This is a genomic window from Streptococcus parauberis NCFD 2020 (genome assembly GCF_000187935.1).
Taxonomy (GTDB): domain Bacteria; phylum Bacillota; class Bacilli; order Lactobacillales; family Streptococcaceae; genus Streptococcus; species Streptococcus parauberis.
In genome coordinates this window covers 1,892,501-1,950,171 of sequence record NZ_AEUT02000001.1, presented here as the reverse complement: position 1 = coordinate 1,950,171, position 57,671 = coordinate 1,892,501, and the positions used below count along the sequence as shown (strand labels likewise).

The following is a 57,671-nucleotide window of genomic DNA, read 5'->3' as shown; positions in this document are numbered from 1 at the left end:
CTCACTAGTCGAGTGACCCTGCGCCGAAAATGTACCGGGGCTAAAACAATTTACCGAAGCTGTGGATTACCTTTAGAGGTAATGGTAGGAGAGCGTTCTATGTGTGAAGAAGGTATACCGTGAGGAGTGCTGGAACGCATAGAAGTGAGAATGCCGGTATGAGTAGCGAAAGACAGGTGAGAATCCTGTCCACCGTAAGACTAAGGTTTCCAGGGGAAGGCTCGTCCGCCCTGGGTTAGTCGGGACCTAAGGAGAGACCGAAAGGTGTATTCGATGGCCAACAGGTTGATATTCCTGTACTAGTATGTAAAGTGATGGAGGGACGCAGTAGGCTAACTAAAGCGTGCGAATGGAAGAGCACGTTCAAGCAGTGAGGTGTGGTATGAGTCAAATGCTTATACCTAATACATTGAGCTGTGATGAGGAGCGAAATTAAGTAGCGAAGTTAGTGATGTCACACTGCCAAGAAAAGCTTCTAGCGTTTAATTACATACTACCCGTACCGCAAACCGACACAGGTAGTCGAGGCGAGTAGCCTCAGGTGATCGAGAGAACTCTCGTTAAGGAACTCGGCAAAATGACCCCGTAACTTCGGGAGAAGGGGTGCTGGCGTTAGCGTCAGCCGCAGTGAATAGGCCCAAGCAACTGTTTATCAAAAACACAGCTCTCTGCTAAATCGTAAGATGATGTATAGGGGGTGACGCCTGCCCGGTGCTGGAAGGTTAAGAGGAGTGCTTAGCGTAAGCGAAGGTATGAATTGAAGCCCCAGTAAACGGCGGCCGTAACTATAACGGTCCTAAGGTAGCGAAATTCCTTGTCGGGTAAGTTCCGACCCGCACGAAAGGCGTAATGATTTGGGCACTGTCTCAACGAGAGACTCGGTGAAATTTTAGTACCTGTGAAGATGCAGGTTACCCGCGACAGGACGGAAAGACCCCATGGAGCTTTACTGCAGTTTGATATTGAGTATCTGTACCACATGTACAGGATAGGTAGGAGCCATTGAAGACGGGACGCCAGTTTCGTCTGAGGCAATGTTGGGATACTACCCTTGTGTTATGGCTACTCTAACCCAGATAGGTTAACCCTATCGGAGACAGTGTCTGACGGGCAGTTTGACTGGGGCGGTCGCCTCCTAAAAGGTAACGGAGGCGCCCAAAGGTTCCCTCAGATTGGTTGGAAATCAATCGTAGAGTGTAAAGGTATAAGGGAGCTTGACTGCGAGAGTTACAACTCGAGCAGGGACGAAAGTCGGGCTTAGTGATCCGGTGGTTCCGCATGGAAGGGCCATCGCTCAACGGATAAAAGCTACCCTGGGGATAACAGGCTTATCTCCCCCAAGAGTTCACATCGACGGGGAGGTTTGGCACCTCGATGTCGGCTCGTCGCATCCTGGGGCTGTAGTCGGTCCCAAGGGTTGGGCTGTTCGCCCATTAAAGCGGCACGCGAGCTGGGTTCAGAACGTCGTGAGACAGTTCGGTCCCTATCCGTCGCGGGCGTAGGAAATTTGAGAGGATCTGCTCCTAGTACGAGAGGACCAGAGTGGACTTACCGCTGGTGTACCAGTTGTCTTGCCAAAGGCATCGCTGGGTAGCTATGTAGGGAAGGGATAAGCGCTGAAAGCATCTAAGTGCGAAGCCCCCCTCAAGATGAGATTTCCCATGATTTTATATCAGTAAGAGCCCTGAGAGATGATCAGGTAGATAGGGTTAGAAGTGGAAGTATAGCGATATATGAAGCGGACTAATACTAATAGCTCGAGGACTTATCCTAAGATAAGTATGAACAAATAGTTTATTGACAGTTTTGGTCAAACTTGTTAGAATATAGATATTCAATTTTGAGTGGACTCAAAGTTAAGTGACGATAGCCTAGGAGATACACCTGTACCCATGCCGAACACAGTAGTTAAGCCCTAGAACGCCTGAAGTAGTTGGGGGTTGCCCCCTGTTAGATACGGAAGTCGCTTAGCTTAAAGAATACTCATTGGGAGTTTAGCTCAGCTGGGAGAGCATCTGCCTTACAAGCAGAGGGTCAGCGGTTCGAACCCGTTAACTCCCATAAAGGTCCCGTAGTGTAGCGGTTATCACGTCGCCCTGTCACGGCGAAGATCGCGGGTTCGATTCCCGTCGGGACCGTTGAAATCGATATTAATCTGGTTTCATTTTTAATTGGATTTAGATTCAATTAAGACTCGTTAGCTCAGTTGGTAGAGCAATTGACTTTTAATCAATGGGTCACTGGTTCGAGCCCAGTACGGGTCATCTTAAGCGGGTTTGGCGGAATTGGCAGACGCACCAGATTTAGGATCTGGCGCTTAACGGCGTGGGGGTCCAAGTCCCTTAACCCGCATAAAGATAATAAGCCGGCTTAGCTCAGTTGGTAGAGCATCTGATTTGTAATCAGAGGGTCGCGTGTTCAAATCATGTAGCCGGCATTTTTTTAAATAGTTGCGAACGTAGTTCAGTGGTAGAACATCACCTTGCCAAGGTGGGGGTCGCGGGTTCGAATCCCGTCGTTCGCTTTAGAGGTATAGCCGGGGTGGCGGAACTGGCAGACGCACAGGACTTAAAATCCTGCGATGGTTATCATCGTACCGGTTCGATTCCGGTCCTCGGCATTAATTTAATAAGTAGCACCCTTAGCTCAACTGGATAGAGTACCTGACTACGAATCAGGCGGTTAGAGGTTCGACTCCTCTAGGGTGCATCAATTCGGGAAGTAGCTCAGCTTGGTAGAGTACTTGGTTTGGGACCAAGGTGTCGCAGGTTCGAATCCTGTCTTCCCGATTGATGGCGGTGTAGCTCAGATGGCTAGAGCGTCCGGTTCATACCCGGAAGGTCGGGGGTTCGATCCCCTTCGCCGCTATTATTTTTATGGATTACTTGGACCTTTAGCTCAACTGGTTAGAGCACTCGGCTCATAACCGAGCGGTCGTAGGTTCGAGTCCTACAAGGTCCATAAACATGGAGGATTACCCAAGTCCGGCTGAAGGGAACGGTCTTGAAAACCGTCAGGCGTGTAAAAGCGTGCGTGGGTTCGAATCCCACATCCTCCTTTTTAATATCGCGGGATGGAGCAGTTAGGTAGCTCGTCGGGCTCATAACCCCGAAGGTCGTAGGTTCAAATCCTGCTCCCGCAATAAACATAGATTTGTTGATGGCTCGGTAGCTCAGTTGGTAGAGCAATGGATTGAAGCTCCATGTGTCGGCGGTTCGATTCCGTCTCGCGCCATTATTAGCGGGTGTAGTTTAGTGGTAAAACTACAGCCTTCCAAGCTGTTGTCGCGAGTTCGATTCTCGTCACCCGCTTTATAGTTTTACCCAAGCTATAGGCTTGGGCGCGTAGCTCAGGTGGTTAGAGCGCACGCCTGATAAGCGTGAGGTCGGTGGTTCGAGTCCACTCGTGCCCATTATTATTTTGGAGAATTACTCAAGAGGCTGAAGAGGACGGTTTGCTAAATCGTTAGGTCGGGTAACTGGCGCAAGGGTTCGAATCCCTTATTCTCCGTATTAATAAACGAGAATATCTTATAGATATATCGTTTTTTTTTTATCATTTTTAGGAGGCATCAGTGAATAAGCATAAACTATCAAAATTTTCTTTTGGATGACAACAGTTAGTATATTATTAGCTATTCTGTTTCTTGTATTTTCATCTAAAGTCTCGCCTTATGTCTCATCATATACTAGTAGTGGGTTATCAAAAGTAGATAACATTATTTCAATTCCATTTAACAAAACAAAATCATCTATAGGAAAAGTTCAACATTTATTTAGTACCTATAAGGACAATAGAAGTTTAAAGTTGAAATTAGAAAATGAGTCAACAAATGTAGAACAACTAAAAAGCTTGAAAAGAAAAAATGCTTCTTTGAGGGCACTATTAAATCTAGAAACGAATGCATCTTTTAAAAAAGTAAGTGAAATATTAGTCAGAAATCCGTATAGTTGGTCTGACTCTCTTATTATTAAGGGTGGCAAACAAGATGGAATAAATAATTCCATGACTGTGGTTAATGGTAAGTATTTAATAGGTAGTATTAGTAATATTTCGGACGATAGCTCACATGTTAACTTATTAACAAGTGGAAAAAATTTCAACTTACCAATAAAAATTGTTGGAAAAAAAGAAACTATTTTCGGCAATTTAAAAACTTATAATAAAGAGACAAAGCTAATGGTTGCAAGTGAATTCAATTCTAATGTAACTATATCAACAGGTGATAAAGTTTATACAAGCGGTTTAGATGGAGTTACAGTTCCCGATATTTCAATCGGGAAAGTGAAAAATGAGATTAAAGCCAATGATAAATTGGATCGAAGAATTTATATATCTTTAGGTGCTAATTTTAAACAAATTGATTATTTATATGTATTAGGAAGAGATAACTAAACATGAATAAGTTAAAACTAACTATATATTTTTTATTACTGATTCCAATAATGCTTATTGATCCACATATTTCGGAATTAATTAATACATTTTTTACGAGTGAGACTCACATATCTATCTTCCTATTTTTTATTTTTATCTTTTATTTGTCTCAACAAATTGGATATTTTATAGCATTTCCTTTATCTCTAATATTGGGTATGATTTATGATTATTATTATTTTGATTATTTAGGAATCATGGTTATTGCCTTTCCAGTTTCAATATCATTTTTGTATATTTTTACAAAATATTTGGAAAAAAATTCAAAAATTCAATCCACATTATTGTTTTCGATTTACTTATTTTTAGTTAATTTTATTTGTTTTTTAATAGTTCGATCTCTAGATTTTACAAGCCTTTCATGGACATTTTTTATCACTTACGAATTACTTCCAAGTTTAATTGTGAATATTTTCCTTTTTGTAACAATTAATACATATTTGAACCGATTTATTTATTAATTATTACACAGAACTGTAACACATGCGTAATATTATTTCATGTATTTTCTGATACAATATAATATGTCTTATCGAAAAAGGAGTAGTTTTTTTAAATGAAAAAGAGAATTTTATCAGCCGTTCTTGTAAGTGGTGTTACCCTTGGAGCAGCAACAACTGTCGGAGCAGATGATTTTGATTCAAAAATTGCTGCGCAAGATACGATTATCACAAACTTAAATGCAGAACAAACAGCTGCACAAGAACAAGTAACTGCAATTCAAGGTCAAATTGGTACTTTGCAAACTCAACAAGATAGTTTGGCACTTGAAAATGAAGCACTTCAAGCTAAATCAGCTAAATTAGCAGAAGAAATTCAAGCACTATCTAGTAAAATTGTTGCACGTAACGAAGCCTTGAAAAAACAAGCACGTAGTGCACAAAAAGGAAATACTACAACTAGCTATTTAAATACACTTTTAAACTCTAAAACTGTATCTGATGCTATTAATCGTGTTGTAGCTATTCGCGAAGTTGTTTCTGCGAATGCCAAAATGTTAAATCAACAAAAAGCAGATAAAGTTGCTCTTAATAAAAAGCAAACTGAAAATCAAAATGCAATTAATACTGTAGCTGCTAATATGGAAACTATTTCTGCTAATAAAGTTTCATTAGAAACTCAACAAGCAGATTTAGAAGTCGCTAAATTAGATTTATCAGCTAAAATGGCAACAGCTCAAAATGATAAAGCAACATTGGTTTCTCAAAAACATGAAGCTGAAGTTAAAGCTGCAGAAGCTGCTAAAGCACAAGCTGAAGCACAAGCACAAGCTGAAGCACAAGCTAAAGCACAAGCAGAATCTGTTGCTAAAGCACAAGCTGCTGTAGAAGCACAACAAGCTGCTGAATCTGTTGCACCTGCTCAATCACAAGCACCAGCTGCACAATCAGTTGCACCAGCACAAGCACCAGCTGCACAATCAGCTGCGCCTGCTCAATCACAAGCACCAGCTGCACAATCAGCTGCGCCTGCTCAATCAACAGCACCAGCTGCACAATCAGCTGCACCTGTGCAATCAACAACTGTGTCAACACCAAAAGTATCATATGGAACAGCAAATACATATCCAGTTGGACAATGTACTTGGGGCGTTAAATCAATGGCACCTTGGGTTGGCGACTATTGGGGTAATGGTGGACAATGGGCATCCTCTGCAGCAGCAGCTGGATACAGAATTAGTTCAACACCAGTAGCTGGCGCAGTAGCAGTTTGGGGTGGTGGATATGGACACGTAGCTTTAGTTACATCTGTTCAAAGTTCTTCAAACATCCAAGTTATGGAATCAAATTATAATGGAAATATGTCAATCGGCAACTATCGTGGATGGTTTAATCCAAGTGGTGCTGTATACATCTTACCAAACTAAAAATAATGACCAGCTTCAGCTGGTCTTTTTTTATGAAATCCTAAAATCATTTGAAATATTAAAGCAAAAGGGTTAAAATGGTATAGGATTAAAACTTTGGAGGAAATAATGTCTTATTCGGATTTAAAATTGTTTGCGCTGTCTTCTAACAAAGAACTAGCTGAACGTGTAGCATCATCAATGGGTATTCAAATGGGAAAATCTACAGTTCGTCAGTTTTCTGATGGGGAAATTCAAGTAAACATTGAAGAGTCAATTCGTGGTCATCATGTTTTTATTTTACAATCAACAAGTTCACCAGTAAATGATAACTTGATGGAAATATTAATTATGGTTGATGCACTTAAACGGGCAAGTGCTGAAAAAGTAAGTGTAGTTATGCCTTACTATGGTTATGCACGTCAAGATAGAAAAGCTCGCTCTCGTGAACCGATTACTTCTAAATTAGTCGCTAATATGTTAGAAGTTGCTGGTGTGGATCGTCTTTTAACAGTAGATTTGCATGCTGCTCAAATTCAAGGTTTCTTTGATATCCCAGTAGATCATTTAATGGGTGCACCTCTAATTGCCGAGTACTTTGATCGTCATGACTTAGTTGGAGATGATGTAGTAGTTGTCAGTCCGGACCATGGTGGTGTTACAAGAGCACGTAAATTGGCACAATTCCTTCAAACACCGATTGCAATTATTGATAAACGTCGTAGTGTTGATAAAATGAATACATCTGAAGTTATGAACATTATTGGGAATGTTGCAGGTAAAAAATGTATTCTGATAGATGATATGATTGATACGGCTGGTACGATTTGTCATGCAGCTGACGCACTTGCTGAGGCTGGTGCAACTGAAGTATATGCTTCTTGTACTCACCCTGTTTTATCAGGCCCTGCGATGGATAATATTGAAAAATCAGCGATTAAGAAATTAATTGTTCTTGATACGATTGCAATATCTGAAGAACGTTTAATTGATAAGATTGAAATGATTTCAATCGCTGATTTGATTGCCGATGCAATTATTAGAATTCATGAAAAACGTCCTTTATCACCTCTTTTTGAAATTGAAAAATAAGCAAGGGGTAGTCAATATGACTACTCTTTTTTGAATTCTTTTCAGAAGTGCTATAAAAGTATCAGAATTTTGTGTATAATGGTAGTATTATTTTTTGGGGGAGGTCCCATATGGATTTAAGTGATCGTTTTAATAAGAATTTAGGTAAGATAGAAATTTCTTTGATTCGTCAATTTGATCAATCGATTTCTGATGTACCAGGTATTTTAAAATTAACTTTAGGTGAACCAGATTTTGCAACTCCTGACCATGTCAAAGAAGCAGCCAAAAAAGCTATAGATGACAATCAATCTCATTATACAGGTATGAGTGGTCTTCTTGCATTAAGACAAGCAGCCGCTGATTTCGTTAAAGTGAAATACAATTTGAATTATAAACCTGAAACAGAGGTTATGGTAACTATTGGTGCAACAGAGGCTTTGTCAGCTTCTCTGATGACTATCTTGGAAGAGGAGGATGTTGTTTTACTTCCCGCGCCAGCCTACCCTGGCTATGAACCAATTGTGACACTTGCGGGAGCTAGGATTGTCGAAATAGATACCACTCCAAACAACTTCGTATTAACTCCTGAGGTTTTAGAGGAGGCCCTTATTGCCCAAGGAGATAAAGTAAAAGCTGTATTACTCAACTATCCAACAAATCCCACTGGGATGACCTATTCTAGAGAGCAGATCAAGTCTTTTGCTGAAGTCTTGGCAAAATATAATGTTTTTGTGGTTAGTGATGAAGTTTATTCTGAATTAAATTATACTGATCAAAATCATGTTTCCATTGCAGAGTACCTTCCTGAACAAACTATTTTAGTTAATGGCTTATCTAAATCGCATGCTATGACTGGGTGGCGTATTGGGTTTATCTTTACGCATGAGACGATTGCAGCACAGGTTATCAAGAGTCACCAGTATCTGGTAACTGCTGCCACAACTATGGCTCAATATGCGGGCATTGAAGCATTAACCGTTGGTAAAAATGATACTCAACCAATGAAGGAACAGTATATCAGACGTCGTGATTATATCATTGAAAAGATGACTGAGATGGGCTTTTCGATGATTAAGCCAGATGGTGCTTTTTATATATTTGCTAAAATTCCACAAGGATTTGGTGAAAATGGCTCCTTCAAATTCTGTCAGGAATTAGCGAGACAGCAAGCTCTTGCTTTTATTCCAGGGATTGCTTTTGGTCCATTTGGTGAGGGCTATGTACGTCTGAGCTATGCAGCTAGTATGGAAACAATTGAAACTGCTATGGAACGTTTGAAAGACTATATGACACATTATGGAAACTAGTCAGTCACATGGTATTGTTCTATATAATAAGAACTTTCGAGAAGATGATAAGTTAGTTAAAATCTTCACTGAGCAAGCTGGCAAACGGATGTTTTTTGTTAAGCATGCAGGGAAATCCAAGTTAAGTTCAGTGATTCAGCCCCTAACAGCCGCTGATTTTATCTTAAAATTAAACGACATTGGCTTATCTTATATAGAAGATTATAATCAAGTGGAAACTTATAAAAAAATTAATCAAGATATTTTTACCTTGTCTTATGCCACTTATATTACGGCTTTAACCGATGCAGCTTTAAAAGATAATGAGATTGATGCACAACTCTTTGCCTTTCTTAAAAAGACTTTAGATTTAATGGAAGAGGGTTTAGATTATGAAGTAATGGCTAACATCTTTGAGGTTCAAATATTGGATCGCTTTGGGGTCAGATTAAATTTTCATGATTGTGTCTTTTGTCACCGGACAGGACTGCCTTTTGATTTTTCGCATAAATATTCAGGTGTACTTTGTCCACAGCACTATCATGAAGATATTCACAGAAATCACTTAGATCCAAATGTAGTTTACTTATTAGATCAGTTTCAAGCCATTCACTTTGATGAGTTGAAAGTTATTTCTTTAAAACCGGAAATGAAGGAAAAACTCCGTTTGTTTATTGATGAATTGTATGACGATTATGTCGGAATTCATCTAAAGAGTAAAAAATTTATTGACGACTTGTCCACATGGGGACAAATTATGAAGCCCAGCTCAGAGGATAATTAATTTTGGGAGTTTAGCATATGCTAGGCTCTCTTTTGGTGGGGCTGCGCAGCAATTCCCCATTAGTCTAGATGGTGTCAAACTCCTACAGATTGTGCTATAATAATTACATTGTTTTATCTTAATATGATACGGTAAAAAGGAGCAAGGATGAAAAGAATTGCAGTTGATGCTATGGGTGGCGACAATGCCCCGAAAGCAATTATAGAAGGTGTCAATCAAGCTATTGAAGTTTTTTCAGATATTGAAGTTCAACTTTATGGTGACCAAACTAAGATTAAAGAGTATTTAAAAGAGTCTGATCGAGTGACAATTTTCCATACTGATGAAAAAATCAATTCTGATGATGAGCCCGCTAAGGCAATTAGACGTAAGAAAAATGCCTCAATGGTGTTAGCAGCGCGAGCAGTCAAAGATGGAGAGGCTGATGCAGTTCTCTCAGCCGGTAATACAGGTGCTTTATTAGCCGCAGGTTTATTTGTTGTTGGTAGAATTAAAGGTGTTGATCGTCCAGGCTTATTGTCTACTTTGCCAACCACAAACCAAGCAGGCTTTGATATGTTAGATTTAGGTGCTAATGCTGAAAATACAGCTTCACACCTGCACCAATTTGCTATCTTGGGTTCTTTCTATGCTAAAAATGTCCGTGGACTTGCCAATCCTCGTGTTGGTTTATTAAATAATGGAACTGAAGAAATGAAAGGTGATCCCTTACGTAAGGAAACCTTTGCACTTCTATCAGAAGAAAAAGAAATCAATTTTGTTGGAAACGTTGAAGCACGTGACTTGATGTCAGGTGTTTGTGATGTTGTGGTTGCTGATGGTTTCACGGGAAACGCTGTTTTGAAATCAATTGAAGGAACGGCTAGTGGTATTATGTCACAACTAAAAACATCAATTAAATCAGGTGGTTTTAAGGCTAAACTAGGTGCATTACTGTTAAAAGACAGTTTAAAAGATATGAAAAATTCCTTAGATTACTCTGGCGCCGGTGGTGCCGTACTTTTTGGTTTAAAAGCACCAGTTGTAAAATCACATGGTTCTAGTGACGCGAAATCAATTTTTTATACTATTAAACAAATCCGTACTATGTTGGAAACAGATGTTGTTGGACAATTAGTTGAGGAATTTGCTAAGGAGACACAAACTGATGACGAGAAATGATATTTTAGAAAGACTAACAAGAATCATTCAAGAAATTGAAGCGAATGAATTACCTGAAATTAATGAGTCAACTAATTTTGAAAAAGATTTAGATGCTGATTCAATCAAATTAACAGAATTTATTATTAATGTTGAAGATGATTTCAACATTAGTATCCCAGATGAAGATGCGGAAGATATGAAAACTGTTGGTGATATGATTACATATATTTCTAATCGTTTGAACTAAATTACCAAAGAGGAGCTTATGCTCCTCTTTTTTTATCTAAAAACGAACGTTATATTTATTCTTTTATAATTCATTAATAAAATGTTGAATATGTTGCTGATATATGTTATTCTTTATAAAAAAGCATATGAAAGGCGAACAATTAATGCCAGAAGAACTAATTTATACAGGCAAAGCAAAAGATATCTACTCTACAGAGGATGATAATGTCATAAAGTCTGTGTATAAGGATCAAGCAACAATGTTGAATGGAGCACGGAAAGAAACCATCGAAGGAAAAGGTGTTTTAAATAATAAAATATCATCCCTTATTTTTTCTCGTCTGAATGAGGCTGGAATTGCAACGCATTTTATTAAGCAGGTTTCAGATACGGAACAATTAAACAAGAAGGTAACCATTATTCCTTTAGAAGTGGTTTTACGTAATATAGCTGCGGGTTCTTTTTCAAAACGTTTCAGCATTGAAGAAGGTAGTTCGCTGGCAAATCCTATTATTGAGTTCTACTATAAAAATGATGAACTTGATGATCCTTTTATGAATGATGACCACGTGAAGCTATTAGGCATTGCGACTGCTGAGCAAGTTGACTATATTAAAGAAGAAACTCGTCGTATTAATGAGCTCTTAACGAAATGGTTTAATGCCATTGAGTTACATCTGATTGATTTTAAACTTGAGTTTGGTTTTGACAAGGATGGCAAAATTATTTTGGCTGATGAGTTTTCACCAGATAATTGTCGCTTATGGGATGCCCAAGGAAATCATATGGATAAAGATGTTTTCAGAAGAAATCTTGGTAGTCTAACAGATGTTTATCAAGTTGTTTACGAAAAATTAAAAGCATTAAAATAAGAAGAAATCAGTGATGGATTAGGCTAACTAGTTGCTACGGTCTGTAGGACTATTTGGATTGGAGATAAAATGGATAAACGTATTTTTGTAGAGAAAAAAGAAGATTTTCAGGTAAAGGCAGAGTCACTTGTAAAAGAATTAAATCATAATCTGCAATTAGAAACTTTAAAAGATCTTAGAATCATTCAAGTTTATGATGTTTTCTCAATAGACGAGGGTTTAATTGAAAAAGCTGAAAAACACATTTTTTCAGAACAAGTAACAGATAATCTTTTAGATGGAGCATTTCTCTTAAATGATTTAGACAGTTATTCTTATTTTGCTATCGAATCTCTGCCTGGTCAATTTGATCAACGTGCAGCTAGTTCTCAAGAAGCAATATTATTATTAGGTAGTTCAAGTAAAGTAACAGTTAATACAGCTCAACTTTATCTTGTAAATAAAGATATCGATGAGACAGAATTAACAGCTCTTAAACACTACTTGCTTAACCCAGTTGATTCAAGATTTAAAGATATCACACATGCAATTGCGAAACATAATTTTTCAGAATCTGATAAAACTATTCCAAATCTCGATTTCTTTACTTCATATACTGCTGAGGATTTTAAAGCTTATAAATCAGAGTCTGGTCTTGCCATGGAAGTTGATGATTTACTTTTCATCCAAGATTACTATAAAACAATTGGGCGCGTGCCTACTGAGACAGAACTTAAAGTATTAGATACTTACTGGTCTGACCATTGTCGTCACACGACTTTTGAAACTGAATTAAAGGCTATTGATTTTTCAGAATCTAAATTTCAAAAACAATTACAAGCAACTTATGATAAGTATATCCAAATGCGTAATGAATTGGGTCGTTCAGAAAAACCTGAAACTCTAATGGATATGGCAACTGTCTTTGGACGTTATGAACGTGCTAATGGTCGCCTTGATGATATGGAAGTATCAGATGAGATCAATGCTTGTTCTGTTGAAATCGAAGTCGATGTCAATGGTGTGAAAGAACCCTGGCTTTTGATGTTCAAAAATGAAACACATAATCACCCAACAGAAATTGAACCTTTCGGTGGAGCGGCAACTTGTATCGGAGGGGCTATTCGTGACCCATTATCTGGTCGCTCTTATGTTTATCAAGCTATGCGTATTTCAGGCGCAGGCGACATCACTATGCCAATTGCGGCAACTCGTAAAGGTAAATTACCGCAACAAGTTATTTCAAAAACAGCGGCGCACGGCTATTCTTCATATGGAAACCAAATTGGTTTAGCAACAACTTATGTTAAAGAATACTTCCATCCAGGTTTTGTAGCTAAACGGATGGAACTTGGGGCTGTCGTCGGGGCTGCTCCAAAGGAAAATGTTATTCGTGAAAAACCTGAAGCTGGCGATGTGGTAATCCTCTTAGGTGGAAAAACCGGTCGTGATGGTGTTGGTGGAGCAACTGGCTCTTCAAAAGTGCAAACTGTTGAATCAGTTGAGACAGCTGGTGCAGAAGTTCAAAAAGGTAATGCTATTGAAGAACGAAAGATTCAACGACTCTTCCGCAATAGTCAAGTTACTCGTTTAATTAAAAAATCAAATGACTTTGGAGCTGGTGGTGTTTGTGTTGCCATCGGTGAATTAGCAGATGGTCTGGAAATTGATTTAGATAAAGTTCCATTAAAATATCAAGGATTAAATGGAACAGAGATTGCTATTTCAGAATCTCAAGAACGGATGTCAGTTGTTGTTCGTCCAGAAGATGCTGATCAGTTTATCGAGGAATGTCGTAAAGAAAACATTGATGCTTTGATTGTAGCTGTTGTCACTGAAAAACCAAACTTGGTAATGACTTGGAATGGCCAAACAATTGTTGATATTGAACGCTCTTTCTTAGATACAAATGGAGTACGCGTGGTTGTTGATGCCAAGGTTGTTGATAAAGAAACTACTATTCCTGAGCAACGTCAAACTTCAGAAGCTAACTTAAAAGCAGATACATTAGCTTTACTTGCTGAACTTAATCATAGTTCACAAAAAGGACTTCAAACTATTTTTGACAGTTCGGTTGGTCGTTCAACAGTTAACCATCCTCTAGGCGGTCGCTACCAAATGACACCGACTGAAAGTTCAGTTCAAAAACTACCTGTTCAAAATGGAGTGACGCAAACAGCGTCAGCCATTGCCCAAGGCTATAATCCAGCTATTGCCGAATGGTCTCCTTATCATGGTGCAGCTTATGCTGTGATTGAAGCAACTGCCCGTTTAGTAGCTTCAGGTGCAGAATGGGATAAGGCTCGCTTCTCATATCAAGAGTATTTCCAAAGAATGGATAAGATTGCTGAGAACTTCGGTCAACCTGTTGCAGCACTACTTGGTTCTATTGAAGCCCAAATTCAACTTGGTTTGCCATCAATTGGTGGTAAAGACTCCATGTCAGGTACTTTTGAAGAGCTGACTGTTCCACCAACCCTTGTAGCCTTTGGAGTTACCACAGCTACTGTTGGGAAGGTTCTTTCACCAGAGTTTAAAGCTGTTGGTCAAAACATTTACTACATGCCAGGTCAAGCCATCTCACAAGAAATTGACTTTGAGCTCATCAAAGCCAACTTCACTAAATTTAAAGCAATCCAAGAGCAACATACAATTACTGCAGCCTCAGCTGTTAAGTACGGTGGTCCAATTGAAAGCCTCGCATTGATGAGTTTTGGAAACCAAATTGGTGCAGAAGTGACCTTGTCAGACCTCTCCTTAGGGCTTAATGCGCAGCTTGGAGGTTTTATCTTCACGTCTGCCGACGACATTGCTGGCGCAGAAAAAATTGGTCAAACCACTGCTAACTTTAGCTTAGTGATTAACGGCCAAGAACTAACAGGTGCTAAGCTTCAAAGTGCATTTGAAGGCACACTTGCAAGCATCTATCCGACAGAATTTGAACAAACTTCAAGCCTTGCGGAAGTACCAGCTGTTAACAGCTCTGCAATTATCACAAGAATAGAAAGAATTGACCAACCATTAGTTTACATTCCAGTATTCCCAGGTACCAACTCAGAATATGATTCAGCTAAAGCCTTTGAAAAAGAAGGTGCTAGAGTTAATTTAGTCCCATTTGTAACCTTAAATGAAGAAGCAATTGTAGAGTCAGTTGAAACAATGGTCGCAAATATTGAAGAAGCTAATATCATCTTCTTTGCTGGGGGATTCTCAGCTGCTGATGAACCAGATGGATCTGCTAAATTTATTGTTAACATTCTTTTGAATGCAAAAGTTCGCCAAGCTATTAATGCCTTTATTGCTAATGGTGGTTTGATAATTGGTATCTGTAATGGCTTCCAAGCATTAGTTAAATCAGGTTTACTACCATATGGTAATTTTGATAGTGCAACTGAAACAAGCCCAACACTTTTCTACAACGATGCTAATCAACACGTGGCTAAAATGGTTGAAACACGCATTACCAATACTAACTCACCTTGGTTAAGTGGAGTTAAAGTTGGTGATATCCATGCTATCCCAGTCTCACATGGTGAAGGTAAATTTGTTGTCACCGAAGAAGAATTTAAGGAACTCCGTGATAATGGACAAATCTTCAGTCAATATGTTGACTTCCAAGGAAAACCAAGCATGGATTCTAATTATAATCCAAATGGCTCAGTAAATGCCATCGAAGGGATTACAAGTAAGAACGGACAAATTATTGGGAAAATGGGACATTCAGAACGTTATGAAGATGGTCTCTTCCAAAATATTCCTGGTCAGAAAGATCAATTCTTATTTGCATCAGCCGTTCACTATTTCACAGGTAAATAATAAAATGGGCTTTCGGCCCACGACAAGCTGACCAGAGTGCTGTCCCAAAGAATCATTCTTTTGAGACAGGCACTCTTTAGGTCTTATAACGAGGTAATCATGACATACGAAGAAAAATCTCTTAATGAAGAGTGTGGTGTATTTGGGATTTGGGGCCATCCTCATGCGGCTCAAGTAACCTATTTTGGTCTTCATAGCTTACAACACCGCGGGCAAGAAGGAGCTGGTATTGTTTCCAATGACAATGGTCGCTTACTTCAACACCGTGACACTGGACTTTTATCAGAAGTATTTAGCAACCAAGCCGACCTAGCGAAATTAACAGGTCATGCGGCTATTGGCCATGTCCGTTATGCTACTGCTGGGACAGCTTCTATCAATAATATTCAGCCTTTCCTTTACAATTTCACAGATGAACAATTTGGACTCTGCCATAATGGTAATCTGACCAATGCTTTATCTCTCAAGAAAGAGTTGGAACGAGAAGGAGCTATTTTTAATGCTTCGTCTGATACAGAAATACTAATGCATTTAATCAGACGCAGTCATCACCCAGACTTTATGGGCAAGGTCAAAGAGGCTCTCAATACTGTTAAGGGTGGCTTCGCCTATCTTTTAATGACTGACGACAAGTTAATTGCAGCTTTAGATCCTAATGGCTTCCGCCCACTGTCGATTGGGCAATTACCAAATGGCGCCTGGGTGGTATCAAGCGAGACCTGCGCCTTTGAGGTGATCGGGGCCAAGTGGATTCGTGATGTCATGCCTGGTGAATTAATTATCATTGATGACTCTGGAATCACAGTTGGTAGTTATACCAAAGATACACAACTGGCCATTTGTTCCATGGAATATGTTTATTTTGCAAGACCTGACTCAACAATCTACGGTGTTAATGTCCATACAGCTCGTAAAAATATGGGGCGTCGCTTAGCCCAAGAGTTCAAACATGAGGCAGATATTGTCGTTGGTGTACCTAATTCATCACTTTCAGCAGCCATGGGTTTCGCTGAAGAATCTGGTCTACCAAATGAAATGGGCTTGGTTAAAAATCAATATACTCAGAGAACTTTCATCCAACCAACACAAGAATTGCGTGAACAGGGTGTCCGCATGAAATTATCAGCTGTCTCTGGTGTTGTTAAAGGTAAGCGCGTGGTGATGATTGATGATTCGATTGTTCGTGGAACAACATCACGTAGAATTGTTAATCTGCTTCGTGAAGCTGGAGCGACTGAAGTTCACGTGGCTATTGGTAGCCCAGAACTGAAATATCCATGTTTCTATGGGATTGATATTCAAACCCGTCGTGAGCTGATCTCTGCAAACCATGATGTAGATGAGGTTTGTCAAATCATTGGGGCAGACTCATTGACTTATCTTTCTCTTGATGGGATGATTGATGCCATTGGCTTGGAAACAGATGCACCAAATGGTGGTCTCTGTGTTGCTTACTTTGATGGTAATTACCCAACACCACTTTATGACTATGAAGAAGCTTATCTCAAGAGTCTAGAAGAAAAAGTTAGTTTCCATATTGATAACGTTGCTAAATAGCACAGCTATTTTAAAGAAATGAAAGGAAAAGAAGGTCAAAAATTGGGGCATTAAATCCACTATTTGGCTTTCTAAAATCAATTATTATGACTAAAAATGCTTATGCAAAATCAGGTGTAGACGTTGAAGCAGGCTATGAAGTTGTTGAAAGAATTAAAAAACATGTCGCTCGCACAGAACGTGCAGGTGTGATGGGTGCTCTTGGTGGCTTTGGTGGTATGTTTGATCTTAGCCAGACTGGAGTTAAAGAGCCAGTGCTTATCTCCGGAACTGACGGGGTCGGAACAAAATTAATGCTTGCTATCAAATATAATAAGCATGACACAATTGGTCAAGACTGTGTGGCCATGTGTGTTAATGATATCATTGCTGCAGGGGCAGAACCACTTTATTTCCTTGACTATATCGCAACAGGTAAAAATGAACCAGCTAAATTAGAACAAGTTGTAGCTGGAGTTGCTGAAGGCTGTGTCCAAGCAGGAGCTGGACTAGTTGGTGGTGAAACTGCTGAAATGCCAGGTATGTATGATGAAGATGATTACGATCTTGCGGGCTTTGCCGTTGGTGTTGCTGAAAAATCACAAATTATTGATGGATCAAAAGTAGCCGAAGGTGATGTTCTCTTAGGCTTAGCCTCAAGTGGGATTCATTCTAATGGGTACTCACTCGTGCGTTCTGTCTTCCAAGATTACACTGGTGAAGAAGTCTTACCAGAACTCGAAGGCAAAGTCTTAAAAGATGTTCTCTTAGAACCAACTCGTATCTACGTTAAAGCAGTTTTACCATTAGTTAAGGAGAACTTGGTTAATGGTATTGCTCACATCACGGGTGGTGGTTTTGTAGAAAATGTTCCGCGCATGTTTGCAGATAACTTAGCTGCTGAAATTGAAGAAGACAAGGTGCCAGTTCTACCTATTTTCAAAGCCCTTGAAAAATATGGGGAGATCAAGCATGAAGAAATGTTTGAAATCTTTAATATGGGGATTGGTCTTATGATGGCTGTTAAACCTGAAAATGTTGACCGCATTAAAGAACTTTTGGATGAACCAGTTTATGAAATTGGGCGTATCGTTGCCAAAGAAGATAAGGGTGTTATTATCAAATGACAAAACGTTTAGCAGTTTTTGCCTCTGGGAATGGGTCAAATTTTCAGGTCATTGCAGAGCAGTTTCCCGTAGCCTTTCTGTTTACGGATAAGAGACAGGCTTATGCTGTCGAGCGAGCTAACAACTTAGGCGTGGCGCATTATAGCTTTGAATTGAAAGAATTTGCAAGTAAAGAAGCCTATGAAGAAGCCATCGTGGCTCTGCTTGATGAGCATGAGATTGACTTAATTTGTTTGGCTGGTTACATGAAAATTGTTGGTCCAACCTTGTTAGATGCTTATGAAGGTCGGATTATCAATATTCACCCAGCCTATTTACCTGAATTTCCTGGTGCCCATGGCATTGATGATGCTTGGGATGCTGATGTTGACCAATCAGGTGTAACTATTCATTGGGTCGATAGTGGCGTGGATAGTGGACAAGTGATTAAACAAGTTCGCGTCCCACGTTTACCAGAAGACACTATTGAGACTTTTGAAGCCAGAATCCATGAAATGGAATACCAGCTTTATCCTCAAGTATTGGATAGTTTAGGCGTTGAACGAAAATAGATAGACAAGAGTTAGAGGAGAATAGAATGAAACGTGCACTAATTAGTGTTTCAGATAAAGCGGGCATTGTCGAATTTGCTCAAGCATTAAAAGACTTAGGTTGGGATATTATCTCAACAGGTGGAACAAAAGCTGCTCTTGATGAAGCGGGTCTCGAAACCATTGCCATTGATGATGTGACAGGTTTTCCTGAAATGATGGATGGCCGTGTTAAAACCCTTCATCCTAACATCCACGGTGGTCTTCTAGCTCGCCGTGACTTGGATACTCACCTGACAGCTGCCAAAGAAAATAATATTGAACTGATTGACTTAGTCGTTGTTAACCTTTATCCATTCAAAGAGACAATTATCCGTCCGGATGTGACTTATAGCAAAGCTGTCGAAAACATTGACATCGGTGGTCCATCAATGCTCCGTTCAGCAGCCAAAAACCATGCTAGTGTAACAGTTATTGTCGATCCAGCTGACTACGAGGTAGTACTGAAAGAATTAACTGAGGTTGGTGAAACCAACTACGCAACTCGTCAGCGTTTAGCAGCTAAAGTTTTCCGCCACACGGCAGCATATGATGCCTTGATTGCTGAGTATTTTACAGCTCAAGTTGGAGAAGACAAACCAGAAAAACTGACCTTGACGTATGATTTAAATCAGTCAATGCGTTACGGGGAAAACCCTCAACAAGATGCTGACTTCTACCAAAAAGCCATTCCAACCGATTACTCCATTGCTTCAGCTAAACAATTGAACGGCAAAGAATTGTCCTTTAATAATATTCGTGATGCTGACGCAGCCATCCGTATTATCCGTGACTTCAAAGACCGTCCAACAGTTGTTGCCCTTAAACACATGAATCCATGTGGGATTGGTCAGGCTGATACAATAGAAGAAGCTTGGGACAATGCTTATGAAGCTGATTCTGTTTCTATCTTTGGTGGTATCATTGTTCTGAACAGAGAAGTTGATGCCGCGACAGCTGAGAAGATGCATCCTGTCTTCTTAGAAATAATCATTGCACCAAGTTATTCTGAAGAAGCGCTAACTATTCTTACCAATAAAAAGAAAAATCTGCGTCTCTTGGAATTGCCATTTGATGCTCAAGATGCTAGTCAAGTAGAGCCTGAATTCACTGGTGTTGTTGGTGGTATATTGGTTCAAAACCAAGATGTTGTGGAAGAAAATCCAGACACTTGGGAAGTGGTGACTGAGCGTCAACCAAACGATCAAGAAAAAGAAGCTCTTCTTTTTGCTTGGAAAGCCATTAAATATGTTAAATCAAATGGTATCTTGATTGCCAATGACCACATGACCCTTGGCGTTGGTCCTGGTCAAACAAACCGTGTAGCCTCAGTGCGCATTGCCATCGAACAAGCCAAAGATCGTCTTGAAGGAGCGGCCTTGGCTAGTGATGCCTTCTTTCCATTTGCTGACAACATTGAAGAAATTGCCGCAGCTGGTATCAAGGTCATCGTGCAACCTGGTGGTTCAGTCCGTGACCAAGATTCTATCGACGCTGCCAACAAACATGGCATTGCCATGGTCTTCACTGGCGTACGCCACTTTAGACATTAAAATTAAATAAGTGACCAAAGACCAAGCCTTGGCTTGGTCTTTTTCTTATGCTTTTTTTGCGCGTGCCATAGTTACCCAGGTAGCGCGTGAGCCAATTTGGACCCTGATACCATTTGTTTTCTGATCAATTTGTAGAATTTTGAATTTTCCAGGGATGATAAAGTACTCCCCTGGATTAAGGAATTGATCACCGGCTTTTTGTCCTTGTTGATTGGATTCATCTACAGGGGTTGGGTCAATCCAGTTGAGACTTGTTGGACTGCCACCGGCCAAATCGACACTGGAAATAAGGGAACCATGATGCTGATTCACTTTAAAGACCCCAGGGAAAGTGACCTGATCACCCACCTTGAACTGACCTGGCTTTGTTTCTGGGTCTTTCGGTTTTACCGAACTTGCTAATTTCTTTATTGCCACATAACGACGGTTGCCACTTCCTCCTATATAGGAGAGCCATTGGTAGCCCTCTGCAGTCAGCACTCGATCATAGATAACGGATTGACCTTTTTCATAATGAGTTAAGGCATGACTATTTAGTTTGGCTTCAGGGCGAACAGCGGTGCGTTCAGTAAAGTAGTAGGTACCACTAGGTGCTAAGTTGGCTGGTGCGGCGGTAGGCGTTGGGTTACTGTGACTTTGCCCAAGGTCCTTAAAATGAATGTAGCCGCTGACGGCTCCCATAGCAATCGTTCTGCGGTGATACTTCTCTGGCCCTTGGCCAGCATTATAATTGTATTCTTCTAGGGTCACCTGATTGCCATTGACTTCTGCTACCCAGGCCACATGTCCGTAGTCTTGGTGAGAGTAATTGACACCCTTGTCAAACCAAGCAACAGCACCTACTGTTGCTTGCATATCAACGGAATAGCCTTGGCTACGGGCAATGTGGCCCCATGAATCCGCATTACGATAACCTGTTGGTAACGTGAAACCATTAGCCGAACTTAGCCGAAAAGCGACGAAGGATGTACACTGCCTTTTGTACATGCCCCAAGTGTCGGGACCCCAACCCGTCTGCCACTGGCTAGGGTAATTGTCACCGAGAACAGCAGCCTTTGTATTTAGTGTGAAGGGGTTAACTAATTGACTGACAAAAACAGCCAAAACAATGAGTGTTTGAAATTTTTTCATAAGTTTACCTCCTTACCTAAGTTATTCGAAAAAACCTGCCTTTCATGGCAGGTTTTTTAATCTTTTCGCTTTTTAGGAGGAGAGAAAAGCAAAATGGAAAGAAGGCTGATAAAAAGCATGAATGTAGGTTCCAGATAGATTGACAAACCACAAAGTATTTCCAAACAATAGATTAGAGAGAAAATACTACATAAAAGGGTCAGTTGTTTTTTGGTCATAGGTGTTAGCTTAAACCTCCATTTGACTTTATTAAAACAGTATAGCAGAAGGATTGGGTGAGAGCGTGTTTTAATAGTAAATTTGATGTTCAATTTTTAAAGCACAAGTAAAAAAGTTGATTTGACCAGCTTGAAGTAAAAGGATAGTTTAAAATTATTCAGAGAAAATTGGTTTTCTTATTAGATAAATACCTCTTGCTGAAAAGAAAGGAATCAACATGTCATTCTTAAAAAATACTCAAAAAAATTAACAGAATGTTACTTTATCATGGTTGGTATTTATGTCTGTATAAAAAATATTATGGGTCAAGAACCAGTTGTGGTGCATCAAATAGTTATCTCAAGAATCTTTATGGTTTCATTAATTCTTGCTTTATTTTATACCCTGAAAGATAAAAATAGGGAGTAGTATCATGAGAAATTTGAAGAGACAAGATTATATTGATGGAATCTCTGCTTTTATAAAGATGTCATTAGTTACTATTCCAGTGGTAGTGCTCTTTTCTTATCTATTTCACAACTTTTATGGATGCTCCCATTTTCTTTTTATTTTACCTTTGTCCGATATACCATATCTTGTAAAGAGATGTAAGAGTAATGCCTATCTGTCAATCATGCTCATGATGGCTTTGACAAGTCTCAGAGACTTGCTACATATTCCAAATTTTAGAATTTCTATCTGGGTAATATTGGGGAACTTGTTATTATTGGTCATTTTATATTGTGTCAAAAAGTATCTTATTATAATATGTGAGAATAACAATAAAGGTGACTCAAATGAATAAAGATAGACTTTTAGAACAAATTCAGTGGTATTTTCTATCAGTTAGTATTTTTTTAGGGGGAATTTTAATTCACGCTTATTATTATCATGAACTTCCTCTAGTAAATTACATACTCTTTCTAATGATGACCGTTCTTTATTTTCTGGCTGATAGAATTAAAAGCATAAAACAATTTCTAGGTTGGTTAATCATGATATTCATCATGGATTATTTTGTTTGGGAATTGTTGAGAGGTACATTTTTTGAGATAAGATTAAATCTGCTTATTCTACTTAGTCTCTTTGCAATTTGTCTCTTGCTTTTTCTAATCATTTTATGGATTCGAAAATCTCATAAAGAATCAAAGTAAGCTTTCTCTACTATTGTCATTAAAAAGATATACGAATTTTCGTATATCTTTTTAAATTGACGAACATATGTGTTATAATTACTATATAAAATTCGCTTTTATGAGGTGTAGAATGAAATTATTGGTTGTCGGTTCGGGTGGTCGTGAGCATGCTATTGCTAAGAAATTACTAGAATCTAAGGATGTTGAAACAGTCTTCGTTGCTCCAGGTAATGCTGGGATGACGCTTGATGGACTGACTTGTGTAGATATTGCTATTTCCGAACATTCAAAATTAATTGACTTTGCTCAAAAGAATGACATTGCTTGGAGCTTTATTGGTCCAGATGATGCGCTAGCTGCGGGGATTGTTGATGATTTTAACAAGGTTGGTCTGAAAGCTTTTGGTCCAAGTCGTTTGGGCGCAGAGCTTGAGTGGTCAAAAGATTTTGCTAAGGAAATTATGGTTAAGTACCAAGTTCCGACAGCTGCCTATGGCACATTCTCCGATTTCGAAGAAGCAAAGGCTTACATTGAAAAAGAAGGTGCACCGATCGTTGTTAAGGCCGACGGTTTGGCTTTGGGGAAGGGTGTTGTGGTTGCTGAGACGGTGGAAGAAGCTGTTGAAGCGGCGCATGAAATGCTTCTCGACAACAAGTTTGGCGATTCTGGGGCGCGCGTGGTTATTGAAGAATTCCTAGCTGGCGAGGAGTTCTCACTCTTTGCATTTGCTAACGGCGACAAATTTTACATCATGCCAACAGCTCAGGACCATAAACGTGCTTATGATGGAGACAAGGGCCCCAACACAGGTGGTATGGGAGCCTACGCACCGGTTCCACATTTATCACAAACTGTCATTGACCAGTCTGTAGAAACAATCATTAAGCCTGTTCTGGAAGGGATGATTAAAGAAGGTCGTCCTTACCTAGGTATCCTTTATGCTGGTCTTATTTTGACGGCAGATGGTCCGAAAGTGATTGAGTTCAACGCTCGCTTTGGTGATCCAGAGACGCAAATCATCTTGCCTCGCTTGACCTCTGATTTTGCTCAAAACATTTCCGATATTCTTGACGGCAATGAACCTGAGATTACTTGGGTAAATGGCGGTGTAACTCTTGGCGTGGTCGTCGCTTCAAATGGCTATCCACTGGTCTACGACAAAGGTGTGACTCTTCCAGCAAAAACAGAAGGCGAGATTATCACTTATTATGCTGGGGCTAAATTTGACCAAGATGGCAAAGCATTGCTCTCAAACGGCGGTCGTGTTTACATGTTAGTCACCACAGAGAACAGCGTCCAAGCTGCGCAGAGTGTCATCTACAAAGAACTAAAAGAACAAAACACTGATGGTTTGTTCTACCGAAATGACATTGGCAATAAAGCAATAAAATAAGATAAAATGATAAAGATAAGCAACCGAAGGTTGTAGAAACAGATACTTTTTATGTAGTGAAAAGATAAGTAATGATAAAATCATTACTTATCGGGGGAATTTTTGAGACAAAGACTCAAAAATTAGTAATGGAATCACGAAGTGAGTCGCTTACGACCCCACCAATAAAAAGTATCAAAAAAGAAATAATTCAAAAAGGAGAGAAGCATGACACCTCAAATTTCAATCATCATGGGCTCTAAATCAGATTGGGCGACCATGAAAAAAACAGCTGATATCTTGGACCAATTTGGTGTGGCCTATGAGAAGAAAGTTGTTTCTGCTCACCGCACACCAGACCTTATGTTCAAGCATGCCCAAGAAGCGCGTGGTCGTGGCATCAAAATCATTATTGCTGGCGCTGGTGGGGCGGCTCACTTGCCAGGAATGGTAGCTGCTAAGACAAGCTTGCCAGTCATTGGTGTACCTGTAAAATCACGTGCTCTTTCTGGAGTTGATTCTCTCTATTCAATCGTTCAAATGCCAGGCGGCGTGCCGGTGGCAACCATGGCTATTGGGGAGGCGGGAGCAAGCAATGCTGCGCTCTTTGCTCTTCGAATCTTGTCCATTGAAGACAGTAAGATTGCGGATGCGCTAGCTGATTATACAGCAAAACAAGGAAAAATGGCAGAGGAGTCGACTGATGAACTCATCTAAAACTATTGGAATTATTGGTGGTGGCCAGTTGGGTCAGATGATGGCTATTTCGGCTATCTACATGGGTCATAAGGTGGTGACGCTGGATCCGTCGGCGGATTGTCCGGCTTCGCGGGTCAGTGAAATGATTGTGGCGGCTTATGATGATGTGGCTGCGCTCAAAGAATTGGCTGATCGTTGTGACGTCCTCACTTATGAATTTGAAAATGTTGATGCGGATGGTTTGGATGCCGTTATCACAGAGGGACAATTGCCGCAAGGGACTGACCTGCTTCGCATTTCCCAAAACCGTATCACTGAGAAAAACTTTTTGGCTAACAAAGCCGGGGTCAAAGTAGCCCCTTATAAAGTGATTAAGTCGGCTGCTGATTTGGACGAGATTGACTTGTCTAAAAATTATGTCCTTAAGACAGCGACGGGTGGCTATGATGGGCACGGTCAAATTGTCATTAAGTCTGAGGCTGACCTTGCTGCTGCAAGGGAATTAGCTGACGCTTGTGACTGTGTCTTGGAAGAATTTGTGGCTTTTGATTTGGAGGTGTCAGTCATCGTTTCAGGAAACCAGAAAGAATTCACTGTCTTCCCAGTCCAAGAAAATATCCACAGAAATAATATTTTGTCTAAGACAATTGTGCCAGCCCGCATCTCTGAGGAGCTTGCTGAGAAAGCTAAGGCAATGGCCTTGGAAATTGCTAAGCATTTGAACTTGGCTGGGACGCTCTGCGTGGAAATGTTTGCCACACCAGATGATATCTTGGTCAATGAAATTGCACCACGACCACATAATTCAGGCCACTACTCGATTGAAGCCTGTGATTTCTCACAGTTCGACACACATATCCTAGGTGTGCTTGGTCAGCCGCTACCAGCTATCCACTTGCACGCCCCAGCAGTCATGCTCAATGTCTTGGGTCAGCATATGGATGCTGCGCAGCAATTTATTCAAGACAACCCTAGCGCCCACCTGCACCTTTATGGTAAACTAGAAGCAAAGCAGAACCGCAAGATGGGACATGTGACGGTGTTTGGGGATGTGCCAGATGAGGTTGAAGAGTTTGGCAAAGGAATCGATTTTTAGGAGTCTTCTCTAATTTTGATTCGTCCTTGTCTCGTCTTGCCGTACTCGAGTACTGTCTGCGACTTCGACGCCTCGACTGAAAATAAAAGAATGACTCCTACTGAAACGTAAAACGGAGGTGAGTGGTAATGTTGAAAATTATTGTGCATGCTTTTGTTGAAGAAAATAAGGAAAATGCGGTTGTTGAAATTGTTTATGCTTCAGAAAATGGAGTTGCCATTTCAAATAAAATGGAAAATTTAATTAATCAGTTTCCAAATGACTTTTTAGCTATTTACGATTTACCACTGGATACTGATTTGACTCAATTAGGACACTATCCCTCAGTTGCAATTGGGAAAGAAGATTTTTTATAAAATAGAAAGGAAGAAGGGCATCGTATTCACTGAACTGAATACGGGCTACGGACTTCCAATCGACATTGAAGAAAAAGAAAGGAGAGAGGGTGTTTCCGAGTATTTGAACTCGGGCTAAAAGCTTCGGAAAAAAGATAAACTGCCTTGTGTGCAAGCACACTGCGTTAGTTTCCTATTTTTCTTTTGCTTTTGAACGCCCTCTGTATCATAAATTATGTTAGAACGTTATTCACGCCCTGAGATGGCGGAAATTTGGAGTGAAGAAAATAAGTACCGTGCTTGGTTAGAGGTTGAAATTTTGGCTGATGAAGCGTGGGCTGAGTTGGGTGAGATTCCTAAGGAGGATGTGGCTAAAATTCGTGCTAATGCCGATTTTGATGTGGACCGGATTCTTGAGATTGAGAAAGAAACGCGTCATGACGTGGTGGCTTTCACCCGTGCTGTTTCGGAAACACTTGGTGAAGAGCGCAAGTGGGTTCACTACGGGCTGACATCAACAGACGTTGTTGATACTGCCTATGGTTACCTTTACAAACAAGCTAACGACATTATCCGTCGTGATCTTGAAAATTTCACTAACATTGTCGCTGAAAAAGCAAAAGAGCACAAAATGACTATCATGATGGGCCGTACCCACGGTGTCCATGCCGAACCAACCACTTTTGGTCTTAAGTTGGCAACTTGGTACAGCGAGATGAAACGTAATCAAGAGCGTTTTGAACATGCTGCGGCTGGCGTAGAGGCTGGTAAAATCTCTGGCGCGGTCGGCAATTTTGCCAATATCCCTCCATTTGTTGAAGAGTATGTTTGCGGCAAACTTGGCATCCGCCCGCAAGAAATTTCTACACAGGTTCTACCACGTGACCTACATGCCGAATACTTTGCGGTTTTAGCAAGCATCGCAACATCTATCGAACGTATGGCAACTGAAATCCGTGGTTTGCAAAAATCTGAACAACGTGAAGTGGAAGAGTTCTTCGCTAAAGGACAAAAAGGTAGCTCTGCCATGCCACATAAACGTAACCCAATTGGTTCTGAAAACATGACTGGTCTTGCGCGTGTGGTTCGTGGTCACATGATTACTGCTTATGAAAATGTACCATTATGGCATGAACGTGATATCTCACATTCATCTGCTGAACGTATCATTACACCAGATACAACTATTCTTATCAACTACATGCTTAACCGTTTTGGAAATATTGTTAAGAACTTGACAGTCTTCCCAGAAAATATGGTTCGCAACATGGGATCAACATTTGGTTTAATTTTTAGCCAACGTGTGATGTTGAAATTGATTGAAAAAGGGATGACTCGTGAACAAGCTTACGACTTAGTACAACCTAAGACAGCTTATTCATGGGATAACCAAGTTGATTTTAAACCATTACTTGAAGCTGATGAAGAAGTCACATCACGTCTTAATCAAGATGAAATTGATGAACTCTTCAATCCAATTTACTACACACAACGTGTGGATGACATCTTTAACCGTTTAGGATTATAAATCTTTAAAAAAGACCTTCGGGTCTTTTTTATTTTAATAATAGAACTTTTATAATAATATTATTATCAAATTATAAACATGTTATAATGGGAAAAAATAGGTTAAGGGGTCTTTAAATGCCAGAGCTCGGGGATAAAATCAAAGCTATTCGACTGGGAAAAAAGTTAACTAGAGAGTCTATTTGCGGTGATGAGACAGAATTGTCTGTGCGTCAATTGGTACGAATTGAGCAAAATCAATCTCTGCCTACTCTTGCAAAATTAGTTTATCTTGCTAAAGTTCTAGATATTAGACTTGATAAGTTAATTAACCCAAAAACAATTTCAATCCCACATGATTATCTTGCCCTTAAATATCAAATTATCCGGACACCGTTGTATATGAATGATCAAGTTATGGCAATTAGAGAAGGGCAGTTTGATGCTATTTTTGAAAAGTACTATGACTATTTGCCAGATGAAGAAAAACTCATTATTGATTTTTTACAATCTAAATTTGATGTCTATCAAAGTGGAGATGCAAATTTTGGCCGTCCCCTCTTACAAGATTACATCAGACAAATCAGTAAGAAAAAACGCTATCAAATTAATGATATCTTCTTAATTGATCTCTATTTAACCTGTGCGATTGTCAGTTCATTTAAAGCTGAATTTTTTGACTTGGACCTATATCGTCGCTTTCTGTCCAAGTTATTGTTAATGGAGAAGACATTAGCCTTAAGTGATTTATTCTTACTTAATAATGTCCTTTTAACCTGTATTGATGTTGGTATTAGGATAGGTCATTTTGAACTCATTTAACCGGCTTTAAAGGCAAGTCATCGCATTATGTACAAGGTTCAAGATTTCCAACGCCTGCCAATTTACTGCATGCATGCCTGGAAAAATGCTCTTTTTTATACTAAGTCTGTAAAAAGAGGAGAGGATTACTTTCATCAGGCGCAACTATTTGCCAAATTGATTGGTGATAAAAATTTGGAAGGGAAATTAGCTCGTGAATGGCAAAAAAATTTGGCAGAAAGTGAAAAAACATGACATAGATGTCATGTTCAAATAGATCATTTTGACTTATAATAATCAAAAAAAGAAAGGAGAACCTTATGTTCAAAAAACACAAATACCGTATTTTATTTGCCATCATGGCACTTTTGCCCTTGCTAGCAAAAGTGGATCCCAATGATTGGTGGTACATCGGATAACCAAGCTTCCTAAACACTTCCTAATAAAGTCAGAAAAGAGAAAGTCCTACGTGACTTCTCTTTTTTAACTTAAAAAGAAAATGGACAAGTGATTACAGCTGATAAAACTAAAAAAATCATGCTATAATATAAGCATGACTAGAATTTTAGATGAAGAATTAATGGGTGATGAAGCTTTAGTTGAGCGCACCCTTCGTCCTCAATATTTAAGAGAGTATATCGGACAGGATAAGGTGAAAGACCAGCTGACTATTTTTATTGAAGCCGCCAAAATGCGTGATGAATCACTAGACCACGTGCTCTTGTTTGGGCCTCCTGGACTTGGTAAAACAACCATGGCTTTTGTGATTGCTAATGAACTAGGTGTCAACCTCAAGCAAACGTCTGGTCCAGCAATTGAAAAGGCTGGTGATTTGGTAGCTGTTTTGAATGACTTGGAACCAGGAGATGTGCTTTTCATTGATGAAATCCACCGGATGCCAATGGTAGTTGAAGAAGTCCTCTACAGTGCTATGGAAGACTTCTATATTGATATTATGATTGGGGCTGGGGATACAAGCCGTAGTGTCCATTTGGATTTACCACCTTTTACCTTAATTGGAGCAACTACAAGGGCAGGGATGCTCTCTAATCCTTTGCGTGCCCGTTTTGGAATTACTGGACACATGGAATATTACCAAGTTGATGATCTCACAGAAATTGTCGAACGGACAGCTGATATCTTTGAAATGGAAATTGTCCATGAAGCAGCCCATGAATTGGCCCGCCGAAGTCGAGGAACACCTCGTATAGCCAATCGTTTATTGAAGCGCGTGCGCGATTATGCCCAAATTATGGGTGATGGGGTAATTACAGATACTATTACTGACAAAGCTTTAGATATGCTTGATGTTGACCATGAGGGATTGGACTACGTCGATCAGAAAATTTTACGTACGATGATTGAAATGTACAATGGTGGACCTGTTGGTCTTGGGACACTGTCAGTGAATATTGCTGAGGAAAGAGACACAGTTGAAGATATGTATGAACCCTATCTGATTCAAAAGGGCTTTATCATGCGAACACGGACTGGCCGTGTTGCGACAGAGAAAGCATATCGTCATTTGAATTATCCTTACCTTGAAAAATAAAGGAAAAAAGTCTCGGCGTTAGTCGAGACTTTTTGAGAGATTTATGACGATTAAGACAAAGTCAAAATCGGGATAAAGGAATTGTACTTTTTATTTCTTAAACTTTGCTTAAATAAAAAATACTTATTATGAAGTGATATAATATAAGTTTAAAGTAAAAAATTAGGTAGGATTTTGCTAAGTAATTCTAATATTCTGATATAATAAACAAGAGGAGTTTACCATGAAGAAAGTATGTTTTGTATGTTTAGGAAATATATGTCGTTCAACAATGGCGGAATTCGTCATGAAATCATTAGATGACAACGCAGTTATCCATGTTGAAAGCAGAGGAACATCTAATTGGGAACATGGTAATCCAATTCATAGTGGAACTAAAAAGATTTTAAAAAAATATCATATTGACTATAGCAAGCATAAAACCTCGCAACAAATCAACAAAGATGATTTACATCAGTTTGACTATATTATTGGAATGGATTCTGATAATGTCGCAGATTTGTTAGACTTGTCAAATGGTCAATGGGATGATAAAATCCATCTCTTTATAGAAGGTGGCGTACCGGATCCGTGGTACACAGGTGATTTTGAAGAAACTTACTCTTTAGTTACTAAAGGCTGTCAAAATTGGCTAGAACAAATAAGTAGATAGAATAGAAATAGTAAACGAGAAGACATAAATGGAACAGATAAAGCAATTTTTCAAGAGATTTAATATTACACGAGCACAAATCGAAATTTTTTCAGTAATTATCCTCTTGGTTTTAGGTCTATCAGTTTTTATGATTAATCATAAAAGTAAAACTGCCTTAACTTATGATCAAGGACATATCAAATACACTGGTTATGTTATCAACCACCGCATGAATGGTCAAGGAACTCTAGTTTATGCCAATGGTGATAAGTATGAGGGAGATTTTAAACAAGGTGTATTTGAAGGACAAGGGACTTTTACCTCAAGAACAGGCTGGTCTTATAAAGGTGACTTTAAAAAAGGACAAGCAGATGGTAAAGGGACACTCAAAGCAAAAAATAACAAGGTTTACAAAGGGACCTTCAAACAGGGGATATTTCAAAAATGAGAATTAAATGGTTTTCGTTGATACGTGTGACTGGTTTACTACTAGTCTTACTTTATCACTTTTTTAAACACGCTTTTCCAGGTGGTTTTATCGGAGTTGATATTTTCTTTACTTTTTCAGGCTATTTAATTACTGCCTTATTAATCGATGAATATTCTAAGTTCAATGCAATTGATATCATTGGTTTTTACAGAAGACGTTTTTATCGGATTGTGCCACCATTAGTTTTAATGGTTTTATTGACTATTCCGTTTACATTTCTAGTTAAATCAGATTTTGTAGCTAGCATTGGAAGTCAAATTGCAGCAGCCTTAGGATTCACTACCAATTTTTATGAAATACTAACTGGTAGTAGTTATGAAAGCCAGTTTATTCCACATTTATTTGTTCATACCTGGAGTTTAGCAATTGAAGTTCATTTTTATATTTTATGGGGTTTGTTTGTCTGGTTCTTAGGCCGACAAAAATATAATGATAGACAGTTCCGTGGTATTTTGTTTGTGTCATCAAGTACAATCTTTATCATCAGTTTCTTAACAATGTTTATTAGAGCATTCTTTGTTTCTAATTTCTCATTGATTTATTTCTCAAGTATTGCACATGTCTTTCCATTCTTTATTGGTGCCATGTTTGCGACCATTTCTGGAATTAGAGATACAACTGTCCGCTTCCAAAAAAATGTTAAATTATGGCCAATGAAATTTGTTATTGGTTTTATGGCTGGAGCATTTGCCCTCTTGTTGCTCTTGACCTTGTCCTTAGACTTTAACAATATCATAACTTACTTGTTTGGCTTTGTTTTAGCAAGTTTGTTTACTGCTGTGATGGTTTATGCGGCGCGTGTCTTAAATGACCAAACACCGACTATTGAAGAACCGTTTATCATTACTTATATTGCAGATATCAGTTATGGAATGTATCTTTTCCATTGGCCGTTCTATATCATTTTTAGCCAATTAGTGCCTAACTGGTTTGCTGTGATTTTAACACTGATTTTCTCAGTCCTCTTCTCAACCCTTTCTTATTACATCCTCGAACCTTTACTTGTTGGTAAAAAGCCTAATCTTTTTGGCCTTAGTCTTGATCTAGAGAAATATACAAAATGGTTTGCTTTAGCTGGACTTGCTTTACTGTTATTAATGGTTGGTCGTAGTATAGCTGCGCCAAAAGTTGGCAAGTTTGAGACTGAGCTCACAGTTGGTGCTTTACAGCAAAGTCAAAATAGCTTGAACCGGACGCATACTCTTGCAGCTGGAGATGCCAACGCCTTGAGTGATGTTAGCATTATAGGGGACTCTGTTGCCCTTAGATCAAGTGCCGCTTTCTCAAAAATTATGCCATCAGCACAGCTTGATGCCGCAGTAAGCAGAAACTTTAGCCAAGCTTTTGAAATTTACGACAATCGTAAATCGTCTGAGACTTTATCCAAAACAATCGTTTTGGCCGTTGGGGTTAACTCTTTAGATAATTATAAAACGGATTTACAAAGTTTTATCAAAGATCTTCCAAAGGGTCACCGTTTAGTAATTGTCACTCCTTATAATTCGCAAAATTTAGCACAAATTGCTGAAGTCCGTAATTATGAACTCACACTTGCCAAGAAATACTCTTTTGTTAGTATTGCTGATTGGTACAAAGTAGCTGTTGCCACACCAGATATCTGGGAAGGTACTGATGGCGTTCACTACAGTGATGCAGACACTAAAGGGGCTGATCTTTATGTAACAACTATTAAAGATGCAATTGAACGTGTAGCCAAAAAAGAAGCAAAATAAGACCTGAATGGGTCTTTTTTTGTGTACATATAAAAAAGTTTGAAAAAAACTTCACAAAAAATTTGTGAAACTATTTACAAAGTGAAGATTTATGATATAATAATTTTGTAAATAAATTGTGAAACTTTTAACAAACAAGATTTCTAGAGGAGAATAGAATGGTTGAACAAAAAATGACACCGGAACAAAAATTAGCAGATGCACAAGCACACGTTGATGAGCTTGTCCAAAAAGGTCTCGGTGCCTTAGAAGAATTCCGTAAATTAAATCAAGAGCAAGTAGACTATATTGTTGCTAAAGCTTCAGTTGCTGCTTTAGATGCTCACGGTATCTTAGCAATGCATGCTTTTGAAGAAACTGGTCGTGGTGTTTTTGAAGATAAAGCGACTAAAAACTTATTTGCTTGTGAACACGTTGTTAACAACATGCGTCATACAAAAACAGTTGGAATTATTGAAGAAGATGATGTTACAGGTTTGACTATGATTGCTGAACCAGTTGGTGTTATCTGTGGTGTTACACCAACAACAAACCCAACTTCAACAGCTATCTTTAAATCTTTGATTGCTTTGAAAACACGTAATCCAATTGTCTTTGGTTTCCACCCATCGGCTCAAGAATCTTCAGCACACGCAGCACAAATCGTTCGTGACGCTGCGATTGCTGCAGGAGCTCCTGAGAATTGTATCCAATGGATTTCAAAACCTTCTATGGAAGCTACTGGCGCTTTGATGAATCACGATGGTATTGCAACTATTCTTGCAACTGGTGGTAATGCAATGGTTCGTGCAGCATATTCATGTGGTAAACCTGCCCTTGGTGTAGGAGCTGGTAATGTACCTGCTTATGTTGAAAAAACAGCAAATATCCGTCAAGCAGCACATGACATTGTTATGTCTAAATCATTTGATAATGGTATGGTTTGTGCTTCTGAACAAGCAGTTATTATCGATAAAGAAGTTTATGATCAATTTGTTGAAGAATTTAAATCATACAGAACTTACTTTGTAAACAAAAAAGAAAAAGCTCTTCTTGAAGAATTCTGTTTTGGTGCAAAAGCAAACAGCAAAAACTGTGCTGGTGCAAAATTAAATGCTGACATCGTTGGTAAACCAGCTACGTGGATTGCTGAACAAGCTGGCTTCAAAGTTCCAGAAGGCACAAACATCCTGGCTGCTGAATGTGCTGAAGTTGGGGTTAAAGAACCACTTACTCGTGAAAAACTTTCTCCAGTTATTGCAGTTCTTAAATCTGATTCTACAGAAGATGGTCTTAAAAAAGCTCGCCAAATGGTAGAGTTCAATGGACTTGGTCACTCTGCAGCTATTCATACAGCAGACGAAGCTTTAGCTAAACGTTTCGGTACTGAAATGAAAGCTATGCGTATCATTTGGAATTCACCTTCAACTTTTGGTGGTATTGGTGACGTTTACAATGCCTTCATTCCATCATTAACACTTGGATGTGGTTCATATGGACGTAACTCTGTAGGTGATAATGTTAGTGCTATCAACCTCTTGAATATCAAAAAAGTAGGAAGACGTAGAAATAATATGCAATGGTTTAAGGTTCCTTCAAAAACATACTTCGAACGCGACTCTATTCAATACTTACAAAAAGCTCGTGACGTTGAACGTGTCATGATCGTTACTGACCATGCGATGGTTGAGTTAGGCTTCTTGAATAGAGTTATTGAACAACTTGACTTACGTCGTAATAAAGTTGTTTATCAAATCTTCTCAGATGTTGAACCAGATCCAGATATTTCAACAGTAAATAAAGGTACTGAATTAATGCGTGCCTTCAAACCGGATACTATTATTGCACTTGGTGGTGGTTCACCTATGGATGCTGCCAAAGTTATGTGGCTCTTCTATGAACAACCAGAAGTCGATTTCCGTGACCTTGTTCAAAAATTCATGGATATCCGTAAACGTGCCTTCAAATTCCCTGAACTTGGCAAGAAAACAAAATTCATTGCTATTCCAACAACTTCAGGTACAGGTTCAGAAGTAACACCATTTGCGGTTATTTCAGATAAGAAAAATAACCGTAAATACCCAATTGCTGACTACTCATTGACACCAACAATTGCTATTGTAGACCCATCATTAGTTATGTCAGTTCCAGGATTTATTGCTGCTGATACAGGTATGGACGTACTTACTCACGCAACTGAAGCATATGTGTCTCAAATGGCCAATGACTTTACTGATGGTTTAGCTTTACAAGCTATTAAGATTGTTTTTGAAAACTTAGAACGTTCAGTTAAAGATGCGGACTTTGAATCTCGTGAAAAACTACATAATGCCTCAACTATGGCTGGTATGGCTTTCGCCAATGCTTTCCTTGGAATGAGTCATTCAATGGCTCATAAGATTGGTGGGGTTCATCACACTGTTCACGGACGTACAAATGCAATTCTTTTACCATATGTGATCCGTTACAACGGAACTCGTCCTTCTAAAACAGCCACTTGGCCTAAATACAATTACTGGAAAGCTGATGAAAAATTCCAAGATATTGCTAGATTATTAGGTCTTCCAGCTTCAACTCCAGAAGAAGCAGTTGCATCATATGCTAAAGCTGTTTATGATCTTGGTGTTGCAGTAGGAATCAAGATGAATTTCAAAGATCAAGGTATCGATGAAAAAGAATGGAAAGATAGCCTTCATGAAATTGCTCTACTTGCTTATGAAGATCAATGTTCACCAGCTAACCCACGTTTACCGTTGGTTGCCGATATGGAAGAAATCATGTCTGATGCTTACTATGGTTACGAAGAACGCCCAGGTCGTTTAAAATAAAACCTGACATGTTACTGTAATGCGAAGAAATGCTCTCTTGGTTCTCCTCCTTGAGAGTATTTCTGTGAAAAAGTGCTGAAAAATAAGGATAAATAATCTAAATTGGGTTTACAAATTAGCCTTTGAGGCGTATAATGAACCTGACAAAAAAAGTTAGTTTCTTAGGGGGTAAGAAAATCATGGCAGAACGCTTTTATGACCTACTTGCACATGTTTGGATCGGTATTGCCGGTACAGATTCACGTTGGGTTAGATAAGCTAAGAAGTACCAGAAGGCAATCTGGTACTTTTTTTATTTGGTAAGGAAATCGTTAAAAAAATATGATGTAATTATTAAAAAGTAGGTACACTCCTCTTTCTCTCTCCTAAGAATTAATTACTACTTTTCCAGCTTCCCCCATTTGCTGGTTTTTTTGTGTCCACTACAACAAATGGCAGTTATAGCGGAATTAAAAAAAGAGTTCTCCTGAACTCGTGCATTCCCCTAAAATTATTACGTTTTTTAATACGTAGTAAATAAAATGTTGGTGAGTGAAGGATATATATCATTATTAAATATACTTATTTTATACGTGATTTGACATTGATACAATTTGACGTGAATACAACGGCGGAATATGGTACAATATCAAAAAGACTTTCAAAGGTAGGAAAAGATATGGGACTCGTTTATCAATCAACTCGTGATGCGGAGAATAAAGTCAGTGCAAGTCAAGCTATTTTATCTGGCTTAGCTTCAGATGGTGGTCTCTTTACGCCAATTAGTATGCCAGAGGTTAATTTAGATTTTGATCAACTGCAATCAGCATCATATCAAGAAATTGCCAAACTTATTTTGTCTGCCTTCTTCGATGATTTTAGTGAGGAAGAATTGGACTATTGTATTCAGTCCGCCTATGATCAAAAGTTTGACACGGCCAAAATTGCGCCTTTGGTTTCTTTGTCTGATTACCATAATTTAGAGCTCTTTCACGGGTCGACTATTGCCTTTAAAGATATGGCCTTGTCAATCTTGCCATATTTATTAACAACAGCTGCTAAGAAGCAGGGCGTTGATAATAAAATTGTTATTTTGACAGCTACTTCTGGGGATACTGGGAAGGCTGCTATGGCTGGCTTTGCCGATGTACCTGGAACAGAAATCATTGTTTTTTATCCTAAGTATGGGGTCAGCAAGATTCAAGAGTTGCAGATGACGACGCAACTTGGGGACAATACACACGTTATTGCTATTGATGGCAATTTTGATGATGCGCAATCGGATGTGAAACGAATGTTTAATGATGCTGACTTGGCAAAAAAATTGGCTGACCAAGGGATGCAATTATCTTCTGCTAATTCGATGAATATTGGACGTTTGGTTCCACAGGTTGTTTATTATATCTATGCTTATGCTCAGTTAGTTAAAGAGGGCTCAATTACTGCCGGTGACCAAATCAATATTACGGTTCCGACTGGTAATTTTGGGAATATTTTGGCGGCTTACTATGCTAAGCAAATTGGTCTGCCTGTTCATAAATTAATTTGTGCATCAAATGAGAATAATGTTTTAACAGATTTCTTTACAACTCACCTATACAATAAAAATCGTGATTTCAAAGTGACAAGTAGTCCGTCTATGGATATTTTGGTGTCTTCTAATTTAGAACGTTTAATTTTCCATCTGCTGGGAGATGACTCTGAGGCAACTCGTCAATTAATGACGTCTCTGACTGAGCAAGGGTCTTATCAACTGCAGGCTAAGGATGCTCAGATTTTTGAACTTTTCACCTCTGGTTATGCGACAGAAGAAGAGACAAAAGCAGAAATCAAGGCTATTTTTGAGTCTGATAACTATGTGATTGATCCGCATACGGCTGTGGCATCGGCAGTTTACCGTCGTTACCGTCAGGAGTCGGGTGATCAGCACCAAACGATCATTGCTTCGACAGCTAGTCCTTATAAGTTCCCACAAGTAGTTGTTGATGCGATTCAAGGGAAAAGTTGTGAGGATGATTTCCAAGCAGTTGAATTGCTAGAAGACATTTCTGGTGTGGCTATTCCAAAAGCTGTTCAGGATTTATATCAAGCTTCTGTTCGTCATGAAACGATGGTTAGCCATCTGGACATGCAAGATGCTGTAGAAAAGTATTTAGGAGTATAGATGAGGGGGCCTTTGGTCTCCTTTATTGATGGAATTATGCAAAATGAAAATCGTCGCAACATTTTAAATATCGCCCTGCCCGCTATGGCGGAAAATTTTTTGCAGATGTTAATGGGCTTTGTAGATAATTATTTAGTTGCCCAAGTGTCCTTAGTGGCTGTTTCGGGTGTATCCTTGGCTAATAACCTAATCACGGTTTATCAGGCGCTTTTCATTGCCCTCGGTTCGGCAGTTTCCAGCTTGCTGGCGCGAAGTCTGGGTAAAAAGGATCAACTGCAGTCACAAAAACTAATGGCGGACGCCATTACATTGACCCTAGTGGTGTCTCTGGCTTTGGGGATTCTGACAGTTCTTGCTAAGTCTTGGCTTTTAACTTTATTTGGGGCGGAGGCGCAGGTGGTAGCTGTTGGGGGATCTTATCTTTCTGTTGTTGGTGGGTTGGTGAGCAGCTTGGCAATGATGACGAGCTTGGGAGCCATCTTGAGAGCGACCGGACAGACTCGGATTCCAATGTGGGTAAGTCTCTTTGCCAATTTGCTCAATGGGCTCATGTCGGCAAGTTCCGTTTTTCTTTTTCATTGGGGTGTTGTGGGTGTCGCCTGGTCGACGGTGCTAGCGCGGCTGATTGGGATCTTACTATTACTGTATTTTCTCCCTGTCAGAATTATCATCTCTAATATGAATTTTCGTATGAATCTGGAAATTCTAGGTCTGGCTATGCCGAGTGCTGGTGAACGGTTGATGATGAGACTTGGCGACTTGCTGATAATGACTATTATAGTGAGTTATGGAACTTCTGTTTATGCTGGGAACGCTATTGGTGAGACAATCTCGCAATTTACTTATATGCCTGGGATGGCAGTAGCTACAGCAACGATTATAGGTGTTGCTGGTCTTTTGGGTAAAGAAAATCCGATAGAAGTAAATAAATATATTAAGGAAGCATTCATGCTTTCTACTATATTAATGTTAATATTTAGTATCCTAATCTATATTTCTGGAAATTGGTTGTCAGGCCAATTTACCACAAATGTTATCGCGATTAAATCAAGTTTAGTTGTTCTTTTGTTTTCTTTACTTGGAACACCCTTTACTTCAGGCACATTGATCTACACAGCAGTCTGGCAAGGATTAGGGAATGCGAAAATTCCCTTTTATGCTACGACACTTGGGATGTGGATCATCAGAATACTAGGAGGATTTATCTTAGGAAGTGTAATAGGACTCGGTTTATCAGGTGTCTGGATTGCAACTGTTTTGGATAATATGACACGTTTTCTTCTATTAAAAAGCTTATATAAAAAATACAAAAAGTTATGAGATGAAAATCATAACTTTTTTTGAAAAAATTTTAAAAAAGACTTGCAAGGTAAGAAGCTTTTTGTTATTATATTATGGTGCTGTAAAAATACAGCTATAGCTATGATACGAGAGGTTGCGACACGCTCGGTTGCATTGCCACGCAACACGTGTTGGTTTTCTCGAGGAGCTAGCCTATTATCGTAAATAGACGAGAGGAGAAAAGATGGCAAATAAAAAAATCCGTATCCGTTTGAAAGCGTACGAACACCGTACACTTGATACAGCGGCAGAAAAAATCGTTGAAACTGCAACGCGTACAGGTGCTACTGTAGCGGGGCCAGTTCCACTTCCGACAGAACGTAGTCTTTACACAATTATTCGTGCGACTCATAAATATAAAGATTCTCGCGAACAATTTGAAATGCGTACTCACAAACGTCTTATTGACATTGTGAATCCTACACAAAAGACTGTTGACGCTCTAATGAAATTGGACTTACCAAGTGGTGTCAACGTAGAAATCAAACTTTAATCCGATTTCTCGCTGAGCACAAAAAACGCTCGTAAAAAACTTTTTTGAGCACAAAAAACGCTCATTAAAAACTTTTTGAAATAATATAAGAAAAGGAAATATTTTCTCATGACAAAAGGAATCTTAGGGAAAAAAGTGGGAATGACTCAAATCTTCACTGAAACTGGTGAATTTATCCCTGTTACTGTCATCGAAGCAGCTGCAAATGTTGTGCTTCAAGTAAAAACTATCGAAACAGATGGTTATGAAGCAGTTCAAGTTGGTTTTGACGACAAACGCGAAATTTTGAGTAACAAACCTGCCAAAGGCCATGTAGCTAAAGCTAACACTGCTCCTAAGCGCTTCATCCGTGAATTCAAAAACATTGAAGGCTTAGAAGTTGGCTCAGAAATTACTGTTGATACATTCGTAGCTGGAGATATCGTTGATGTAACGGGTACTTCAAAAGGTAAAGGTTTCCAAGGTGTTATTAAACGCCACGGTCAATCACGCGGTCCTATGGCCCATGGTTCTCGTTACCACCGTCGTCCAGGTTCAATGGGACCTGTAGCGCCTAACCGTGTTTTCAAAAATAAACACTTGGCAGGACGTATGGGTGGAAACCGTGTAACAATTCAAAATCTTGAAATTGTACAAGTTATCCCAGAGAAAAACGCTATCCTTATCAAAGGTAACGTACCAGGTGCTAAGAAATCTCTTATCACTATCAAATCAGCAGTAAAAGCTGCTAAATAATAAGAAAGGAGAAAACAGTTAAAATGGCAAACGTAAAACTATTTGACCAAACTGGTAAAGAAGTTAGTTCAGTTGAATTAAACGAAGCTATCTTCGGTATCGAACCAAACGAATCAGTTGTTTTTGATGTTGTAATCAGCCAACGTGCTAGCCTTCGCCAAGGTACTCATGCGGTTAAAAATCGTTCAGCAGTATCAGGTGGCGGACGTAAACCATGGCGTCAAAAAGGAACTGGACGTGCTCGTCAAGGTTCTATTCGCTCACCACAATGGCGTGGTGGTGGTGTTGTCTTCGGACCAACTCCTCGTTCATACGGATACAAACTTCCACAAAAAGTTCGTCGCCTAGCTTTGAAATCAGTTTACTCAGCTAAAGTTGCTGACGAAAAATTTGTAGCTGTAGAAAGCCTTTCATTTGCAGCACCAAAAACTGCTGAATTTGCAAAAGTTCTTTCAGCGCTAAGCATCGATTCAAAAGTACTTGTTATCGTTGAAGAAGGAAATGAATTTGCAGCATTATCTGCTCGTAACCTTCCAAACGTTAAAGTTGCAACTGCAACAACTGCAAGTGTTCTTGATATTGTAAATAGCGATAAACTTCTTGTTACTAAAGAAGCAATCTCTACAATTGAGGAGGTTCTTGCATAATGAATTTGTACGACGTAATTAAAAAACCAGTCATTACTGAAAAATCAATGATTGCCCTTGAAGAAGGAAAATACACATTTGAAGTTGACACTCGTGCGCACAAACTGTTAATCAAACAAGCTATTGAAGCTGCGTTTGAAGGTGTTAAAGTTGCAAACGTAAACACTGTTAACGTTAAACCCAAAGCTAAACGCGTTGGTCGTTACACAGGTTTCACTTCAAAAACTAAAAAAGCTATCGTCACTCTTACAGCTGATTCAAAAGCAATCGAGTTGTTCGCAGCAGAAGCTGAATAATCTAAGGAGGAAATAACGTGGGTATTAAAGTTTATAAACCAACGACAAATGGCCGTCGTAACATGACTTCTTTGGATTTTGCTGAAATTACAACAAGCACACCTGAGAAATCATTGCTTGTTTCTCTTAAAAACAAAGCTGGTCGTAACAACAACGGTCGTATCACTGTACGTCACCAAGGTGGCGGACATAAACGTCATTACCGTGTAATTGACTTCAAACGTAACAAAGATGCGGTTGAAGCAGTTGTTAAAACAATTGAATATGATCCAAACCGTACCGCTAACATTGCATTAGTTCACTATACTGATGGTGTTAAAGCGTATATCATTGCACCTAAAGGTCTTGAAGTAGGTCAACGCATCGTTTCTGGTGTTGATGCTGATATCAAAATTGGTAATGCACTTCCACTTGCTAACATCCCTGTTGGTACAGTTGTTCACAACATCGAGTTGAAACCTGGTAAAGGTGGAGAACTTGTTCGTGCTGCTGGTGCATCTGCTCAAGTATTAGGTTCAGAAGGTAAGTATGTACTTGTTCGTCTTCAATCAGGCGAAGTTCGTATGATTCTTGGAACTTGCCGTGCAACAATTGGTTCAGTTGGTAACGAACAACAATCACTTGTTAATATTGGTAAAGCTGGACGTAACCGTTGGAAAGGTATCCGCCCAACAGTTCGTGGTTCTGTAATGAACCCTAACGATCACCCACACGGTGGTGGTGAAGGTAAAGCTCCAGTTGGTCGTAAATCACCATCAACTCCATGGGGTAAACCAGCTCTTGGACTTAAAACTCGTAATAAGAAAGCTAAATCTGACAAACTTATTATCCGTCGTCGTAACGCTAAATAATAAACAGATAAGTTAACTTATCATCCGCCAACTCGGTAGTTGTCTAGCAACAGGCCGTTGTGGTACATCATTTAAAGGAGAAAACTACATAATGGGACGTAGTCTTAAAAAAGGACCTTTCGTCGATGAGCATTTAATGAAAAAAGTTGAAGCTCAATCGAGTAACGAAAAGAAAAAAGTAATCAAAACTTGGTCACGTCGTTCAACGATTTTCCCAAGTTTCATTGGTTATACAATCGCAGTTTATGATGGACGTAAACATGTACCTGTTTACATCCAAGAAGACATGGTAGGTCACAAACTTGGTGAATTTGCACCAACTCGTACTTACAAAGGTCACGCATCAGACGACAAGAAAACACGTCGTTAATAGGAGGAGGACACAATGGCAGAAATTACTTCAGCTAAAGCAATGGCTCGTACAGTGCGTGTTTCACCTCGTAAAACACGTTTAGTACTTGATCTTATCCGTGGTAAGAACGTTGCTGACGCAATCGCAATCTTAAAATTCACTCCAAACAAAGCAGCTCGTGTTATTGAGAAAACTCTTAACTCAGCTATTGCAAATGCAGAAAACAACTTTGGTTTGGAAAAAGCTAACTTGGTAGTATCTGAAACATTCGCAAACGAAGGGCCAACAATGAAACGTTTCCGTCCACGTGCGAAAGGTTCAGCTTCACCAATAAACAAAAGAACAACTCACGTAACAGTAGTTGTTGCAGAAAAATAAGGAGGTAAAATCGTGGGTCAAAAAGTACATCCAATTGGTATGCGTGTCGGAATCATCCGTGACTGGGACGCGAAATGGTATGCTGAAAAAGAATACGCGGATTACCTTCATGAAGATCTTGCAATCCGTAAATTCATTCAAAAAGAATTAGCAGAAGCTTCAGTTTCAACTATTGAAATTGAACGTGCTATTAATAAAGTTATTGTTTCACTACATACTGCTAAACCAGGTATGGTTATTGGTAAAGGTGGAGCAAACGTTGACGCTTTACGCGGACAACTTAACAAATTAACTGGGAAACAAGTACACATCAACATTATTGAAATCAAATCACCAGATCTTGATGCTCACCTTGTTGGTGAAAACATTGCTCGTCAACTTGAGCAACGTGTTGCTTTCCGTCGTGCACAAAAACAAGCTATTCAACGTACAATGCGTGCTGGAGCTAAAGGGATTAAAACTCAAGTTTCAGGTCGTTTGAACGGTGCTGATATCGCTCGTGCAGAAGGCTATTCAGAAGGGACTGTCCCTCTACATACGCTTCGTGCAGATATCGACTACGCTTGGGAAGAAGCAGACACTACATATGGTAAACTTGGTGTTAAAGTTTGGATTTATCGTGGTGAAGTTCTTCCAACTCGTAAAAACACTAAAGGAGGCAAATAACATATGTTAGTACCTAAACGTGTTAAACACCGTCGTGAATTCCGTGGGAAAATGCGCGGTGAAGCTAAAGGTGGAAAAGAAGTATCATTCGGTGAATACGGTCTTCAAGCTACAACTAGCTCATGGATCACAAACCGCCAAATCGAAGCTGCTCGTATCGCTATGACTCGTTACATGAAACGTGGTGGTCAAGTTTGGATTAAAATCTTCCCTCACAAATCTTATACTGCTAAAGCTATCGGGGTTCGTATGGGTTCTGGTAAAGGTGCTCCTGAAGGTTGGGTATCACCTGTTAAACGTGGTAAAGTAATGTTTGAAATCGCTGGTGTATCTGAAGAAGTTGCACGTGAAGCATTCCGTCTTGCTGGACACAAATTACCAGTTAAAGTTAAATTCGTTAAACGCGAAGCAGAATAAGGAGAAGACATGAAACTTGAAGAAATCAAAAAGTTCGTTGCTGAGCTTCGTGGCTTGTCTCAGGAAGAGCTTGCTAAAAAAGAAAACGAACTCAAAAAAGAACTTTTCGACCTTCGTTTCCAAGCTGCAGCAGGTCAACTTGATCAAACTGCTCGTTTGAACGAAGTTAAAAAACAAATTGCACGTATCAAAACTGTGCAATCTGAAATGAAATAATAGATTGGGAAAGGAGAAATTCAAATTATGGAACGTAATCAACGTAAAACACTTTATGGACGCGTAGTGTCTGATAAAATGGACAAAACAATTACAGTTATAGTTGAAACTAAACGTAACCACCCAGTCTATGGTAAGCGTATCAACTATTCTAAAAAATACAAAGCTCATGATGAAAACAATATTGCTAGAGAAGGCGATATGGTTCGTATCATGGAAACACGTCCACTTTCAGCTACAAAACGTTTCCGTCTTGTAGAAGTTGTGGAAAAAGCTGTTATTATCTAATCAAACTAAAAGGAGAAAATTGAAATGATTCAACAAGAAACTCGCTTGAAAGTTGCTGATAATAGCGGTGCCCGTGAGATCTTGACTATCAAAGTACTTGGTGGTTCAGGACGTAAATTCGCTAACATCGGTGACGTAATCGTTGCTTCTGTTAAACAAGCTACTCCTGGTGGAGCAGTTAAAAAAGGTGATGTAGTGAAAGCTGTTATTGTTCGTACTAAAACTGGTGCCCGCCGTCCTGACGGTTCATACATCAAATTTGACGACAATGCTGCAGTTATTATCCGTGACGATAAAACTCCTCGCGGAACTCGTATCTTCGGCCCAGTTGCACGTGAATTACGTGAAGCTGGATACATGAAGATCGTATCACTTGCACCAGAAGTACTTTAATTTAAAGTAAAAACAAACTAAGTCCCCTAGGTTTACCTAGGGTGCCCATAGTGGGCGTAAGAAAAATAGGAGAAATACTAGAATGTTTGTAAAAAAAGGCGACAAAGTTCGCGTTATTGCAGGTAAAGATAAAGGAACTGAAGCAGTAGTTCTTAAAGCTTTACCAAAAGCTAACAAAGTTGTTGTAGAAGGTGTTGGTATGATTAAAAAACACCAAAAACCTAATACAGAAAACCCTCAAGGTGCTATCGTAGAAAAAGAAGCCCCAATCCATGTATCAAATGTACAAGTACTTGATAAAAATGGTGTCGCAGGTCGCGTAGGTTATAAAGTTGTTGACGGCAAAAAAGTTCGTTACAGCAAAAAATCTGGCGAAGTATTAGATTAATCACGAAGGAAAGGAGAAGCATAATGGCAAATCGTTTAAAAGAAAAATATACTAACGAAGTAATTCCTGCGTTGTCAGAGAAATTCAATTACACTACAGTTATGGCTGTGCCTAAAGTTGAGAAAATCGTTCTTAACATGGGTGTTGGTGATGCTGTTTCAAACGCAAAAAACCTAGAAAAAGCTGCTGCTGAGCTAGAACTTATCTCAGGTCAAAAACCACTTATTACTAAAGCTAAGAAATCAATCGCTGGCTTCCGTCTTCGTGAAGGTGTTGCGATCGGTGCGAAAGTTACACTTCGCGGCGAACGTATGTACGAATTCTTAGACAAATTAGTTAGCGTTTCACTTCCTCGTGTACGTGATTTCCACGGTGTTCCAACAAAATCTTTTGATGGACGTGGTAACTACACTCTTGGTGTGAAAGAACAACTTATCTTCCCAGAAATCAATTTCGATGATGTTGATAAAGTACGTGGTCTTGATATTGTAATCGTCACTACTGCAAATACTGACGAAGAATCACGTGAATTGCTTAAAGGCCTTGGAATGCCTTTTGCAAAATAATAGGGGGTAAATAAATTGGCTAAAAAATCTATGATTGCTAAGAACAAACGTCCTGCGAAACACTCTACGCAAGCTTATACACGCTGTGAAAAATGTGGACGCCCACATTCAGTTTACCGCAAATTTAAACTTTGCCGTGTTTGCTTCCGTGAGTTGGCTTACAAAGGTCAAATCCCAGGTGTTGTTAAAGCTTCTTGGTAAAAAAACACAATGAAGAAACTTTTCTCTGCTATAATTGAGAAAAGTGAAACATTATTTCCGGTATGAGTTATTCTCATACCACACCGCCTTCGGGCGCAATAACTAGCAAGTGATTATTCAAACTACTAGTAAAAGGAGAAATCAAAAATGGTTATGACTGACCCAATTGCAGACTTTTTAACACGTATTCGTAATGCTAACCAAGTAAAACACGAAATGTTAGAAGTACCTGCATCAAACATCAAAAAAGGGATTGCTGACATCCTTGTACGTGAAGGTTTTGTTAAAAACGTTGAAGTTATCGAAGATGACAAACAAGGAATCATCCGTGTTTTCCTTAAATATGGTCAAAACGGTGAACGCGTTATTACTAACTTAAAACGTATCTCAAAACCAGGCCTTCGTGTTTACACAAAACGTGAAGATGTTCCTAAAGTTCTTAACGGACTAGGAATCGCAATTATTTCAACTTCAGAAGGTCTTTTGACTGATAAAGAAGCTCGCCAAAAAAATGTTGGTGGAGAAGTGATTGCATACGTTTGGTAATTTAAAGATACTAAGAGTGTCATGGGCAAAGTGAAAATAGGAAATCTGGCGAAGAGTATTTATACTTTAGGAAGATTATCTTTTTCACACAGGCCATACCTCGAGTTCAATTCAACTAAAATATTGAATAGAGCATATTAAATTCCAAATCACCCCGTGAAAACTAGTCGCATAGCGACTTGACAATCTAACAGGAGAAAATAAACATGTCACGTATTGGTAATAAAGTAATTACTATGCCTGCAGGTGTTGAAATTAGCAATGACAACAACGTTGTTACTGTTAAAGGCCCTAAAGGCGAACTCACTCGTGAGTTCAATAAAAATATTGAAATCAAAATCGAAGGTTCTGAAATTACACTTTCACGTCCTAACGATTCAAAAGAAATGAAAACAATTCATGGTACAACTCGTGCAAACTTGAATAACATGGTTGTTGGTGTTTTTGAAGGTTTCAAAAAAGATCTTGAAATGAAGGGTGTCGGTTACCGTGCTCAACTTCAAGGTACAAAACTTGTCCTTTCAGTAGGTAAATCTCACCAAGATGAAGTTGAAGCACCAGAAGGGATTACATTCACTCTTGCTAACCCAACTTCTATTTCAGTTGCCGGAATTAATAAAGAAGTTGTTGGTCAAACAGCTGCTTATATCCGTAGCTTACGTTCACCAGAACCTTATAAAGGTAAAGGTATTCGTTATGTTGGTGAATACGTACGCCTTAAAGAAGGTAAAACTGGTAAATAATAGATTCATCATGTATCTTGAGAAGTTAAGATACATAGTCTATTATTTTCCGAATGTAACAGATAAAACTTAAATTTTAAGAGGTGAATATTGTGATTTCAAAACCAGATAAAAACAAAACCCGCCAAAAACGCCATCGTCGCGTACGCGGTAAACTCTCTGGAACTGCAGAACGCCCACGTTTGAACGTTTTTCGTTCTAATACAGGCATCTACGCTCAAGTTATTGATGACGTAGCGGGTGTAACGCTCGCAAGCGCATCAACTCTTGATAAAGACGTTTCAAAAGGTACAAAAACTGAACAAGCCGTTGTAGTCGGCAAACTTGTTGCTGAACGTGCAGTGGCTAAAGGTATTTCTGAAGTGGTGTTTGACCGCGGTGGATATCTATATCACGGACGTATCAAAGCTTTGGCTGATGCAGCTCGTGAAAACGGATTGAAATTCTAAAAGGGAGGACACAAAATAATGGCATTTAAAGATAATGCAGTTGAACTTGAAGAGCGTGTCGTTTCGATCAACCGTGTTACAAAAGTTGTAAAAGGTGGACGTCGTCTTCGTTTTGCTGCTCTTGTAGTAGTTGGTGATGGAAATGGACGTGTAGGATTCGGTACAGGTAAAGCTCAAGAAGTACCAGAAGCTATTCGTAAAGCTGTTGAAGCAGCTAAGAAAAACATGATTGAAGTACCAATGGTTGGCACAACAATTCCCCACGAAGTATTTACTAACTTCGGTGGAGCAAAAGTATTGTTGAAACCAGCTGTAGAAGGTTCTGGAGTTGCCGCTGGTGGTGCGGTTCGTGCCGTCATCGAATTAGCAGGTATTGCTGATATTACTTCAAAATCTCTTGGTTCAAATACTCCAATCAACATTGTTCGTGCAACTGTTGAAGGGTTAAAACAACTTAAACGTGCAGAAGACGTTGCCGCTTTACGTGGTGTTTCTGTATCTGACTTAGCTTAAGAAAGGGGATAACAATGGCTCAAATTAAAATTACTTTGACTAAGTCTCCAATCGGACGTAAGCCAGAGCAACGTAAAACAGTTGCTGCTCTTGGACTTGGTAAATTAAATTCTTCAGTTGTTAAAGAAGATAATGCTGCTATTCTTGGAATGGTTAATGCTATCAGTCACTTAGTAACTGTTGAAGAAGTTAAATAATAAATAAGCAGACAGGTTGGGTTCTACCAGCTCCTGCTAATACTTTTTAAGTCGCAAGCTTTTAGCTTGTGACTTAAAGTTAATTTTATGTATAGGCGAGTTTCTATGGGGAGTCCTTTCCCCTCATAGAGGCGCTAGCAATTTACAAATAAGGAGAAAAAATGAAACTTCATGAATTAAAAGCTACTGAAGGATCACGTAAAGTACGTAACCGTGTTGGACGTGGGTCATCATCAGGTAACGGTAAAACATCTGGTCGCGGACAAAAAGGTCAAAACTCTCGTAGTGGTGGCGGAGTTCGTTTAGGTTTTGAAGGTGGACAAACACCATTGTTCCGTCGCATGCCAAAACGTGGATTCTCAAACATCAACGCTAAAGAGTACGCTCTTGTTAATCTTGATCAATTAAACGTTTTTGAAGACGGTACTGAAGTAACTCCAGTTATGCTTAAAGAAGCTGGAATCGTTCGTGCTGAAAAATCAGGCGTTAAAGTTCTTGGTAACGGCGAATTGACTAAAAAATTGACTGTTAAAGCAGCTAAATTCTCAAAATCTGCTGAAGCAGCAATTACTGCTAAGGGTGGTTCAATCGAAGTCATCTAATGAGGGGTAACTCATTATGTTCTTAAAAATACTAAAAGACGCACTGAAAATAAAGACTGTTAGAACTAAAGTTTTCTTTACAATCTTTATAATCCTTGTCTTCCGAATCGGAACGCACATAACAGTTCCAGGAGTCAATGCAAAAAGTTTAGAGCAGTTGAGTGAACTTCCTTTTCTAAATATGTTGAACCTTGTCAGTGGTAATGCAATGAGAAACTTTTCAGTTTTCTCTATGGGTGTGAGTCCGTACATTACTGCATCTATCGTTGTTCAATTATTACAAATGGATATCCTACCAAAATTTGTCGAGTGGGGAAAACAAGGTGAGGTTGGCCGTCGCAAGTTAAATCAAGCGACTCGCTATATATCACTTTTTCTTGCATTCGTGCAATCGATTGGTATCACAGCAGGGTTCAATACCTTGTCTAGTGTTGCTCTAGTTAATACACCAAATATCAAAACTTATTTGCTAATTGGTGCTTTGCTGACAACTGGTAGTGTTATTGTAACCTGGCTTGGAGAACAGATTACAGATAAAGGATTTGGTAACGGTGTTTCAATGATTATCTTTGCAGGTATCATTTCATCTATTCCAAATGCAATTGCAACAATTCACGAAGATTACTTTGTTAATGTTCGTCCTGGCGAGATTAACATGTCTTACATTATTGTAGGATTAATTATCTTAGCGGTTCTTGCTATTGTTTTCTTTACAACATATGTTCAACAAGCGGAATATAAAATTCCAATCCAATATACAAAACTTGTTCAGGGTGCACCTACAAGTTCTTACCTTCCTTTAAAAGTCAATCCAGCAGGCGTTATTCCCGTTATCTTTGCTAGCTCGATTACGACTATTCCAAGTACGATTATACCGTTCTTCCAAAATGGTAAAGATATCCCTTGGTTAACTAAACTACAAGAAGTTTTAAACTATCAAACACCAACAGGTATGATGGTTTATGCATTTTTGATTATCTTGTTCTCATTCTTCTATACCTTTGTCCAAGTAAATCCTGAGAAAACAGCTGAAAATCTACAGAAGAACTCGTCTTATATTCCAAGTGTGAGACCAGGACGTGAAACAGAACTATATATGTCATCATTGCTCAAAAAACTTGCTACAATCGGTTCAGTTTTCCTTGCTTTTATCTCTCTTGTGCCAATCGCTGCGCAACAAGGACTTAATCTTTCATCTAGTATTGCACTAGGTGGGACAAGTTTACTGATTTTGATCTCGACGGGTATAGAAGGAATGAAACAACTTGAAGGCTATCTTCTGAAAAGAAAATATGTCGGATTTATGAATACAGCAGAATAGAATATAGGTTGACCTTGTCAACCTACTATTTTGTTTTTAGGTGATAACAAGACTTAGAGATATTTCTTGTTATCAGTTGAAAACAAAAGTAAAAATGAATTATCATTTTTCCAAAAATTTAGTCAAGAGGAGACTGACATGAATCTTTTAATTATGGGTTTACCAGGTGCTGGTAAAGGAACACAAGCAGCAAAGATCGTTGAAGAGTTTGGAGTTATCCATATTTCAACTGGTGATATGTTCCGTGCAGCTATGGCTAACAAAACTGAAATGGGTGTCCTTGCAAAGTCATATATAGATAAAGGTGATTTAGTACCAGATGATGTAACAAATGGTATTGTAAAAGAACGCCTTGCTCAATCTGACATTGAAGAAAAGGGATTTCTTTTGGACGGTTATCCACGTACAATTGACCAAGCACATGCATTAGATGCAACTTTAAAAGAATTAGGCTTAAACTTAGATGGTGTCATCAATATTGATGTTAACCCAGAATCACTAATCGAACGTTTGAGTGGTCGTATTATTAACAAAAAAACAGGCGAAACTTTCCACAAAGTCTTCAATCCACCAACAGGTGATTACAATGAAGATGACTTTTATCAACGTGAAGATGACAAACCGGAAACAGTTAAACGTCGTTTAGATGTTAATATTGCTCAAGGGCAACCAATTTTAGATCATTATCGTGAAGCAGGTATTGTTAATGATATTGATGGAAATAAAGATATTTCTGATGTTTTTGTAGACATCGAGAAAGTCATTAAAAACCTAAAATAAAATATCATAAATAACTTGCGAAAGTGAAAGTCAAGTGATATAATAGGCTAGTCTGACTTATAATTGTTACCTCTGTGCTCAGAGGACATCAAATCGAAATTTAGGGGGTACTTTTGCGTGGCAAAAGAAGACGTGATTGAAATTGAAGGCAAAGTAGTAGAAACTATGCCAAACGCAATGTTTACTGTTGAATTAGAAAATGGGCATCAAATTCTAGCAACTGTATCAGGAAAAATCCGTAAAAATTACATTCGTATTTTAGTAGGAGATCGTGTTACAGTGGAAATGAGTCCTTATGACTTAACACGTGGACGCATCACATACCGCTTTAAATAATCGAAATAATTGGAGGGATTAAAACATGAAGGTAAGACCATCGGTTAAACCAATTTGCGAATACTGTAAAGTAATTCGTCGTAACGGTCGTGTTATGGTGATTTGTCCAACAAATCCAAAACACAAACAACGTCAAGGATAATATAGAAAGGAGAAAAAATGGCTCGTATAGCTGGAGTTGATATTCCAAACGATAAACGCGTAGTAATTTCACTTACTTATGTATTTGGTATTGGTCTTGCAACATCTCAAAAGATTTTAGCAGCAGCTGGTATCTCTGAAGATATCCGTGTTAAAGACTTAACATCAGATCAAGAAGACGCAATCCGTCGTGAAATCGATTCAATCAAAGTTGAAGGTGACCTTCGTCGTGAAGTTAACTTAAACATCAAACGTTTGATGGAAATCGGTTCATACCGTGGAATTCGTCACCGTCGTGGACTTCCTGTCCGTGGACAAAACACTAAAAACAACGCTCGTACTCGTAAAGGGAAACCTACTGCGATTGCAGGTAAGAAAAAATAATATAGGAGGTAAAGAAATTGGCTAAACCAACACGTAAACGTCGTGTGAAAAAGAACATCGAATCTGGTGTTGCACATATTCACGCTACATTTAATAACACTATTGTTATGATTACAGATGTTCACGGTAATGCTCTTGCATGGTCATCAGCTGGTGCTCTTGGTTTCAAAGGTTCTCGTAAATCAACACCTTTTGCTGCCCAAATGGCTGCTGAAGCTGCTGCGAAATCTGCACAAGAACACGGACTAAAAACTGTTGAAGTTACTGTAAAAGGCCCTGGTTCAGGTCGTGAATCAGCTATTCGTGCACTTGCTGCGGCAGGTCTAGAAGTAACTGCAATTCGTGACGTGACTCCTGTACCACATAACGGTGCTCGTCCTCCAAAACGTCGTCGTGTATAATCATAATAACTAATAGTACACAAGTTTCGTTTCGAGGGGTGAAAAAATGATTGAGTTTGAAAAACCAATAATAACAAAAATTGATGAAAATAAAGATTACGGACGTTTTGTAATCGAACCACTAGAACGTGGTTACGGTACAACTCTAGGTAATTCACTTCGTCGTGTACTTCTGTCATCACTTCCAGGTGCTGCAGTAACATCGATTAAAATTGATGGCGTACTACACGAATTTGATACAATCCCAGGTGTACGTGAAGATGTAATGCAAATCATCCTTAATGTTAAAGGACTTGCAGTAAAATCATATGTAGAAGACGAAAAGATGATCGAACTTGACGTAGAAGGACCAGCTGAAGTAACTGCTGGAGATATCCTCACTGACAGCGACATCGAACTTGTTAACCCAGATCATTATCTATTTACAATCGCAGAAGGTCACTCTTTGAAAGCAACAATGACTGTTGCTAAAAAACGTGGTTACATTCCTGCAGAAGGTAACAAACAAGATGATGCACCTGTTGGAACATTGGCTGTTGATTCAATCTACACGCCAGTAAAAAAAGTTAACTATCAAGTTGAGCCTGCCCGTGTCGGTAGTAATGATGGCTTTGATAAATTAACAATTGAAATCATGACAAATGGAACTATCATTCCTGAAGATGCATTAGGTCTATCTGCTCGAGTTTTAATCGAACACCTTAATCTGTTTACAGACCTTACAGAAGTTGCTAAGACAACTGACGTTATGAAAGAAACAGAAAAAGTGAACGATGAAAAGATACTTGATCGCACAATCGAGGAACTTGATTTATCCGTACGCTCATATAACTGTTTGAAACGTGCAGGAATTAACACTGTATTCGATCTTACAGAAAAATCTGAGCCTGAAATGATGAAAGTCCGTAACTTAGGTCGTAAGAGCCTTGAAGAAGTTAAGGTTAAACTCGCTGATTTAGGTTTAGGACTAAAAAACGATAAATAATATAGGAGGACAAAATGGCTTACCGTAAACTAGGACGCACTAGCTCACAACGTAAAGCAATGCTTCGTGATTTAACGACAGATCTTTTAATCAACGAATCAATTGTTACAACTGAAGCACGTGCAAAAGAAATCCGTAAAACAGTTGAAAAAATGATTACTTTAGGTAAACGTGGTGATCTTCATGCACGTCGTCAAGCAGCAGCTTACGTACGTAATGAAATCGCATCAGAAAACTATGATGAAGCTACTGATAAATACACATCAACTTCAGCGCTTCAAAAATTATTCTCTGAAATCGCACCTCGTTATGCTGAACGTAACGGTGGATACACACGTATTCTTAAAACAGAACCACGCCGTGGAGATGCTGCTCCAATGGCAATTATTGAATTAGTATAATTTTTATCAATTTTGTTGAGTGTTATGATGATGGAGAGGTCTCAATTCCTTTCTTAGTCTAGCTCTGGTCTACCGCTAGGATAAATTCCTAGCGGGAACACTCATCATATTGTTAGTGGTAACGCTTGTTTACGAAATGTTTCTAAACTTAGATGCACTTCGTAAGCAGGCGTTTTGTCGTCTAATCTATCCTATTTGCTCGATATAAAGGGGAATAGATGGAATCAGCGATAGATGCACCTATGAAGAAAAAAGGGGCTTAAAATGGCTAAAAATTGATTATAGGAGGTCTTTATTAAAAGCACAGATTGCCAATATGTATTTATACAAATATAATTTATAAAATCACGCAAATGCTATTGACAATCCCTTCAAAAGCATATATACTAATAAAGTTGTCAGAAAGCGAGTTAGTAGTCGAAAACAAAAAACGAAAAAGTTTAAAAAAGTTATTGACAAAGGCGTTGTGACCTGATAGAATATAATAGTTGTCTCGTAAGAGATAAGAAGACCTTTGAGAACTGAATAAGACAAAAACCAAACGTGCAGGGTGATATGTTTATGCATATTACCTGTCAATTAAGTAACAAAAAAACAATAAATCTGTCAGCGACAGATAAGAATGAGTTAAACATCAAATTAACATATAAATGAGAGTTTGATCCTGGCTCAGGACGAACGCTGGCGGCGTGCCTAATACATGCAAGTAGAACGCTGAAGACTGGTGCTTGCACTAGTCAGATGAGTTGCGAACGGGTGAGTAACGCGTAGGTAACCTACCTTATAGCGGGGGATAACTATTGGAAACGATAGCTAATACCGCATGACAATTAAGTACTCATGTACTAAATTTAAAAGGAGCAATTGCTTCACTATGAGATGGACCTGCGTTGTATTAGCTAGTTGGTGAGGTAACGGCTCACCAAGGCCACGATACATAGCCGACCTGAGAGGGTGATCGGCCACACTGGGACTGAGACACGGCCCAGACTCCTACGGGAGGCAGCAGTAGGGAATCTTCGGCAATGGGGGCAACCCTGACCGAGCAACGCCGCGTGAGTGAAGAAGGTTTTCGGATCGTAAAGCTCTGTTGTTAGAGAAGAACGGTAATGGGAGTGGAAAATCCATTACGTGACGGTAACTAACCAGAAAGGGACGGCTAACTACGTGCCAGCAGCCGCGGTAATACGTAGGTCTCGAGCGTTGTCCGGATTTATTGGGCGTAAAGCGAGCGCAGGCGGTTATTTAAGTCTGAAGTTAAAGGCCGTGGCTCAACCATGGTTCGCTTTGGAAACTGGATAACTTGAGTGCAGAAGGGGAGAGTGGAATTCCATGTGTAGCGGTGAAATGCGTAGATATATGGAGGAACACCGGTGGCGAAAGCGGCTCTCTGGTCTGTAACTGACGCTGAGGCTCGAAAGCGTGGGGAGCAAACAGGATTAGATACCCTGGTAGTCCACGCCGTAAACGATGAGTGCTAGGTGTTAGGCCCTTTCCGGGGCTTAGTGCCGCAGCTAACGCATTAAGCACTCCGCCTGGGGAGTACGACCGCAAGGTTGAAACTCAAAGGAATTGACGGGGGCCCGCACAAGCGGTGGAGCATGTGGTTTAATTCGAAGCAACGCGAAGAACCTTACCAGGTCTTGACATCCCTCTGACCGTCCTAGAGATAGGACTTTCCTTCGGGACAGAGGTGACAGGTGGTGCATGGTTGTCGTCAGCTCGTGTCGTGAGATGTTGGGTTAAGTCCCGCAACGAGCGCAACCCCCTATTGTTAGTTGCCATCATTAAGTTGGGCACTCTAGCGAGACTGCCGGTAATAAACCGGAGGAAGGTGGGGATGACGTCAAATCATCATGCCCCTTATGACCTGGGCTACACACGTGCTACAATGGTTGGTACAACGAGTCGCAAGCCGGTGACGGCAAGCTAATCTCTTAAAGCCAATCTCAGTTCGGATTGTAGGCTGCAACTCGCCTACATGAAGTCGGAATCGCTAGTAATCGCGGATCAGCACGCCGCGGTGAATACGTTCCCGGGCCTTGTACACACCGCCCGTCACACCACGAGAGTTTGTAACACCCGAAGTCGGTGAGGTAACCTATTAGGAGCCAGCCGCCTAAGGTGGGATAGATGATTGGGGTGAAGTCGTAACAAGGTAGCCGTATCGGAAGGTGCGGCTGGATCACCTCCTTTCTAAGGAAATGGAAGCACGTTAGGAAAAGTCTTATTTAGTTTTGAGAGGTCTTATTAAAGTAATGAGATAGAAACACCACTAATAATGTAACAACCAGTTTATTAGTTGGGGCCTTAGCTCAGCTGGGAGAGCGCCTGCTTTGCACGCAGGAGGTCAGCGGTTCGATCCCGCTAGGCTCCATTATCTAGGATACAAAGAGATGTTCGGCTTGCCGAAATTTCTTAAGAAATTAATCTCGTGTTCAACTAGATAAGTAGGATAAAAATCCTAACATAGTCCATTGAAAATTGAATATCTATATCAAATTCCACAATTAAGAAATTAATTGTAGAAAAAAGTAACAAGAAATAAACCGAAAAAAAGATAAACGCGAACATATTAAAAAAATTAAAAGAAAGGTCGAAAGACTGGAAATAAGGTTAAGTTAATAAGGGCGCACGGTGGATGCCTTGGCACTAGAAGCCGATGAAGGACGTGACTAACGACGAAATGCTTTGGGGAGCTGTAAGTAAGCAAAGATCCAGAGATGTCCGAATGGGGGAACCCGTCATGTAATGCATGTCATCCATGACTGTTAAGGTCATGAGAAGGAAGACGCAGTGAACTGAAACATCTAAGTAGCTGCAGGAAGAGAAAGCAAACGCGATTGCCTTAGTAGCGGCGAGCGAAACGGCAGAAGGGCAAACCGAGGAGTTTACTCCTCGGGGTTGTAGGACTGCGACGTGGGATCAAATACTATAGAAGAATTACCTGGGAAGGTAAGCCAAAGAGAGTAATAGCCTCGTATTTAAAATAGTAAATGACTCTAGCAGTATCCTGAGTACGGCGAGACACGCGAAATCTCGTCGGAATCTGGGAGGACCATCTCCCAACCCTAAATACTCTCTAGTGACCGATAGTGAACCAGTACCGTGAGGGAAAGGTGAAAAGCACCCCGGAAGGGGAGTGAAATAGAACCTGAAACCGTGTGCCTACAACAAGTTCGAGCCCGTTAATGGGTGAGAGCGTGCCTTTTGTAGAATGAACCGGCGAGTTACGATATGATGCGAGGTTAAGTTGAAGAGACGGAGCCGTAGGGAAACCGAGTCTTAATAGGGCGACTTAGTATCATGTTGTAGACCCGAAACCATGTGACCTACCCATGAGCAGGTTGAAGGTGAGGTAAAACTCACTGGAGGACCGAACCAGGGCACGTTGAAAAGTGCTTGGATGACTTGTGGGTAGCGGAGAAATTCCAAACGAACTTGGAGATAGCTGGTTCTCTCCGAAATAGCTTTAGGGCTAGCGTCGATGTTAAGTCTCTTGGAGGTAGAGCACTGTTTGGGTGAGGGGTCCATCCCGGATTACCAATCTCAGATAAACTCCGAATGCCAACGAGATATAATCGGCAGTCAGACTGCGAGTGCTAAGATCCGTAGTCGAAAGGGAAACAGCCCAGACCACCAGCTAAGGTCCCAAAATAATTGTTAAGTGGAAAAGGATGTGGGGTTGCACAGACAACTAGGATGTTAGCTTAGAAGCAGCTATTCATTCAAAGAGTGCGTAATAGCTCACTAGTCGAGTG

Annotated in this window: 59 protein-coding genes, 18 tRNA genes, 4 rRNA genes and 1 pseudogene (2 of these 82 running past the window's edge); 81 read left to right on the top strand and 1 reads right to left on the bottom strand. The window is 39.5% G+C overall.

What is annotated here, in order from left to right; genetic code table 11:
* The 33 genes from SPB_RS09870 to purH all read left to right on the top strand — a co-directional run.
* Positions 1–1,773 (top strand): 23S ribosomal RNA (locus SPB_RS09870); it begins 1,132 nt to the left of the window's first position.
* Positions 1,774–1,856: 83 nt separating this feature from the next.
* Positions 1,857–1,972, top strand: a 5S ribosomal RNA gene (gene rrf, locus SPB_RS09865).
* Positions 1,973–1,988: 16 nt separating this feature from the next.
* Positions 1,989–2,061, top strand: a tRNA-Val gene (locus SPB_RS09860).
* Between the two features lie 4 nt (positions 2,062–2,065).
* Positions 2,066–2,138: transfer RNA gene (locus SPB_RS09855), tRNA-Asp, on the top strand.
* Positions 2,139–2,191: 53 nt separating this feature from the next.
* A tRNA-Lys gene (locus SPB_RS09850) sits at positions 2,192–2,264 on the top strand.
* A gap of 6 nt (positions 2,265–2,270) precedes the next feature.
* A tRNA-Leu gene (locus SPB_RS09845) sits at positions 2,271–2,352 on the top strand.
* Positions 2,353–2,364: 12 nt separating this feature from the next.
* A tRNA-Thr gene (locus SPB_RS09840) sits at positions 2,365–2,437 on the top strand.
* Between the two features lie 15 nt (positions 2,438–2,452).
* Positions 2,453–2,524 (top strand) — tRNA-Gly (locus SPB_RS09835).
* Positions 2,525–2,535: 11 nt separating this feature from the next.
* Positions 2,536–2,620, top strand: a tRNA-Leu gene (locus tag SPB_RS09830).
* A 15-nt stretch (positions 2,621–2,635) separates the two neighbouring features.
* Positions 2,636–2,709, top strand: a tRNA-Arg gene (locus SPB_RS09825).
* A gap of 6 nt (positions 2,710–2,715) precedes the next feature.
* Positions 2,716–2,789 (top strand) — tRNA-Pro (locus SPB_RS09820).
* Positions 2,790–2,794: 5 nt separating this feature from the next.
* Positions 2,795–2,868: transfer RNA gene (locus tag SPB_RS09815), tRNA-Met, on the top strand.
* Positions 2,869–2,887: 19 nt separating this feature from the next.
* Positions 2,888–2,961: transfer RNA gene (locus SPB_RS09810), tRNA-Ile, on the top strand.
* 7 nt (positions 2,962–2,968) lie between these two features.
* Positions 2,969–3,058, top strand: a tRNA-Ser gene (locus SPB_RS09805).
* Positions 3,059–3,067: 9 nt separating this feature from the next.
* Positions 3,068–3,142: transfer RNA gene (locus SPB_RS09800), tRNA-Met, on the top strand.
* Positions 3,143–3,161: 19 nt separating this feature from the next.
* Positions 3,162–3,234: transfer RNA gene (locus SPB_RS09795), tRNA-Phe, on the top strand.
* Positions 3,235–3,240: 6 nt separating this feature from the next.
* A tRNA-Gly gene (locus tag SPB_RS09790) sits at positions 3,241–3,311 on the top strand.
* A 27-nt stretch (positions 3,312–3,338) separates the two neighbouring features.
* Positions 3,339–3,412 (top strand) — tRNA-Ile (locus SPB_RS09785).
* 10 nt (positions 3,413–3,422) lie between these two features.
* Positions 3,423–3,510 (top strand) — tRNA-Ser (locus SPB_RS09780).
* A 297-nt stretch (positions 3,511–3,807) separates the two neighbouring features.
* On the top strand, positions 3,808–4,395 hold the full coding sequence (gene mreC / locus SPB_RS09775) for a rod shape-determining protein MreC (protein WP_254655073.1): 588 nt from the start codon (positions 3,808–3,810) through the stop codon (positions 4,393–4,395).
* Positions 4,396–4,397: 2 nt separating this feature from the next.
* Positions 4,398–4,898, top strand: coding sequence for a rod shape-determining protein MreD (gene mreD / locus SPB_RS11145; RefSeq protein ID WP_003105481.1), 501 nt, complete (start codon positions 4,398–4,400; stop codon positions 4,896–4,898).
* A gap of 95 nt (positions 4,899–4,993) precedes the next feature.
* Positions 4,994–6,304 (top strand): CHAP domain-containing protein, encoded by a 1,311-nt coding sequence (locus tag SPB_RS09765; protein ID WP_003102578.1) that lies wholly within the window; start codon positions 4,994–4,996, stop codon positions 6,302–6,304.
* A gap of 108 nt (positions 6,305–6,412) precedes the next feature.
* Positions 6,413–7,375, top strand: coding sequence for a ribose-phosphate diphosphokinase (locus tag SPB_RS09760; RefSeq protein WP_003103806.1), 963 nt, complete (start codon positions 6,413–6,415; stop codon positions 7,373–7,375).
* Positions 7,376–7,485: 110 nt separating this feature from the next.
* On the top strand, positions 7,486–8,664 hold the full coding sequence (locus SPB_RS09755; protein ID WP_003102893.1) for a pyridoxal phosphate-dependent aminotransferase: 1,179 nt from the start codon (positions 7,486–7,488) through the stop codon (positions 8,662–8,664).
* Positions 8,654–9,427: a DNA repair protein RecO gene (gene recO / locus SPB_RS09750; protein ID WP_003104032.1), complete on the top strand. Its 774-nt coding sequence runs from the start codon at positions 8,654–8,656 to the stop codon at positions 9,425–9,427. The genes SPB_RS09755 and recO overlap by 11 nt, the downstream gene beginning before the upstream one ends.
* A gap of 147 nt (positions 9,428–9,574) precedes the next feature.
* On the top strand, positions 9,575–10,588 hold the full coding sequence (plsX, locus tag SPB_RS09745) for a phosphate acyltransferase PlsX (RefSeq protein ID WP_003103651.1): 1,014 nt from the start codon (positions 9,575–9,577) through the stop codon (positions 10,586–10,588).
* Positions 10,575–10,817 carry an acyl carrier protein gene (locus SPB_RS09740; protein ID WP_003104799.1) on the top strand — a complete coding sequence of 81 codons (243 nt, stop codon included), beginning with the start codon at positions 10,575–10,577 and terminating at the stop codon, positions 10,815–10,817. The genes plsX and SPB_RS09740 overlap by 14 nt, the downstream gene beginning before the upstream one ends.
* 145 nt (positions 10,818–10,962) lie before the next feature.
* Positions 10,963–11,670, top strand: coding sequence for a phosphoribosylaminoimidazolesuccinocarboxamide synthase (purC, locus tag SPB_RS09735; RefSeq protein WP_003105473.1), 708 nt, complete (start codon positions 10,963–10,965; stop codon positions 11,668–11,670).
* A gap of 69 nt (positions 11,671–11,739) precedes the next feature.
* The gene (locus SPB_RS09730; protein WP_003103192.1) at positions 11,740–15,465 is read left to right on the top strand and encodes a phosphoribosylformylglycinamidine synthase; all 3,726 of its coding nucleotides are present in this window, start codon (positions 11,740–11,742) and stop codon (positions 15,463–15,465) included.
* A gap of 99 nt (positions 15,466–15,564) precedes the next feature.
* Complete coding sequence (gene purF, locus SPB_RS09725; protein WP_003104332.1) at positions 15,565–17,022, top strand: amidophosphoribosyltransferase; 1,458 nt, start codon at positions 15,565–15,567, stop codon at positions 17,020–17,022.
* A gap of 83 nt (positions 17,023–17,105) precedes the next feature.
* The gene (gene purM, locus SPB_RS09720; protein WP_175282156.1) at positions 17,106–18,128 is read left to right on the top strand and encodes a phosphoribosylformylglycinamidine cyclo-ligase; all 1,023 of its coding nucleotides are present in this window, start codon (positions 17,106–17,108) and stop codon (positions 18,126–18,128) included.
* Positions 18,125–18,679: a phosphoribosylglycinamide formyltransferase gene (gene purN / locus SPB_RS09715; protein ID WP_003105937.1), complete on the top strand. Its 555-nt coding sequence runs from the start codon at positions 18,125–18,127 to the stop codon at positions 18,677–18,679. The genes purM and purN overlap by 4 nt, the downstream gene beginning before the upstream one ends.
* Positions 18,680–18,705: 26 nt before the next feature.
* Entirely contained in the window at positions 18,706–20,250 is a 1,545-nt protein-coding gene (purH, locus tag SPB_RS09710) for a bifunctional phosphoribosylaminoimidazolecarboxamide formyltransferase/IMP cyclohydrolase (RefSeq protein WP_003105614.1), read from the top strand.
* Between the two features lie 45 nt (positions 20,251–20,295).
* On the opposite strand, the gene scrM is transcribed toward purH, so the two are convergent.
* Entirely contained in the window at positions 20,296–21,381 is a 1,086-nt protein-coding gene (gene scrM, locus SPB_RS09705) for a peptidoglycan hydrolase ScrM (protein WP_003104104.1), read from the bottom strand.
* 995 nt (positions 21,382–22,376) lie between these two features.
* Between scrM and SPB_RS09695 the strand changes: the two genes are divergently transcribed.
* The 48 genes and pseudogenes from SPB_RS09695 to SPB_RS09475 form a co-directional block, all read left to right on the top strand.
* Positions 22,377–22,733, top strand: coding sequence for a hypothetical protein (locus tag SPB_RS09695; protein WP_037620360.1), 357 nt, complete (start codon positions 22,377–22,379; stop codon positions 22,731–22,733).
* 112 nt (positions 22,734–22,845) lie between these two features.
* A complete protein-coding gene (gene purD / locus SPB_RS09690; protein WP_003105976.1) occupies positions 22,846–24,108 on the top strand; it encodes a phosphoribosylamine--glycine ligase in 1,263 nt (420 codons plus the stop codon).
* A 207-nt stretch (positions 24,109–24,315) separates the two neighbouring features.
* On the top strand, positions 24,316–24,804 hold the full coding sequence (gene purE / locus SPB_RS09685; protein ID WP_003105227.1) for a 5-(carboxyamino)imidazole ribonucleotide mutase: 489 nt from the start codon (positions 24,316–24,318) through the stop codon (positions 24,802–24,804).
* A complete protein-coding gene (gene purK / locus SPB_RS09680; protein ID WP_003104124.1) occupies positions 24,791–25,882 on the top strand; it encodes a 5-(carboxyamino)imidazole ribonucleotide synthase in 1,092 nt (363 codons plus the stop codon). Before purE ends, purK begins: the two co-directional genes overlap by 14 nt.
* 128 nt (positions 25,883–26,010) lie before the next feature.
* Complete coding sequence (locus SPB_RS09675) at positions 26,011–26,238, top strand: hypothetical protein (protein ID WP_003102941.1); 228 nt, start codon at positions 26,011–26,013, stop codon at positions 26,236–26,238.
* A 214-nt stretch (positions 26,239–26,452) separates the two neighbouring features.
* A complete protein-coding gene (gene purB / locus SPB_RS09670; protein WP_003104849.1) occupies positions 26,453–27,745 on the top strand; it encodes an adenylosuccinate lyase in 1,293 nt (430 codons plus the stop codon).
* Positions 27,746–27,861: 116 nt separating this feature from the next.
* Positions 27,862–28,779 (top strand): annotated as a pseudogene (locus tag SPB_RS09665) (XRE family transcriptional regulator).
* A gap of 65 nt (positions 28,780–28,844) precedes the next feature.
* Positions 28,845–28,943, top strand: coding sequence for a quorum-sensing system DWW-type pheromone (locus SPB_RS11415; protein WP_199764314.1), 99 nt, complete (start codon positions 28,845–28,847; stop codon positions 28,941–28,943).
* A 134-nt stretch (positions 28,944–29,077) separates the two neighbouring features.
* Complete coding sequence (gene ruvB / locus SPB_RS09660) at positions 29,078–30,076, top strand: Holliday junction branch migration DNA helicase RuvB (RefSeq protein WP_003105437.1); 999 nt, start codon at positions 29,078–29,080, stop codon at positions 30,074–30,076.
* 223 nt (positions 30,077–30,299) lie between these two features.
* Complete coding sequence (locus tag SPB_RS09655; RefSeq protein WP_003104856.1) at positions 30,300–30,728, top strand: low molecular weight protein-tyrosine-phosphatase; 429 nt, start codon at positions 30,300–30,302, stop codon at positions 30,726–30,728.
* A 28-nt stretch (positions 30,729–30,756) separates the two neighbouring features.
* Positions 30,757–31,158 (top strand): MORN repeat-containing protein, encoded by a 402-nt coding sequence (locus SPB_RS09650; RefSeq protein WP_003105881.1) that lies wholly within the window; start codon positions 30,757–30,759, stop codon positions 31,156–31,158.
* Positions 31,155–32,933 carry an acyltransferase family protein gene (locus SPB_RS09645; RefSeq protein ID WP_003103149.1) on the top strand — a complete coding sequence of 593 codons (1,779 nt, stop codon included), beginning with the start codon at positions 31,155–31,157 and terminating at the stop codon, positions 32,931–32,933. The genes SPB_RS09650 and SPB_RS09645 overlap by 4 nt, the downstream gene beginning before the upstream one ends.
* A gap of 158 nt (positions 32,934–33,091) precedes the next feature.
* Positions 33,092–35,740, top strand: coding sequence for a bifunctional acetaldehyde-CoA/alcohol dehydrogenase (gene adhE, locus SPB_RS09640; protein ID WP_003104333.1), 2,649 nt, complete (start codon positions 33,092–33,094; stop codon positions 35,738–35,740).
* Between the two features lie 134 nt (positions 35,741–35,874).
* Positions 35,875–35,997 carry a hypothetical protein gene (locus SPB_RS11615; protein ID WP_003103544.1) on the top strand — a complete coding sequence of 41 codons (123 nt, stop codon included), beginning with the start codon at positions 35,875–35,877 and terminating at the stop codon, positions 35,995–35,997.
* A 401-nt stretch (positions 35,998–36,398) separates the two neighbouring features.
* A complete protein-coding gene (gene thrC / locus SPB_RS09635; RefSeq protein ID WP_003105119.1) occupies positions 36,399–37,883 on the top strand; it encodes a threonine synthase in 1,485 nt (494 codons plus the stop codon).
* 36 nt (positions 37,884–37,919) lie between these two features.
* Positions 37,920–39,203 carry an MATE family efflux transporter gene (locus tag SPB_RS09630; protein ID WP_257875924.1) on the top strand — a complete coding sequence of 428 codons (1,284 nt, stop codon included), beginning with the start codon at positions 37,920–37,922 and terminating at the stop codon, positions 39,201–39,203.
* Between the two features lie 205 nt (positions 39,204–39,408).
* Positions 39,409–39,717 carry a 30S ribosomal protein S10 gene (gene rpsJ, locus SPB_RS09625; RefSeq protein ID WP_003046044.1) on the top strand — a complete coding sequence of 103 codons (309 nt, stop codon included), beginning with the start codon at positions 39,409–39,411 and terminating at the stop codon, positions 39,715–39,717.
* Positions 39,718–39,825: 108 nt separating this feature from the next.
* Entirely contained in the window at positions 39,826–40,452 is a 627-nt protein-coding gene (gene rplC, locus SPB_RS09620; protein ID WP_003104411.1) for a 50S ribosomal protein L3, read from the top strand.
* Positions 40,453–40,475: 23 nt separating this feature from the next.
* The gene (gene rplD / locus SPB_RS09615; protein WP_003105574.1) at positions 40,476–41,099 is read left to right on the top strand and encodes a 50S ribosomal protein L4; all 624 of its coding nucleotides are present in this window, start codon (positions 40,476–40,478) and stop codon (positions 41,097–41,099) included.
* Positions 41,099–41,395 carry a 50S ribosomal protein L23 gene (locus tag SPB_RS09610; RefSeq protein WP_003103896.1) on the top strand — a complete coding sequence of 99 codons (297 nt, stop codon included), beginning with the start codon at positions 41,099–41,101 and terminating at the stop codon, positions 41,393–41,395. Before rplD ends, SPB_RS09610 begins: the two co-directional genes overlap by 1 nt.
* A gap of 17 nt (positions 41,396–41,412) precedes the next feature.
* On the top strand, positions 41,413–42,246 hold the full coding sequence (gene rplB, locus SPB_RS09605; protein WP_003103233.1) for a 50S ribosomal protein L2: 834 nt from the start codon (positions 41,413–41,415) through the stop codon (positions 42,244–42,246).
* 91 nt (positions 42,247–42,337) lie between these two features.
* The gene (gene rpsS, locus SPB_RS09600; protein ID WP_003103906.1) at positions 42,338–42,616 is read left to right on the top strand and encodes a 30S ribosomal protein S19; all 279 of its coding nucleotides are present in this window, start codon (positions 42,338–42,340) and stop codon (positions 42,614–42,616) included.
* A 15-nt stretch (positions 42,617–42,631) separates the two neighbouring features.
* Positions 42,632–42,976: a 50S ribosomal protein L22 gene (rplV, locus tag SPB_RS09595; RefSeq protein WP_003102985.1), complete on the top strand. Its 345-nt coding sequence runs from the start codon at positions 42,632–42,634 to the stop codon at positions 42,974–42,976.
* Between the two features lie 12 nt (positions 42,977–42,988).
* Positions 42,989–43,642, top strand: a complete 654-nt coding sequence (gene rpsC, locus SPB_RS09590) for a 30S ribosomal protein S3 (RefSeq protein ID WP_003105606.1) — start codon at positions 42,989–42,991, stop codon at positions 43,640–43,642.
* 3 nt (positions 43,643–43,645) lie between these two features.
* Complete coding sequence (rplP, locus tag SPB_RS09585) at positions 43,646–44,059, top strand: 50S ribosomal protein L16 (RefSeq protein WP_003104843.1); 414 nt, start codon at positions 43,646–43,648, stop codon at positions 44,057–44,059.
* 9 nt (positions 44,060–44,068) lie between these two features.
* Positions 44,069–44,275: a 50S ribosomal protein L29 gene (gene rpmC / locus SPB_RS09580; protein ID WP_003103481.1), complete on the top strand. Its 207-nt coding sequence runs from the start codon at positions 44,069–44,071 to the stop codon at positions 44,273–44,275.
* Positions 44,276–44,302: 27 nt separating this feature from the next.
* The gene (gene rpsQ, locus SPB_RS09575) at positions 44,303–44,563 is read left to right on the top strand and encodes a 30S ribosomal protein S17 (RefSeq protein ID WP_003102341.1); all 261 of its coding nucleotides are present in this window, start codon (positions 44,303–44,305) and stop codon (positions 44,561–44,563) included.
* A gap of 24 nt (positions 44,564–44,587) precedes the next feature.
* Positions 44,588–44,956, top strand: a complete 369-nt coding sequence (rplN, locus tag SPB_RS09570; protein WP_003103122.1) for a 50S ribosomal protein L14 — start codon at positions 44,588–44,590, stop codon at positions 44,954–44,956.
* An 82-nt stretch (positions 44,957–45,038) separates the two neighbouring features.
* Complete coding sequence (gene rplX, locus SPB_RS09565; RefSeq protein WP_003105953.1) at positions 45,039–45,344, top strand: 50S ribosomal protein L24; 306 nt, start codon at positions 45,039–45,041, stop codon at positions 45,342–45,344.
* 23 nt (positions 45,345–45,367) lie between these two features.
* Complete coding sequence (gene rplE / locus SPB_RS09560) at positions 45,368–45,910, top strand: 50S ribosomal protein L5 (protein WP_003104667.1); 543 nt, start codon at positions 45,368–45,370, stop codon at positions 45,908–45,910.
* Positions 45,911–45,925: 15 nt separating this feature from the next.
* Positions 45,926–46,111: a type Z 30S ribosomal protein S14 gene (locus tag SPB_RS09555; protein WP_002987746.1), complete on the top strand. Its 186-nt coding sequence runs from the start codon at positions 45,926–45,928 to the stop codon at positions 46,109–46,111.
* Between the two features lie 147 nt (positions 46,112–46,258).
* A complete protein-coding gene (gene rpsH, locus SPB_RS09550; protein WP_003102399.1) occupies positions 46,259–46,657 on the top strand; it encodes a 30S ribosomal protein S8 in 399 nt (132 codons plus the stop codon).
* Between the two features lie 206 nt (positions 46,658–46,863).
* On the top strand, positions 46,864–47,400 hold the full coding sequence (gene rplF / locus SPB_RS09545; protein ID WP_003103537.1) for a 50S ribosomal protein L6: 537 nt from the start codon (positions 46,864–46,866) through the stop codon (positions 47,398–47,400).
* A 92-nt stretch (positions 47,401–47,492) separates the two neighbouring features.
* On the top strand, positions 47,493–47,849 hold the full coding sequence (gene rplR / locus SPB_RS09540; RefSeq protein ID WP_003105199.1) for a 50S ribosomal protein L18: 357 nt from the start codon (positions 47,493–47,495) through the stop codon (positions 47,847–47,849).
* A gap of 18 nt (positions 47,850–47,867) precedes the next feature.
* Positions 47,868–48,362 carry a 30S ribosomal protein S5 gene (rpsE, locus tag SPB_RS09535; RefSeq protein ID WP_003106071.1) on the top strand — a complete coding sequence of 165 codons (495 nt, stop codon included), beginning with the start codon at positions 47,868–47,870 and terminating at the stop codon, positions 48,360–48,362.
* Between the two features lie 14 nt (positions 48,363–48,376).
* Positions 48,377–48,559 (top strand): 50S ribosomal protein L30, encoded by a 183-nt coding sequence (rpmD, locus tag SPB_RS09530; protein ID WP_003102859.1) that lies wholly within the window; start codon positions 48,377–48,379, stop codon positions 48,557–48,559.
* Positions 48,560–48,720: 161 nt separating this feature from the next.
* Positions 48,721–49,161, top strand: a complete 441-nt coding sequence (gene rplO / locus SPB_RS09525) for a 50S ribosomal protein L15 (protein WP_003104020.1) — start codon at positions 48,721–48,723, stop codon at positions 49,159–49,161.
* Positions 49,162–49,177: 16 nt separating this feature from the next.
* Positions 49,178–50,482, top strand: a complete 1,305-nt coding sequence (gene secY, locus SPB_RS09520) for a preprotein translocase subunit SecY (RefSeq protein ID WP_003105064.1) — start codon at positions 49,178–49,180, stop codon at positions 50,480–50,482.
* A gap of 138 nt (positions 50,483–50,620) precedes the next feature.
* Positions 50,621–51,262, top strand: a complete 642-nt coding sequence (locus tag SPB_RS09515) for an adenylate kinase (RefSeq protein ID WP_003106080.1) — start codon at positions 50,621–50,623, stop codon at positions 51,260–51,262.
* Positions 51,263–51,379: 117 nt separating this feature from the next.
* The gene (gene infA, locus SPB_RS09510; RefSeq protein ID WP_001040189.1) at positions 51,380–51,598 is read left to right on the top strand and encodes a translation initiation factor IF-1; all 219 of its coding nucleotides are present in this window, start codon (positions 51,380–51,382) and stop codon (positions 51,596–51,598) included.
* Between the two features lie 25 nt (positions 51,599–51,623).
* Positions 51,624–51,740 carry a 50S ribosomal protein L36 gene (rpmJ, locus tag SPB_RS11140; protein WP_000868345.1) on the top strand — a complete coding sequence of 39 codons (117 nt, stop codon included), beginning with the start codon at positions 51,624–51,626 and terminating at the stop codon, positions 51,738–51,740.
* Positions 51,741–51,757: 17 nt separating this feature from the next.
* A complete protein-coding gene (gene rpsM, locus SPB_RS09505) occupies positions 51,758–52,123 on the top strand; it encodes a 30S ribosomal protein S13 (protein WP_003104303.1) in 366 nt (121 codons plus the stop codon).
* 17 nt (positions 52,124–52,140) lie between these two features.
* A complete protein-coding gene (gene rpsK, locus SPB_RS09500; RefSeq protein WP_001118387.1) occupies positions 52,141–52,524 on the top strand; it encodes a 30S ribosomal protein S11 in 384 nt (127 codons plus the stop codon).
* A gap of 46 nt (positions 52,525–52,570) precedes the next feature.
* On the top strand, positions 52,571–53,509 hold the full coding sequence (locus SPB_RS09495) for a DNA-directed RNA polymerase subunit alpha (RefSeq protein WP_003103017.1): 939 nt from the start codon (positions 52,571–52,573) through the stop codon (positions 53,507–53,509).
* 14 nt (positions 53,510–53,523) lie between these two features.
* A complete protein-coding gene (gene rplQ / locus SPB_RS09490; protein ID WP_003104597.1) occupies positions 53,524–53,910 on the top strand; it encodes a 50S ribosomal protein L17 in 387 nt (128 codons plus the stop codon).
* A gap of 646 nt (positions 53,911–54,556) precedes the next feature.
* Positions 54,557–56,106 (top strand): 16S ribosomal RNA (locus SPB_RS09485).
* Positions 56,107–56,214: 108 nt separating this feature from the next.
* Positions 56,215–56,287: transfer RNA gene (locus tag SPB_RS09480), tRNA-Ala, on the top strand.
* Between the two features lie 237 nt (positions 56,288–56,524).
* Positions 56,525–57,671: ribosomal RNA gene (locus SPB_RS09475) — 23S ribosomal RNA — on the top strand; it runs 1,757 nt beyond the window's last position.
* Together the 16S and 23S rRNA genes with 1 tRNA gene alongside form the textbook arrangement of a ribosomal RNA operon.

Coding starts and splice junctions, on each gene's coding strand:
- rplX (WP_003105953.1), top strand. CDS start 45,039: ATGTTTGTAAAAAAAGGCGACAAAGTTCGCGTTATTGCAGGTAAAGAT.
- purD (WP_003105976.1), top strand. CDS start 22,846: ATGAAATTATTGGTTGTCGGTTCGGGTGGTCGTGAGCATGCTATTGCT.
- SPB_RS09655 (WP_003104856.1), top strand. CDS start 30,300: ATGAAGAAAGTATGTTTTGTATGTTTAGGAAATATATGTCGTTCAACA.
- ruvB (WP_003105437.1), top strand. CDS start 29,078: ATGACTAGAATTTTAGATGAAGAATTAATGGGTGATGAAGCTTTAGTT.
- purF (WP_003104332.1), top strand. CDS start 15,565: ATGACATACGAAGAAAAATCTCTTAATGAAGAGTGTGGTGTATTTGGG.
- rplP (WP_003104843.1), top strand. CDS start 43,646: ATGTTAGTACCTAAACGTGTTAAACACCGTCGTGAATTCCGTGGGAAA.
- rplD (WP_003105574.1), top strand. CDS start 40,476: ATGGCAAACGTAAAACTATTTGACCAAACTGGTAAAGAAGTTAGTTCA.
- rpmC (WP_003103481.1), top strand. CDS start 44,069: ATGAAACTTGAAGAAATCAAAAAGTTCGTTGCTGAGCTTCGTGGCTTG.
- SPB_RS11615 (WP_003103544.1), top strand. CDS start 35,875: ATGAACCTGACAAAAAAAGTTAGTTTCTTAGGGGGTAAGAAAATCATG.
- plsX (WP_003103651.1), top strand. CDS start 9,575: ATGAAAAGAATTGCAGTTGATGCTATGGGTGGCGACAATGCCCCGAAA.
- secY (WP_003105064.1), top strand. CDS start 49,178: ATGTTCTTAAAAATACTAAAAGACGCACTGAAAATAAAGACTGTTAGA.
- rpsE (WP_003106071.1), top strand. CDS start 47,868: ATGGCATTTAAAGATAATGCAGTTGAACTTGAAGAGCGTGTCGTTTCG.
- SPB_RS11415 (WP_199764314.1), top strand. CDS start 28,845: ATGTTCAAAAAACACAAATACCGTATTTTATTTGCCATCATGGCACTT.
- rpmJ (WP_000868345.1), top strand. CDS start 51,624: ATGAAGGTAAGACCATCGGTTAAACCAATTTGCGAATACTGTAAAGTA.
- SPB_RS09675 (WP_003102941.1), top strand. CDS start 26,011: ATGTTGAAAATTATTGTGCATGCTTTTGTTGAAGAAAATAAGGAAAAT.
- SPB_RS09645 (WP_003103149.1), top strand. CDS start 31,155: ATGAGAATTAAATGGTTTTCGTTGATACGTGTGACTGGTTTACTACTA.
- SPB_RS09630 (WP_257875924.1), top strand. CDS start 37,920: ATGCAAAATGAAAATCGTCGCAACATTTTAAATATCGCCCTGCCCGCT.
- adhE (WP_003104333.1), top strand. CDS start 33,092: ATGGTTGAACAAAAAATGACACCGGAACAAAAATTAGCAGATGCACAA.
- SPB_RS09730 (WP_003103192.1), top strand. CDS start 11,740: ATGGATAAACGTATTTTTGTAGAGAAAAAAGAAGATTTTCAGGTAAAG.
- SPB_RS09515 (WP_003106080.1), top strand. CDS start 50,621: ATGAATCTTTTAATTATGGGTTTACCAGGTGCTGGTAAAGGAACACAA.
- rpmD (WP_003102859.1), top strand. CDS start 48,377: ATGGCTCAAATTAAAATTACTTTGACTAAGTCTCCAATCGGACGTAAG.
- rplQ (WP_003104597.1), top strand. CDS start 53,524: ATGGCTTACCGTAAACTAGGACGCACTAGCTCACAACGTAAAGCAATG.
- rpsH (WP_003102399.1), top strand. CDS start 46,259: ATGGTTATGACTGACCCAATTGCAGACTTTTTAACACGTATTCGTAAT.
- SPB_RS09755 (WP_003102893.1), top strand. CDS start 7,486: ATGGATTTAAGTGATCGTTTTAATAAGAATTTAGGTAAGATAGAAATT.
- SPB_RS09695 (WP_037620360.1), top strand. CDS start 22,377: ATGAATAAAGATAGACTTTTAGAACAAATTCAGTGGTATTTTCTATCA.
- mreD (WP_003105481.1), top strand. CDS start 4,398: ATGAATAAGTTAAAACTAACTATATATTTTTTATTACTGATTCCAATA.
- SPB_RS09740 (WP_003104799.1), top strand. CDS start 10,575: ATGACGAGAAATGATATTTTAGAAAGACTAACAAGAATCATTCAAGAA.
- rpsM (WP_003104303.1), top strand. CDS start 51,758: ATGGCTCGTATAGCTGGAGTTGATATTCCAAACGATAAACGCGTAGTA.
- rplN (WP_003103122.1), top strand. CDS start 44,588: ATGATTCAACAAGAAACTCGCTTGAAAGTTGCTGATAATAGCGGTGCC.
- rpsQ (WP_003102341.1), top strand. CDS start 44,303: ATGGAACGTAATCAACGTAAAACACTTTATGGACGCGTAGTGTCTGAT.
- rplV (WP_003102985.1), top strand. CDS start 42,632: ATGGCAGAAATTACTTCAGCTAAAGCAATGGCTCGTACAGTGCGTGTT.
- SPB_RS09765 (WP_003102578.1), top strand. CDS start 4,994: ATGAAAAAGAGAATTTTATCAGCCGTTCTTGTAAGTGGTGTTACCCTT.
- purH (WP_003105614.1), top strand. CDS start 18,706: ATGAAACGTGCACTAATTAGTGTTTCAGATAAAGCGGGCATTGTCGAA.
- purN (WP_003105937.1), top strand. CDS start 18,125: ATGACAAAACGTTTAGCAGTTTTTGCCTCTGGGAATGGGTCAAATTTT.
- recO (WP_003104032.1), top strand. CDS start 8,654: ATGGAAACTAGTCAGTCACATGGTATTGTTCTATATAATAAGAACTTT.
- SPB_RS09650 (WP_003105881.1), top strand. CDS start 30,757: ATGGAACAGATAAAGCAATTTTTCAAGAGATTTAATATTACACGAGCA.
- purB (WP_003104849.1), top strand. CDS start 26,453: ATGTTAGAACGTTATTCACGCCCTGAGATGGCGGAAATTTGGAGTGAA.
- scrM (WP_003104104.1), bottom strand. CDS start 21,381: ATGAAAAAATTTCAAACACTCATTGTTTTGGCTGTTTTTGTCAGTCAA.
- purK (WP_003104124.1), top strand. CDS start 24,791: ATGAACTCATCTAAAACTATTGGAATTATTGGTGGTGGCCAGTTGGGT.
- SPB_RS09495 (WP_003103017.1), top strand. CDS start 52,571: ATGATTGAGTTTGAAAAACCAATAATAACAAAAATTGATGAAAATAAA.
- thrC (WP_003105119.1), top strand. CDS start 36,399: ATGGGACTCGTTTATCAATCAACTCGTGATGCGGAGAATAAAGTCAGT.
- rplF (WP_003103537.1), top strand. CDS start 46,864: ATGTCACGTATTGGTAATAAAGTAATTACTATGCCTGCAGGTGTTGAA.
- rplE (WP_003104667.1), top strand. CDS start 45,368: ATGGCAAATCGTTTAAAAGAAAAATATACTAACGAAGTAATTCCTGCG.
- SPB_RS09610 (WP_003103896.1), top strand. CDS start 41,099: ATGAATTTGTACGACGTAATTAAAAAACCAGTCATTACTGAAAAATCA.
- rpsS (WP_003103906.1), top strand. CDS start 42,338: ATGGGACGTAGTCTTAAAAAAGGACCTTTCGTCGATGAGCATTTAATG.
- SPB_RS09760 (WP_003103806.1), top strand. CDS start 6,413: ATGTCTTATTCGGATTTAAAATTGTTTGCGCTGTCTTCTAACAAAGAA.
- purC (WP_003105473.1), top strand. CDS start 10,963: ATGCCAGAAGAACTAATTTATACAGGCAAAGCAAAAGATATCTACTCT.
- rplC (WP_003104411.1), top strand. CDS start 39,826: ATGACAAAAGGAATCTTAGGGAAAAAAGTGGGAATGACTCAAATCTTC.
- rpsJ (WP_003046044.1), top strand. CDS start 39,409: ATGGCAAATAAAAAAATCCGTATCCGTTTGAAAGCGTACGAACACCGT.
- rplO (WP_003104020.1), top strand. CDS start 48,721: ATGAAACTTCATGAATTAAAAGCTACTGAAGGATCACGTAAAGTACGT.
- purE (WP_003105227.1), top strand. CDS start 24,316: ATGACACCTCAAATTTCAATCATCATGGGCTCTAAATCAGATTGGGCG.